Raw genomic sequence first — 55055 nt, forward strand, 5'->3', positions numbered from 1 at the left:
ACCGCGGCCAACTCCCCACCCATCACACCCGGTCAACGGCACACCCGATCAAACGGACACGCCACCGGCGAGTGAACCTGACCAAGCCCTACTAGCCGCTCGGCCCCAGATCGTGGCGTTGTCGTCATCCAGTGCTCGCGTCATACGAAAACCGTAGAGGCGATCACTGACAATTGGCCTGACCTGCGAAGAGGGTCGCATGACAGAGGAGTTGACCGTGCCGCGCCCCGTGGGATGACGCCGGCGCGCGGCACGGATGAAGGGTACGGGACCGGCGGGCCCGCCTGCGCCTACTGGCCGACCAGGCCCGGCTGGAGCGTCTGGGTGAACAGCACGGTGCCGTCGTATTCGCGCAGCCGTACCGTCAGTTCGCCGCTGTCGCCGTCGATGTCCACCTCGCCGAAGAACTGGTAGCCCTGAGCCGGCGACACGTTGGAGGCGGTGGGCGCCTTGACGAACACCCGGTCCGGGCCGAACGTGCCGTCCAGCGCGTTGGCCGGGAACGCACCGGCGTTGAGCGGGCCGGAGACGAACTCCCAGAACGGCTCGAAGTCCTTGAACGCGGCCCGCGAGGGGTCGTAGTGCTGGGCGGAGGTGTGGTGCACGTCGGCCGTCAGCCACACCGTGCCGGTGATCCGCCGGTGCTTGATGAACCGAAGCAGCTCGGCGATCTGCAGTTCACGGCCGAGCGGAGCGCCCGGGTCGCCCTGCGCGACGGCCTCGAAGTTCGGCTTGCCCTCGACCGGGTCGGGCACGACAAGGCCGAGCGGCATGTCGTTGGCGATCACCTTCCACACCGCGCGGGACTTCGTCAGCTCCCGCTTCAGCCACTCCAACTGCTCCCGGCCGAGGATGCCCACCGGGTCCGTGGTCTGGTTGTCGGGGGAGTTCGCGTTGCGGTAGGTGCGCATGTCGAGCACGAACACGTCGAGCAGCGGGCCGTGGTGGACGACCCGGTAGATCCGGCCGTCGGGGCGCTCGCTGATGGTCGAGATCGGGAAGTACTCGGAGAACGCCTGCCGGGAGCGCAGCGCCAGGTCGTCGAGCCTGGTGCCGGCCGGGTAGGGGGTGCCGGCGCCGATGACCTCGCCCGGGTACCAGTTGTTGCGGACCTCGTGGTCGTCCCACTGGATGATGTTGGGCACCTGGGCATTGAACCGGCGCAGTGCCGAGTCCAGCAGGTTGTAGCGGAAGTTGCCCCGGTAGTCGGCCAGGGTGGTCGCGACGTGCGACTTCTCCTCGGTCGTGACGTTCCGGTAGACGCTGCCGTCGGGCAGGGTCGCGGTCGCCGCGATCGGGCCGTCGGCGTAGATGTTGTCGCCGCTGCACAGGAAGAAGTCGGGGTCGACCTTCGCCATCGCGTCGAAGATGCGGTAGCCGCCGATGGACTCGTTGATGCCCCAGCCCTGTCCGGCCAGGTCGCCGGACCAGACGAACCGCACGCCCTGGCGGCGGCGGGCGGGCGCGGTACGGAAGGTGCCGGTGACCGGCTCGCTCGTGCGGCGCGGGTCGTCCGGGTCGGCGAGCAGCACGCGGTAGTGGATCTGCTCGCCCGAGGGCAGGCCGTGCAGCCGGGTGGTGCCGGTGAAGTCCGTGCCGGAGCCCAGCAGCGGACCCTGCAATCTGTGCGGGTTGCGGAACGACTCGGTGGCCGAGGTCTCCACGATCATCCGGGCCGGCCGGTCCGAACGCACCCACACCAGGCCGGAGTCGGTGGTCACATCGCCCGCCTGCACACCCCAGCTCGCCTGGGGGCGCCCTGAGCGGGCGAACGCCGGGGCCGCGCCGAGGCCGACGGGCAGGGTGAGGGCCGCCGACGCGGCCAGGGAGCCGCGCAGAACACTGCGGCGGCCGGGGAACGGACGGTCTGACATGGCTGCGCCTCCAGGCAAGGGATCCGGCCAGTGTGCAGAGCCACACCTACTGGCACGCTGCGGCGCGTGCGGAAACCCGGAGTGAACAACGAGACCTGGTCGCTCCGTACGACCGCACCCACGCGCACGTGAGTGTGCCCGGAACCGGAACCGGAGCCGGAGCCGACGGTCGCCGGGCCCGGCAGGCGAGGGCACGTTGCGGTCGGCATGGCGCCCGTACTGCACACGGCTCGCCTGCGCAGGCTGGCCCGGCCCATGCGGAACGGTTCGATGCCGGCGGCCACTGTCGGTCCCACAGTGCGGCTGCCCCACCGGCGCCCGGAACCGGCCCCCTTCGGCGAGCCCGGTCCCGCCCGCCGCCGGGGGATCGCCGCCGGCCGCCCGTTCAGCGGCTGCCGTCCAGAATCACCCGGGCGACCAGCGCCGGGTCGTCGTTCATCGGGCAGTGGCCGCAGCCGGGCAGCCGTATCAGCCGGGCGTGCGGGATCAGCTGCTTGGCGCGCACGCCCTGGCGGCGGACGAGGAGCCGGTCCCGGGTGCCCCAGGCCACCGTGACCGGCAGACCGGGCAGGGCGTCGGTGAACCGGACGGTGGTGCCCGCCCGCAGCGTCGCGTCGAACCCGGTGGCCCCCACCAGTGCGAGCGTCTCGGCGACCACGGCCTCGGGGGCGCGGCGCGCGGGCCGCGCGTAGATGGTGCTCGTCAGCGCGGTACGGCCGGCCGCCGTGCGCGACAGCCGCTCCACCAGCGGCAGCGGGAGCCGCTGGGCTATGCCCCGCATGGCGAGCAGCACCGAGAAGGCGTACCGGCGCTCGGCCTCCGTCCAGAACCCTGCCGGTGAGAGGGCGGTGACGGACCGTACGAGCTTGTCCCGGCCGAGTTCCAGGGCGAGCAGGCCGCCCAGCGAGTTGCCGGCGATGTGCGGCCGGTCCAGCTCCAGCGCCTCGAACAGGGCGCCGAGCACCGAGTTGGTGGTGGGCAGGTCGTAGGCGAGGCCGTCCGGCAGGCCCGGGGACGCGCCGAAACCCGGCAGATCGACGGCGATCACGTCGCGCTCGGTGGCGAGGATGTCCACGACCGGGTCCCAGGCCTGCCGGTGATGCCCGATGCCGTGCAGCAGGACCAGCGGTTCGCCGCGTCCCACGCGCGCGTAGGACACGGTCACGTCCTTCGGGCCGTGCTCGGTGGGGACCTGGAAGGAGGCGGTGGCGGACATGGGGGTGCTCCTCGTCTGGGTGCTGCGGACGCCGTAGACAGCTTGTCAGCAATTGCTACCGGCCGGTAGCCCCCGGTGGGCGTACGTCCGCGCTCGGTGGAGGTCAACCCGCCCGGCGCACCTCGATGTTGAAGTCGGCGGTCCCCAACTGCCGCATCATGGTGAGCCACAGCGGCAGATACATCTCCGTCGCCCTCGCCGCCTGGATCCCGCCCAGGTCCAGCACCCGCTCGGCCGGCCAGCCGAACTCTCCGAGCAGCGCCTTCACTTGCTCCTTGGCCCCGGCGTCCTCACCGCACACGAACAGGTGGTGCGCGCCCGGCACGCGGCCCGGATCCACCATCACCTGACAGTTCACCGTGTTCAGCGTCTTCACCACGCGCGCGTGCGGAAAGGCCCGCTGGATCTGTTCGCCCACGCTGTCCGACTCCACCGGGTCCAGCCGCGGCTGGCCGTCCTCGAAGGCCAGCGGATTGGAGACGTCCACCACCACCTTGCCGTCGAGGTGCTCCGCGCCAGCCGCACGCAGGGCGTCGAGCGCCACCCGGCCGCCCACCGCGTTGATGACCATCTCGGCCGAGCCGGCCGCCTCCGCGAATGTGCCGGCGCGAGCCCGCTCGGCGCAGGCCGTGGCCCACTCCAGCGCCACCGGGTTGTCCTTCACGCGCGATCCCAGGGTCACCTCGTGCCCCAGCTCCAGCAGCCTGCCGCCCAGTGTGCGGCCCACCTCGCCCGTGCCCAGCACCGCGTACCGCATCGGCCACCTCCCGTTGTCGGCCGCCGACTTCCGGCGGCTCATGGTCATTGTGATCCCGCACCGGCGCCGGACGGTTCGATTCCGGGTGGACAGCCCCGGCGCGTGTCGGATGGGATGGAGCGGTGACCACACAGACCGCGACCGATGTCTTCGAAGAGCACCGCCCGTTGCTCGTGGGCGTCGCCTATCGCATGCTCGGCCGTGTGGCCGACGCCGAGGACGTGGTCCAGGACGCCTGGCTGCGCTGGTCCCGCGCCGAGCGCGCGGAGGTCCGCGAACCGCGCGCCTACCTGGTGCGCATCACCACCCGACTGGCCATCGACCGGCTGCGCCAGGTGCAGACGCGCGGCGAGGCGTACGTCGGGCCGTGGCTGCCGGAGCCGTATCTCACCGAGTTCGGCGACGCGGCCCCGGACGCGGCGGAGCACGCCGTGCTCGCCGACAGCGTCTCCCTCGCCCTGCTGGTCGTCCTGGAGTCGCTGTCGCCCCTGGAGCGGGCCGTCTTCGTGCTCAGGGAGGCGTTCGGCTACCCGTACGCCGAGATCGCCGCCCTGCTCGACCGCGGCGAGCCGGCGGTACGGCAACTGGCCGCGCGGGCGCGCCGGCACGTCGACGAACGGCGGCCACGCTACGACGTCGACCCCGCCCAGCGACGCGAGCTGACCGAACGTTTCCTCGCCGCCGCGGCCGACGGCGACCTCGACGGGCTCATGTCCCTGCTCGCCCCGGACGTCCGCCTGGTCGGCGACAGCGGCGGCAAGGCCAAGGCGCCCCTGCGAATCCTGCACACCGCCGACAAGGTCGGCCGGTTCCTCGTCGCCGTCGCGCAGCAGTCCGCGGCGGCCCTGTCCTACCGCTTCCTGGAGGCCAACGGCGGCCCGGCGCTGCTGGTCGTGTCGGCCGGAGAGCCCGAGAGCCTGGTCCAGGTGGACGTCGTCGACGGCCGCGTCACGACCGTGTACATCGTCCGCAACCCGGACAAGCTACGGCACCTCGCCGACGGCTGAGCCGTACTCCGCCGCACCACACGCGCCACGCCGGCCCCCGTCCTGTGGCGGGGGCTTTGCCGCGATGTCACACGGACCGCGGCTCACGAACGCCTCATGAACACGTTGCGGCAGGCCGGGCGTGTGTCGCGCAGGGGATCGAGGATTGGTCTTGACCAAGGGTGCAGGCCGCCCTATGGTCGCAGAGAAGTGCAACAACCTTTAATAAACAAGGGCGCTAAAAACCGCCGGACCACGGCTCTTGCGGAGGACAGGGTGGGGACCACGCAGCTGGAATCGGTGCCGGAACCGAAGTACTGGCACCTCAAGACCGTGCTCAGCGAGGCATTGGACTCCGAGTTCTCGGTCGGGGAGATCCTGCCCAACGAGCGTGACCTCGCCGCCCGCTTCGGCGTGGCCCGCGCCACGCTCCGCCAGGCCCTCGAACAGCTCGAGCTGGAGGGCCGGCTGCAGCGCCGCCGCGGCGTCGGTACGACCGTCGCGCCCCCGCGGGTCGGCGTCGCCGTGGGCACCGAGCAGCACGTCTGGCCGGGCGCCGCCTCGGACGCCTGGCAGCCCGTCGACTCCGAGCAGGCGCTGCCGCCGGCCGCCGTCGCCACGGCCCTGGAGACCGGCGCGGACGAGCCCGTGCACATCGTGCGCCGCTCCCGGATGTCCCACGCTCAGCGGGTCGCCACCGAGCTCCTCTACATCCCGGTGACCTCCGTCCCCGACCTCACCGCGATCGACGCCCCGTCCGGCCCGGCACGCGCGCGTGCGGTGCTCCGCGAGCTCCAGCACCTCACGCTCGAGGGCCAGGACCGCGCCGTCGAGCTGGGCTCCGCCCGCGCCGACGACGCCAAGGACCTCGACCGGCTGCCCGGCTCCCCGGTCCTCGTCGTCACCACCCGCTTCTTCGCCGGGGGCCGCACCGCCGCCCTGTCCGTCGCCACCTACCGTGCCGACACCTGCCGGCTGACCTTCGGCGACTCCCCGGACATCGAGATACACCACGACCCGGAACGCCAGGCTTCCTGAGTACCGGACACCTCTTGACCGCCGGGCGGGGCAGCCGACCTCAGGGGCGCGGGGAACTGCGCGACCGGCCACGAGGGCGCCGCAGCGGCGCGACGACCGCGCCCGGCATGGCGAACGCCCAGGGTCGCGTCACCGCACGGCGAACGCCCGGGGTCGCGTCACCGCACGGCGAAGGCTCAGCGCCGAGTCGCTGAGCCGTCCACCGCGAACAACTGCTCCTCGACGTGGTCCAAGGCCAAGCGCAGCGCCCCCGTGGCCACGGCCGCCTCGCCCAGCAGGGACAGCGCCACCTGGGGCGGACGCAGGCAGTAGCGGGCCAGTTCGCGGCGCAGCGGTTCCAGGACACCGTCCAGGCCCGCCGCCCACCCGCCGATCACCACCAGCTCGGGATCCAACGCCAGCACCAGCGCGGCCACATCGTGCACCAGCCGCTGGATGAACCGCTCGACCGCCGCCCGCGCGCGCTGGTCACCTTCCCGGGCCAGCGCGAACACCTCGGCGACCGCCTGCTCGTCCAGCGGGTGCAGCGGCTCGTCGGTGGTGGACAGCAGCGTCTCCGGAGTCGCCTCCCGGCCCAGCAGATGCAGCGCACCGATCTCCCCGGCCGCCCCGCCGTAGCCGCGGTGCAGCCGCCCGCCGATCAGCGAGCCCGCGCCCGGACTCAGCCCGGCCAGCACGAACACCACGTCGTCCGACTCGGTCGCCGCGCCCTTCCAGTGCTCGGCGACGGCCGCCGCGTTGGCGTCGTTCTCCACCAGCACCGGGCACTTGAAGGAGCGGCTGAGCCGCTCACCCAGGTTCAGGCCCGTCCACTGCGGCAGCGCCGTGCTCAGCCGTACCGTGCCGTCGGCCTCCACGATCCCCGGCGTGCCCACGCCCACGGCCCGCAGCGAGCTGCGGGCGACCCCGGCACGGCGCAGCAGTTCGGCGACCGCGCCGCGCAGCCTCTCCAGCCGCTCGTCCGCCGGCGCGGTCTCGTCGACCTCCTTGGCCTGGGCCCCCAGCACCCGCCCGTCCAGGTCGGCCAGCAGCGCGGCGACCCGGTGCGGCCCGATCTCCAGGCCCAGCAGATGCCCCGCCTCGGCCCGGAACCGGAACCGGCGCGCGGGCCGCCCCTGGCGGCGCGCCGTGCCCTCGTCGGCCGCGGTCTCCACGACGAGCCCGCCCTCGATGAGCCCTTCGACGACACCCTCGACGGTCGGCCGGGACAGTCCGGTGACCCGGGTGATCTCGGTGAGCGTCGCGCAGTCCGTGGTACGCAGGGCGTGCAGCACCACCGCGGAATTGATCCTCCGCAGCAGTGAGGGATCGCCGCCGGTCAGCTGCGCCACCGTCCGTCCTTCCAGCTCGCGGGCGTGTTGGGCGGATCGTACTCGGCCCGGCGCACCCCCGGCGAGTGCCGGGTTCCGCTTGGCCGGCCCGGCTCACCCCGCCTCGACGAACCCCGACTCGTACCCCGCGATCACCGCCTGGGTGCGGTCGCGCGCGCCGAGCTTGGCCGGTACGGCGCTCACATGCGACTTGACCGTCTCCGTGCCCACGAGCAGCCGGGCGGCGATCTCGGCGTTCGGCGGCCCAACCACCGTTCGCAGCACCACGCGCGCTCTGGACCGCCCGGGCGTCTGACAGCCCGCCAATTGTCAGTGGTGCCCGCTTTACTGGATCACATGGACATCGCGATTCACCTCGCTGTGATCGACCGGTTGTGCGGCCGGGAGTTCCCGGCGGAGCAGGGCCGGTCCGAGTCGGGCACGGCAGGACCCGGTTACGCCACCGTGGTGTTAGCGACGAGCCACGGGGTGCGAGTGGGCCATGCCTCGGTGCGGGAGCGGACCGCCGCCGAATTCCAGGCGTACCGGGAGGCCGTAGCGGAGCGGCTGCACGACCGCTGGGGCCGTCAGCCGCCGTGGGGCCAGCTCACGGTGCGCCTGCGCCTGAGCCGGGGCGAGGAGATACCGGAACCTTGGGCCACCCTCAGCCTGCTCACCGACGAGCTGGACGTGTGGCAGTTGGCGGAGGCCGGCCGCTGGGTCGCCGTCGGCGTCGCCGACCGGGACCGTGCGGACGAGATACGGCTCCTGGCCGCCGTCACGGAGATACCTCCGCCGTGACCACCGGCCTTGACGTACTCCTCGGCGGTCAGCTCGTCGGACCGTTCCGAGGTGGACGGCTGCCCTGCTCTGCCCTCCCGGGAAGAGGGCAGTCGCATCCCCTGGTGCCTCAGCTGCCGGCAACCTCGGAACATCCGGTCCGGAGTGCTACTTCGGGGTGTTCTTGTCCGTGGCAGGCAGCTTGACCGTCTCTGTGGAGTCGGTCCAGTTGTACAACCACTCCTTGCGAACCTGCACGCTGCTCGCCCAGGGGAACAGGCTCTCGGACAAGCCGATGATGCGGTCCGCCATGGTGTCCAGGGCCTTCTGCACATCGGTGCCCCGGATGTTGACCCCCTTCAGAGCGCGCGGCACCTCGAACTCGAAGCTCAGGCGCAGGGTGCGCGGCGTTCCTTCGTGCTCTGACGTATTCCCTCCCTCGTGGCAACTGCCATCTCCCGGGAGGGTACGGGAATCTGACGAGACTTCATCGGGCCTACGAGAGAAGGGTACTTTGATGAAAGGTGGACTCCGTGAACAGCGCCAGATCCGCGCGTGCGATCAGCCGGTGCAGCCGGGGACGGACCCGGGTCACGGTGGAGTGGTCCAGCGTCAGCGCGGTGCCGGAGTCCATGAAAACGCCGCCCCCATTGTTGGCGCCAGTGCCGTTGGTGATGGTCAAGCGGGTCAGTTGTACCTGGGCCGTTCCGAAGATCGTCACGACGCTGCCGGTGTGGTTGCCGTCGAGTGTCGCACCGCGGCCCGTGAGAGTCAGGCTTTTGGTGATGACGAAGTTGCCGGTGCAGGTGCCGCTCACCTGCAGCATTGATCCGGCACTGGCGTTGTTGATCGCGGCCTGGAGATCCTGGGCCGGGCACCGCACCCGGATCACCGGCGCCGCCTGGGCCGGGACCACGCCGACCAGGCCGGCCGCTGCCGTCATTGCCGCGACGGTGGCTGCGGTCAGCACCCGTCGGCTCCGCGCCACTCGGGCTGTACGCAGAGACATCGTGATCCTTGTGCGCTCATCGGGCCCTTTTGGACCCGCCTACCGCGCAACGTAAATGGGTGAAGATCAGCCCGGTCGGCCGCCACATCGCCCCGGCCCCCGGGACGGCCTGAGCCAACGACCGGGATGGTCCAGCCGGCCGCTGCCCCGGGCCAGTCCCGCTGGTGTGTCGATTCTCCGGGCGGGTGGTCACTCGGCGGGGATGTGGCCCCCGGGTAGTTGGTGGTGCTGCTCCTTGCCGGGGCCCTGAGTGGCGGTGACGTGGTCAGCCGGGGTCGCCGTCTCCTCCGCCAGGCGGGCGGCGTCCACGGGAAGATCAGCCAGCCACGGGACGGCCCGAGCCAGCGAGGGGAATGGCCCAGAAGGCCCTCCACGGCCCGCTGTCCGACTCGCGCGATGTGGTGCCCGGTGGTCACGCCCCGTCGATGTGGGGCCGGACCTGCACCGTGAAGGCGGCGTCTTCGGGGCCGGCGCCTTCCTGGCCCTCCCAGACGGTCACGCGCACGTGCTGCTGGCCGGTGCCGCTCACGGTCCACTCGGTCACCAGGTCGGTGACGACGAGGGCGGCGACGTACTCGGCGTTCTCGGCCGGGTCGTCGGTGGTGATGGTCCCCCGCCACCGGTCGGGGTGGTCACCGTAGGGCCGCCAGCCGGCGGAGCCGTGCGGCTCGTCCACCCGGTACACCCAGTCCGTCTCGGTGCTCATGTCACCGATCCTGCCACTACTCCCAGGACTGGATCCCCTGCCACGGGCACGGGGATATCCCTGCCATGGCCACCTAGGTCTGGGCAGCGACCCGGAGCCGCGCGAACTCCTCCGCCATCGTCGCCGCCGTCCAGTGTGCGTTCAGCCCGCTGGGATTGGGCAGCACCCACACACGCGTCTCCCCGATGACCCGCTCCTGCGGTCCCACCTGGGCCTTGCGGTCGCCGAACGCGGCCCGGTACGCGGTCACCCCGACCACGGCGAGCCACCGCGGCCGCAGCCGCGTCACCTTCTCGGTCAGCAGCCGCCCGCCCTCGACGTACTCCTCGGCGGTCAGCTCGTCGGCCCGCGCGGTCGCCCGCGCCACGACGTTCGTGATGCCCAGTCCGAACGACAGCAGCTCCTGCTGCTCGGCAGGCTTCAGCAGCCTCGGGGTGAAACCCGACAGGTGCAGCACCGGCCAGAAGCGGTTGCCGGGGCGGGCGAAGTGGTGGCCTGTGGCCGCCGTCATCAGACCGGGGTTGATTCCGCAGAACAGTACCTGCAGACCGCCCACGACCACGTCCGGTACGAGACGGTCGCGGGCGGCCTCCAGTTGGGCTGGGGTGAAGCGGGTCAGAGGATCGCTCCGGGGGTGTAGCCGGCGGCCTCCGGGTGCTGCTTGACGAGCTCCTCGATCCGGCCGACGACGACCCCGACCTGGTCGGCGGCGGCGCCGGTGAAGGACAGCTTGTCGGCCATCAGGGCAGCCAGCTGATCGCGGTCGAGGGGCAGCCGTTCGTCGGTGGCGAGCTTGTCGAGCAGGTCGTTGCGCTCGGCGCCCTGCTCGCGCATCGCCAGCGCGGTGGCGACGGCGTTCTCCTTGATCGCCTCGTGCGCGACCTCGCGGCCCACACCGGCCCGCACCGCGCCCATGAGCACCTTGGTGGTGGCCAGGAACGGCAGGTAGCGGTCCAGCTCGCGGGCGATGACCGCCGGGAAGGCGCCGAACTCGTCCAGGACCGTCAGGAAAGTCTCCAGCAGACCGTCCAGTGCGAAGAACGCGTCCGGCAGCGCGACCCGGCGCACCACCGAGCAGGACACGTCGCCCTCGTTCCACTGGTCGCCCGCCAGCTCGCCGGTCATGGAGGCGTAGCCGCGCAGGATGACCATGAGGCCGTTGACGCGCTCGCAGGAGCGGGTGTTCATTTTGTGCGGCATGGCGGAGGAGCCGACCTGGCCCGGCTTGAAGCCCTCGGTGACCAGCTCGTGCCCGGCCATCAGCCGGATCGTCTTGGCCAGGGAGGACGGGGCTGCGGCCAGCTGGACGAGTGCGGTGACGACCTCGTAGTCCAGCGAGCGCGGGTAGACCTGGCCGACCGAGGTGAAGGCCTGGGAGAAGCCGAGGTGCCCGGCGATCCGGTTCTCCAGGTCCGCCAGCTTCGCAGCGTCCCCGCCCAGCAGGTCCAGCATGTCCTGCGCCGTGCCGACCGGGCCCTTGATGCCGCGCAGCGGGTAGCGGGCGAGGAGCTCCTCGACCCTGCCGTACGCCACGAGCAGCTCGTCGGCGGCCGTCGCGAAACGCTTGCCCAGCGTCGTGGCCTGCGCGGCCACGTTGTGCGAGCGGCCGGCCATGACCAGCTCGGCGTACTCGCCGGCCAGCTTGCCCAGACGCGCCAGCACGGCCACCGTACGGTCGCGCATCAGCTCCAGCGAGAGCCGGATCTGCAGCTGCTCGACGTTCTCGGTGAGGTCGCGGGAGGTCATGCCCTTGTGCACGTGCTCGTGCCCGGCGAGGTCGTTGAACTCCTCGATCCGCGCCTTCACATCGTGCCGGGTGACCTTCTCGCGCTCGGCGATCGAGGCCAGGTCGACTGTGTCGAGGACACGCTCGTAGTCGGCGATCGCCTCGTCCGGCACCTCGATGCCGAGGTCCTTCTGGGCCCGCAGCACGGCGAGCCAGAGCTGCCGCTCCAGCTTCACCTTCTGCTCGGGGGACCAGAGCGTGGCGAGCTCGGCGGAGGCGTAGCGTCCGGCGAGGACGTTCGGGATGCGGGGCTTGGCGGGCGCGGCGGAAGTCACGTGTCCAGATTCTACTGGTGGTTTGTGCAGGCCAACGCCATGGCCCTGTTCGGCGGAAGCTACGAGAGGCCCGTCACGTGGTCATGACCGCGACGCTACGCCTGAGCCTCGTACGGCAGCAGTTCCGGGCGCTTCGGCGGGCGGCCGTCCCCGGAGGAGCGGCCGGTCAGACGCCGGCCTATCCACGGCAGCAGATGCTCCCGGGCGAACTGCACGTCCGCGATCCGGCGTGTCACCCAGTCCGGCGGCGCCGTGGCCGGCATCGGCACATGCCACTCGGTGTCCTCCGGCTCGTGTCCGAGCGTCTGCCAGACGGCCTCGGCGACCCGGCGATGCCCCTCCGCCGTCAGATGGAGCCGGTCCACGTCCCACAGCCGGGGGTCGCCCAGCGCGGGCGCCCCGTACAGGTCGACGACGACCGCGCCGTGCCTGTCGGCCAGCTCCTCCACGCAGGCGAACAGCTCCTCCATGCGTGGCCGGAACCGCTCCAGCACCGGGCCCTGGCGGCCGGGGCTGCGCATCAGCACGAGTTGCTTGCAGGACGGTGCGAGGCGTTCCACGGCCTCGGTCAGCAGGCCCTTGATCCGGCCCATGTCGCACTTGGGTCGCAGGGTGTCGTTGAGCCCGCCGACCAGTGTGATCACGTCGGCGTTCATGGCCGCCGCCACGTCCACCTGCTCGTCGACGATCTGTCCGATGAGCTTCCCGCGCACGGCCAGGTTGGCGTACCGGAAGCCCTGCGTGCGCTCGGCCATCCGCGCGGCGAGCAGGTCGGCCCAGCCCCGGTAGGAGCCGTCGGGCAGCAGGTCCGACATGCCCTCGGTGAAGGAGTCACCGACCGCGACCAGGCTGCTGTAAGGGGGAGGTGTGGGATTCGTCTGCATGGCGTGAGCGATGGTATCCCGGCTCCATACCCGCCGGTCGGTCACCCCGGGAACACCCGGGACCGGCCCTCGGGTTCGGCCGGTCGCCCGGGATTCCCGGATCATCACGGCGGCCGAGGTCGGCACGTGGGGCGAGGAGGACGTGCTGACGGCCCGGGCGGCCGACGTCACGGACGCGGAGGCGGTCCCGCGGCCGGACACGGCCCCCGCCGGATCCGCCGAATCCGCCGGAGGCTCACGCAGGCTGTCCGAACAGCTCTCGCAGCACGTCCTCCATGGTCACCAGGCCGGCCAGCCGGCCGTCGTCGCCGAGGACCGCCGCGAGATGGGTGCGGCTGCCGCGCATCGCGGTGAGCACGTCGTCCAGCGGGGTCCGCTCCCGTACGCGCGCGATGGGCCGCATGTCCCGCAGCCGGAACGGCACGTCCCGCGGCGAGGCGTCCAGCGCGTCCTTGACGTGCAGATACCCCACGATCCGGCGGCCCACGTCGACCACCGGGAACCGCGAGAAGCCCGAGTCGGCCGACAGCCGCTCCAGCTGCTCCGGGGTGACGCCCATGTGCGCGTACACCACCCGTTTCAGCGGTACCACGACATCCCGCACCGGCCGGCTGCCCAGCTCCAGGGCATCGTGCAGCCGCTCCTGCGCCCGGTCGTCGATCAGTCCCGCCTGGCTGGCGTCCTTGACGATCTCGGCGAGTTCGGCGTCCGTGAAGGTGGCCGCGACCTCGTCCTTCGCCTCGACCCTGAGCAGCTTCAGCAGGCCGTTCGCGAAGGCGTTGACCGTGAAGATCACCGGGCGCAGTGCCCGGGACAGCGTGACCAGCGGCGGGCCGAGCAGCAGCGCGCTGCGCACCGGTTCGGCGAGCGCGATGTTCTTCGGGACCATTTCGCCCATCAGCATGTGCAGATACGTCGCCAGGGTCAGCGCGATCACGAAGGACACCGCGTGACCCGCGCTGACGGGCACGCCGAGGGCGTGGAACACCGGCTCCAGCAGATGCGCGATCGCCGGCTCGGCGACCACACCCAGGACCAGCGTGCACAGCGTGATGCCGAGCTGGGCGGCGGCAAGGAGCGCGGAGACGTGTTCCAGGCCCCACAGCACGCTCCTCGCGCGCCGGTCGCCCTCCTGGGCGAGCGGCTCGACCTGCGAGCGGCGCACGGAGATCAGCGCGAACTCGGCGCCGACGAAGAAGGCGTTGACGACGAGGGTCGCCAGACCGATCAGCAGCTGTACGGCGGTCATCGCGCCCCCTCCGCGGTCTCGTGGGCCTGCTCGTCGTCCAGCGGCGCGTGCAGCAGCACCCGCGCCGCCCGGCGGCCCGTGGCGTCCACCACGTCCAGCCGCCAGCCCGCGACCTGGACCGTGTCCCCGGTCACCGGTATCCGGCCCAGCAGGGTCGCGACCAGGCCCGCCAGGGTCTCGTACGGCCCCTCGGGCATCCGCAGCCCCACGCGTGCGAGCTGGTCGGTGCGGGCATAGCCGTCGGCCGAGTACAGGGCGCGGCCCTGCTCGTCCGCGCCGGCGGGGGCGAGGTCGGGCGTCTCGTGCGGGTCGTGCTCGTCCCGCACCTCGCCGACGACCTCCTCGACGATGTCCTCCAGGGTCGCCACGCCGGCCGTACCGCCGTACTCGTCGATGACGACGGCCATGGTGCGTTTGCCGCCGAGCCGGTCCAGCAGCCGGTCGACGGTCAGGGACTCGGGGACCATCAGTGGTTCGCGCATCACCTGGGAGACGCGGCGGTGGCGGCGCTGCTCGGCCGGCACGGCCAGGACGTCCTTGATGTGGGCGACGCCGACGACCGAGTCCAGGCTGCCCCGGTACACCGGGAACCGGGACAGTCCGGTGGCCCGGGTCGCGTTCGCCACGTCCGCGCAGGTCGCCTGGGCTTCGAGGGCGATGACCTGGACGCGCGGGGTCATCACGTTCTCCGCCGTCAGGTCGGCCAGGTTCAGCGTCCGCACGAACAGTTCGGCGGTGTCCGGCTCCAGTGCGCCCTGCTTGGCGGAGTGCCGGGCGAGTGCCGCCAGCTCCTGCGGGCCGCGCGCCGAGGCCAGTTCCTCGGCGGGCTCGATGCCGAACCGGCGCACCACACGGTTGGCCGTGTTGTTCAGGTGCGTGATGAAGGGCCGGAAGACCGCACTGAACCAGCGCTGCGGGTTGCCGACCCGCTTGGCCATGGTCAGCGGGGCTGAGATCGCCCAGTTCTTCGGCACCAGCTCGCCGACGACCATCAGGAACACCGTCGACAGGGCCGTACCGAGCACCAGCGCCGCCGAACTCGCCGTACCGGCGGAGAGGCCCATCGCCCGGAACGGGCCGGCCAGCAGTTTGGCGATCGACGGCTCGGCGAGCATACCGACGACCAGGTTGGTGACGGTGATGCCGAGCTGGGCGCCGGACAGCTGGAAGGTCAGGTTCCGTGCGGCCTTCAGGGCACCCGAGGCGCCGCGCTCGCCGCGCGCGGCGGCCCGCTCCAGCTCGCCGCGCTCCACCGTGGTCAGCGAGAACTCCGCCGCCACGAAGGCGCCGCAGGCCAGCGAGAGCAGGATGGCCACAAGAAGGAGCAGCACTTCGGTCATCGGGTCACCCCCGTCCCAGGATCGGACAGGGCGCGACGGGATGCGCGGTGGCGCGGACCGGGAGGCTCGCCCATGGGCGGACGCTCACTACCTTTCATAGAGGCCGAGTGCTCCCTCCATGGTAAAGGATGGGCAAAGAGAGCTCGGTGTCTCAGTCGGTGAGCGGCTTCACCCAGCGCCGCCAGTGCTCCTGCGGGCCGTAACCGGCGGCGCCCCAGGCGTGGTGCGCGGTCTCGTTGCGGACCAGCACCATCGCGTCCGCGCGCCGCCCGCCGAGCCGGACGAACCGCTCCTCGGCGGCGCCCAGCAGCGCCGAGGCGATGCCCTGCCGGCGCCGCTCCGGATGCACCGCGAGCCGGTACAGATGGCAGCGCCAGCCGTCGAAGCCGGCGATCACCGTGCCCACCAGCTCGCCGCCCAGCTCGGCGAGGATCAGCGCCTCGGGGTCACGGGCCATCAGCCGCTCCACCCCGTCCCGGTCGTCGCTGATGCTGGTGCCCTCGGCGGCCGTCTTCCAGAAGGCGAGCACGGCGTCGAGATCGTCATGAAGAGCAGGACGTATCCGCAGGTCGGTCATGTGCTGATCGCATCACCGGAGATGGGTCCGGCGCGGGGATTTCCATCATGCGGACTCCTCGCGCAGCCGTGCCATCACCGGCGCGAAGGCCTCCATGTACGGCTCCAGCACGGTCAGATAGGAGAAGCCGAACCGCTCGCGCTGCGCCCGCACCCGCGCCACGAGTTCCTCCAGCGAGCCGGCCAGCACGATGGGCAGGGCCAGCGCGGCGTCCAGGGTCAGCTGCGGCTGCCGTTCCAGCAGCGGCTTCAGCACGGGCTCCGGATCGTCGGTGACCGCCACGAGCTGGATGAGCAGATTCAGTTCCGCCGGTTCCGCCCGGCCCGCCGCAAGCCCCTGGTAGCGCGCCACCCGCTCGTCCAGCTCTTCGGCGGTGAGCGGTTCCAGCGATCCCGGGGCGGAGCCCGGCCGGGCTCCGGTGAAGGCCGCGATGTCCGCGTGCTCGGCGGTCAGCCGCAGCATCCGGTCGCCGTTGGCACCGATCAGCAGCGGCACCCGGGACCGGGGGAGTTCGCCGGACGCCGGCAGCCGGCCGAGTTCCGCCACCGTGTGCCGGAGATGGTCGACCCGCTCGCCCGGTGAGCCGTACGGCAGCCCCGCCGTCTCGTGCTCGGCCGGCACATACCCGGTGCCCAGTCCGAGTTCGAGGCGCCCGCCGGTGAGCGCGTCCGTGGTCGCCACCTCGCGGGCCAGCAGGGCCGGGTTGTAGAACCCCGCGTTGAGCACGAACGTGCCGAGCCGGGGCCTGCGCGTCGCCTCGGCCGCCGCGACCAGTGCCGGGAACGGAGCGGGCATCCCGAGGTGATCGGGGACGAGGATCACGTCGTAGCCCAGCTCCTCGGCGCGCCGGCACTTCGCGCGCCACTCGGCGGCGGGCGCGGGCGTGAGCAGATTGACCCCGAAGCGGAACGGATGTGACATCAACTCTCCCCGTTGGCAGGCGCTTTGGGCTACGCCCGCGATTCCATCACTCGTGGGCGATCGCCGCCAGCACGTTCAATCGCGACGCGCGCAGCGCAGGCAGCAGGGCCGCCACCACGCCCACCACCGCCGAGCCGATCACGACGGCGACGATCGTGCTCCAGGGGAACGCCAGCGCCGTCAGCCCGCGCAGGGCCAGCACCTGCTGCATGCACACGCCCCACACGAGCCCCAGCGCCAGCCCGAGGACCGCGCCGAACACCGCGATCACCACCGACTCCAGCCGGATCATCCGGCGCAACTGCCGCCGCCCCAGCCCGATCGCCCGCAACAGCCCGATCTCCCGGGTACGCTCCACCACCGACAGGGCGAGGGTGTTGACCACACCGAGCACGGCGATGACGATCGCCAGCCCGAGCAGCGCGTACACCAGATAGAGCAGGACGGCGATCTGATCGTGGACGAGCTGCTTGTAGTCGGTCTGGTTGCGCACCTGGACCTGCGGGAACGGCCTCAGCGCCCGTTCCAGCCGGGGGCGCAGGTCCTGGGGTTCGGTGCCCTTGGCCGCGTTGACGTAGAGCGCGGAGTCCTGCGCGTCCGGCGCGTACCTCTCCAGGGTGGCGAGGCCGAAGTAGAGGCCGCCCTGGGCGCCGAAACCCTCGGCCGTCTCCTGTTTGGTGAGTGCGGAGACGGTCAGCCCGGTGTGCCGCCCGCCAGGGAAGTCGACCGGGAGGACGCTGCCGACGCGCACCCCGTGGTCCCGGGCGAAGGCGGCGTCCATGGCGAGGTGCCCGTCCGCCAGGGCGGCCCGTGAACCGCCCTGTGCGTAGGTGATGTGCACGACGTCGTCGAGCCGGGAGTCGTACGCGGCGGCGGCCGTCGTGACCCGGTCGCCGTTCGGCAGCCGTACGGCGACCTGGGTGAGCCGCTGCTGCACGACGAGCCCGACGCCGCGGGTGTGGGCCACGGTGTCCCGCACCTGCTTGGTGAACGGGGTGAAGTTGGAGTTCTGGACGATGAAGTCGGCGCCGAGCGTCTTGTCGATCTGCCGGTCGAAGGAAGCGGACATCGAGGCGCTCGCCACCGACATCCCGCCGACCAGGGCCAGGCCCACCATGAGCGCCGCGGCGGTGGCGCCCGTACGACGCGGGTTGCGCAGGGCGTTGCGCTGGCTCATCAGGCCGACCGGGCCGAACAGCGCGGGGAAGGCCGCGCCCAGCACCCGGATCACCGGCCGCACCAGCAGCGGACCGGCGACCACGGTCGCGATCAGGGTCAGGGCCACGCCGAGACCGAGCAGCGAGGCCGCCTGCGCGGTCTTCGTGGCCACCGCGCACCCGGCCAGCGCCGCCGCGCCGACCGCCCCGATCACCGCACCGACGACCGCCCGGGTCCGCAACGGCTTGCCGACACCGGCGACTTCGGCGTCCACAAGGGCCGCCATCGGTGAGACGGCCGCCGCACGCCGCGCGGGCAGATAGGCGGCCACGAACGTGACGCCGAGACCGACGACGTACGCCGCGACGGGCGTGCCCCAGCCGATGACCATCTCCGTGGCCTTCAGGTTCATCCCGAACGCGCTCATCAGCCGGATCAGCGCCAGCGCCAGTCCGATCCCGGCCGCGAGGCCGAGCGTGGAACCGACCAGCCCGAGCAGCAGCGCCTCCGTGAGCACCGAGCGCCGCACCTGGCGCCGGTCCGCGCCGAGGGCCCGCAGCAGGCCCAGTTCGCGGGTGCGCTGGGCGATCAGCATGGAGAAGGTGTTGACGATGAGGAACACGCCGACGAGCAGGGCGACACCGGCGAAGCCCAGCATCACGTACTTGATCACGTCCAGGAACGTGCCGAGGCTGGCCGCCGCCGACTTGGCCTGCTCGTTCGCGGTCTTGAGGTCGTACGTGCCGGTGCCGATCGCCCGCCCGACCCGCTGCTTGAGCTCCGGGTCGGACACCCCCTTGGCCGCGTCCACCGCGATGCTGGTCGCCCGGGCGGGGGAACCGAGCAGTTCGCGGCCCGCCACCGCCGGATCCAGGAAGACCAGGGCCGCGCCGGGGTTGGTGGTGGTGAACGTGGCGATGCCGACGACCCGCACCCGGAACATGCCCGGCTGTGCCTGCACGGTCAGCGTGTCGTCGATGCCCACGTGCTTCTTGCGCGCCGTGTCGGCGTCCAGCAGCGCCTCACCCGCCCCGTGCGGGGCATGGCCGGAGGTGAGCTTCACGGGACTGCGTTGGGTGACGTACCAGGCCATCGCGATGGTCGGGGCGCCGGTGGTCGGGCCGACGGACTTGTTGTGGCTGTCGACCACGACGGCGTTCTGCACCGACACCTCGGCGCGTGCCGCCGCGACCCCGTCGACCCGCGCCACGCGGTCCCGCAGCGCCGCAGGCAGCGTCTGCACCGAACCGCTCACCCGGGCCGACCTGAGGTCCAGCTGTTTCGGCTGGACCGTCACATCGGCGGCGGTGGAGGCGAACAGCCGGTCGAACGTACGCGTGACGGTGTCGGAGAAGATCAGACTGCCCGCGACGAACGCCACGGACAGGATCACGGCCAGCGCGGACAGCGCGAGCCGTCCCTTGTGCGCGAGGAAACTCCTCAGGGTCGCCTTGAGCACCCGGTCAGTCCTCTCCGACGGTGCCGGCGCCGCCGTCGCCGAGCCGCTCCCGGACCACGTCGAAACGCTTCATGCGTTCCAGTACGGCGTCCGCCGTCGGCCGTTCCATGTCGTCCACAATGCGCCCGTCGGCCAGGAACAGCACCAGGTCGGAGTGGGCGGCGGCGCCGGGGTCGTGGGTGACCATGACGACCGTCTGCCCGAGATCGTCCACGGCGCCGCGCAGAAAGCCCAGCACCTCGAGGCCGGCCCGCGAGTCGAGGTTGCCGGTCGGCTCGTCGGCGAAGATCAGCTCCGGCCGGGAGGCCAGCGCCCGCGCACACGCGACCCGCTGCTGCTGACCGCCGGAGAGCTGGGCGGGCCGGTGCGTGAGGCGGTCGCGCAGACCGAGTGTGTCGATGACCTGGTCCAGCCACCGCGGATCGGGCCTGCGGCCCGCGATGTCCATGGGCAGGGTGATGTTCTCGGCGGCGGTCAGCGTCGGAATGAGGTTGAACGACTGGAACATGAACCCGATCCGGTCCCGCCTGAGCTGGGTCAGCTCCCGGTCCCGCAGCCCGGTGATCTCGGTGCCGCCCAGCCACACCTGACCCGCCGACACCGTGTCGAGCCCCGCCAGACAGTGCATCAGCGTGGACTTCCCGGACCCCGATGGCCCCATCACGGCGGTGAAACGGCCGCGCGCGATGTCCACGTCCACCGAGTCCAGGGCGATGACGGCCGTCTCGCCGGAGCCGTACGCCTTGGTCAGCCCGCGGGCGCGGGCCGCGACGGCGCCGTCCGGCGCGTGCTGCGCAGCAGCTGTGGGTGTGGACAAGACCGCCTCCCGGTCGCCTGAACCGCCCGTCCCGGGCGAGCGTAGGCGACAAGCCGACCCGGCGCACCGGTTCCGCACGCCCTTGCTTTGCTAGCACCTCGGCGCTAGCGTCGAAGCATGGCGAAGACCCAGCTGAACGTGCGCGTGGACGAGGGCACCGCCCGCGCGGCCCGCGAACGCGCCCTGGCCCGCGGTATCAGCGTCAACCGCTACATCGAAGAGCTGGTCAGACAGGACACCGGGGAGGCCGGCCGTACGTTCGTCGAGGCCGCCGCCGACTTCATGAAGCAGTACGAGTCCGTGTTCGCCGAGGAGTTCACCGAGACCCGCGGCACCGGTGTCGGGGACGGCCGCTGATCCCTTGAACGAGCTCAGCATCGACCTCGCCTGGCTGCTCATGCTCGCCGAACAGCGCACCCCCGGGGACCCGCAGGTCACCGACTGGGGCGCGCTCATCGCCGCCGTCGCGCGGCACCGCGCCGACATATTCGGCGTGCCCGTCTACGACGACCCGCACGCCCGTGCCGCCTCCCTGCTCCAGCTGCTGATCCATGTGCCGGCGCTGGAGCGCTCCAACGCGCTGTTCGCCTCGGCGGTCGCCTATGCGTACCTGGTCGCCAGCGGGGTGAAGGTGGTCACCACGGCCGAGCAGGTGCGGGACCTCGCCCGGCTGGTGAAGGAGGGCGCGGCCGGCGTCGACGACATCGCGCGCGAGCTGCGCGGCTGGAGCCTGTGATGCCGGTCAGCGCATATCGGGCTCGTCCGGCCGCCAGGCGACGCCGAGCGCGCAGTACGAGGACGGCAGTGCCGGACCCTTCTCCGGCATCATCACCCGACGCTGCGGGCCGAGCGTGAACCCGGCCTCGCGCAGCGCGGCCACCGGCCGCCGGGACAGATGGCAGCCGCCGGTCAGCGCCGGCCACAGCGTCCGGTCCAGCGTGCGCTGGCTCAGTCGCATCACCCGGCCGCCGCCCTGGCCGTGCTCGAAGAACCGGACCTGGCCGCCCGGTTTGAGCACGCGCCGTACCTCGCTCAGCGCCCGTGGCACGTCCCGCACGCTGCACAGGACCAGCGACAGCACGGCCGCGTCGAAGGCTTCGCTCTTGACCGGCAGCGCCTCCGCCGCGCCCGGCACCACGTCGACCGGAATCTCGGCACGCAGGGCCGATTCCAGTGCCAACTGCCTGAGAAGCGGCTCCGGTTCGATCGCGACGACCTCGGCGACGGTACCGGGGTAGTGCGCGAAGTTCAGTCCATTGCCCGCGCCGATCTCGATCACCCGCCCGGACAGCCCGGCGAGCAGCCGCTCCCGTATCCCGGCCATGCCCAGCCGGGTCTCGGCGCTCACGCTGAAGCGGGCGTAGTAACGGGCGAACAGGGGATGGTGGACGGGACTCCGCGTCAGGGTGTCGGAGCCGGAGGACAGCAGCCGCATGGCGACCTCCCGGAACTGGACGACCTAGGAGGAGCTTCCCCCGTACGACGCCTGTCGCACCCTCGGCGACAGCCCCCACACCCACGAGGCTCCGCCCCGAACCCCACCAGGGGCTCCACCCCTGGACCCCACCTCGCCCACCCAGACTGCGGCGCTTCCCGGACCCGGGCCCACCCCTGAACGTCAGTCCGGCTGCGGCGCTTTCCAGACCTGGGCCCACCTCTGAACGTCAGCCCGGCCGCGGCGCTTTCCAGACCCGGGCACCCCTGAGCGTCAGTCCGGCTGCGGTGTCTCCCGGACCTTGGCCCTCCCCTGGACATCAGCCAGCCGCCGCGGTGCCACCCGGGCCCCGCCCCTGTAGATGAGCCCGGCTGCGGCGTTTCCCGGACCTGGGCGCACCCCTGAGCGTCAGTCCGGCTGCGGTGTCTCCCGGACCTTGGCCCTCCCCTGGACATCAGCCAGCCGCCGCGGTGCCACCCAGGCCCCGCCCCTGTAGATGAGCCCGGCTGCGGCGTTTCCCGGACCTGGGCCCACCCCTGAGCGTCAGTCCGGCTGCGGCGCTTTCCAGACCTGGGCCCACCCCCGTGGATCAGCCCGGCTGCGGCGCTTGACGGACGCGGGCGCACCCCTGAATGTCACCCCGGCTGCGGTGCCTCCCAGCCCCGGGTCGACCGCCGAACATCACCCCGGCTGCGGTGCCTCCCGGACCCGGAACGCCTCCGTGTCCCAGGTCCCGTCCAGGCGGGGTGCCAGCCAGGTCGGTGCCGTCGTGCGGAAGTCGGCCGGTGGCAGGGCGCCCGCCCCGGAGGGGATTGCGCCGAGGAGGGGGGCTTTCGCGACCTCCGGGAGGTCGGCCACGTTGCAGCGGGACGCGAGGTCGGGGGAGTCGGGCCAGCTGCCGATCACCACGCCGGCCAACTCCAGGTCTCGGCGCCGTAGTTCGAGCGCCGTCAGCTCGGTGGTGTTGAGGGTGCCCAGACCCGCGTGGGCGACCACCAGCACCGGTGCGCCGAGCAACCCGGCCGCGTCGGCCAGGGTGCCGCCGGCCGCGTCGAAGCGGACGAGCAGTCCGCCCGCCCCCTCGAGCAGCACCAGATCGTGCTCGGCGGCCAGCTTGGCCGCCCGGTCGGCCACCTCGTGCGGGTGGACGGGGGCCATGCCCGCCCGTCGGGCCGCCGTGCCCGGCGCCAACGGCTCGGGGTAGCGGGCCAGTTCGGCGGTCGTGACCGGGCCCGCCAGCCGCGCGACCTCGTCGGCGTCCCCGCGCTCGTCCGGCCGTACACCCGTCTGCGCGGCCTTCAGCACGGCCACCGAGCGCCCGGCCGCGAGCGCCGTGGCGGCGACGGCGGCGGTGGTGACGGTCTTGCCGACCTCCGTGCCCGTGCCCGTGATCACCAGTACCGGCATGTCATCCCTCCCGCGCCGCGGCGCACACCGCGCGCGCGATCCTCGCCACGTCCTCGTTCGAGGTGATGTACGGCGGCATCGTGTAGATCAGGTCGCGGAAGGGGCGCAGCCAGACCCCCTCCCGGACGGCGGCCGCGGTCGCCGCGGCCATGTCCACCTCGTGGTCGAGCTGGACGACGCCGATCGCCCCGAGGACCCGGACATCGTGGACGCCCGGCAGCTCACGAGCGGGCGTGAGGCCTTCCCACAGGCCCGCCTCGATCCGTTTGACCTCCGCCCGCCAGTCCTGTGCCAGGAGCAGTTCGATGGAGGCGCAGGCCACGGCCGCGGCCAGCGGGTTGCCCATGAACGTCGGGCCGTGCGCCAGCACGGGCACCTCGCCCCGCGAGATGCCGTCGGCGATCCGCGCGGTGCACAGCGTGGCCGCCAGCGTCAGATAGCCGCCGGTCAGCGCCTTGCCCACGCACATGACATCCGGGGTGACGCCCGCGTGCTCCGCCGCGAACAGCGCGCCGGTACGGCCGAAGCCGGTGGCGATCTCGTCGAACACCAGCAGGACGTCGTGTGCGTCGCACGCCTCGCGCAGCACCCGCAGATAGGCAGGGGAGTGGAAGCGCATGCCGCCCGCGCCCTGCACGACCGGCTCCACGATCACCGCGGCCAGCTCGTCCGCGTGTCGGGCGATCAGTTCGCGCAGATGGACGGCGTACGACTCCTCGTACTCCGTCGGCGGTGCGTCCGCGAAGATCTGGCGCGGCAGCACACCCGACCAGAGCGCGTGCATCCCGCCCTCCGGGTCGCACACCGACATCGGGTTCCAGGTGTCGCCGTGGTAGCCGCCCCGCCAGGTCAGCAGCCGCTGCTTGCCGGGCCGGCCGAGCGAGCGCCAGTACTGCAGGCACATCTTCACCGCGACCTCGACCGACACCGAGCCGGAGTCGGCGAGGAAGACGTGTTCCAGGCCATTGGGTGACATGTCGACAAGGTGCTTCGCCAGCCGTACCGCCGGCTCGTGCGTCAGCCCGCCGAACATCACATGGCTCATCCGGCCGAGCTGGTCGTGCGCCGCCTCGTTGAGGACCGGGTGGTTGTAGCCGTGGATCGCCGACCACCACGACGACATGCCGTCCACCAACTCGCCCGAGCCGTCGGCCAGCCGCAGCCGGACCCCGCTCGCCGACTCCACGACGAGCGGTTCGACACGGCCGGGCATCGGACCGTACGGATGCCACACATGCCGTCGGTCCAGCTCCAGCAGCTCGGGCACGGTCAGGTCGGGCAGGTCGGGCAGATCAGGCATTGGGCGCGAGGTCCGTTCCGGCGCCCCGGCGGCGGACGGCGACGAGGTCGGTGCGCGCCTCCTGTGCGGTCGGCGCGGCCGCCGTACCGCAGGCCTCGCCGCTCTCGTGCGAGCCGCAGCCCTCGTGCGAGCCGCACACCGAGCCGCAGCCGGACCCGGCCTCGACCCGGTGTTCCGGCAGTGTCACCTCGCCGGCGCCCTCCACCTCGAAACCGGCGTCCGCGATCATCTCCAGGTCGGCCTTGCCGGCCTGGCCCTCGCTGGTCAGGTAGTCGCCGAGGAAGATGGAGTTGGCCAGGTGCAGCGCGAGCGGCTGCATCGAGCGCAGATGGACCTCGCGGCCGCCCGCGATCCGGACCTCCACGTCCGGGCAGACGAACCGGACCATCGCGAGGATCCGCAGACAGCGCTGCGGGGTGAGGTTCCACTCCTTGGCCAGCGGGGTGCCCTCGAACGGGATGAGGAAGTTCACCGGCACCGAGTCCGGATCCAGTTCGCGCAGCGAGAAGACCACGTCGACCAGGTCGTCGTCGCTCTCGCCCATGCCCGCGATCAGACCGGAGCAGGCGGACAGACCGGCCGCGTGCGCCTTCTGCACCGTGTCCACCCGGTCGGCGTACGTGTGCGTGGTCGTGATGTCCGCGTACGTCCCCTCGGACGTGTTGAGGTTGTGGTTGTAGGCGTCCGCGCCCGCCTCGCGCAGCCGCTCGGCCTGGCCGTCGGAGAGCAGACCGAGGCAGGCGCACACCTCGACGTGCTCGTTCTGCTCCTTGATGGTCCGGATGGTCTCCGAGACCCGGTCCACGTCACGGTCCGTCGGGCCGCGCCCGCTGGCCACCAGACAGACCCGCTTGGCGCCTCCCGCGAGGCCCGCGGCGGCCGCCTGGGAGGCCTCGTCGGGCTTGAGCCAGGTGTACTTCAGGATGTCGGCCTTGGAGCCGAGCCGCTGGGAGCAGTAGGAGCAGTCCTCCGGACACAGGCCCGACTTGAGGTTCACCAGATAGTTCAGTTTCACCCGTCGCCCGAACCAGTGGCGGCGCACCTTTCCGGCCGCGGCCACCACATCGAGTACGTCGTCGTCGGAGGTGGCCAGAACGGCGAGCGCTTCCTCGCGGGTCGGCAGCTCGCGCCGAAGCCCCTTGTCCACCAGCGTGTTCAGCAGGTCCATGAGGCCTGATCCTGTCCTACGGGACCGCCTGGGGCCAAGGAGAGTTTGCACAACGGAGACGGTTCACCGTGTGGGTATTGCCACACCCTGGGCGGCTGCTCGTGCCGCTAGGGTCTGTCCGCTACCTACAAAAGCCCCGGAGGACCCATGGCGTTCGGCTGGATCGACGAGCAGGCCGAGGCGCGCCGCCGCGCCGGACTCGTCCGCACCCTGCGTCCGCGCCCCGCCGACTCGCCCCTGCTGGACCTGGCGAGCAACGACTACCTCGGCCTCGCCCATCACCCCGAGGTCACCGAAGGGGCCGCCCGGGCGGCCCGGACCTGGGGCGGCGGGTCCACCGGCTCCCGGCTCGTCACCGGCACCACCGAGCTGCACACCGAGCTGGAGCGCGAGCTGGCCGAATTCTGCGGTTTCGAGGCGGCGCTGGTCTTCTCCTCCGGGTACGCCGCCAACCTGGCCGCGGTCACCGCGCTCGGGCCGCACGGCTCGCTGATCGTCTCCGACGCCGGCAACCACGCCTCCCTCATCGACGGCTGCCGGCTCGCCCGGGGCGAGCGGCAGGTCGTCGGACACGCCGACCCCGAGGCGGTGCGCAAGGCGCTGGCCACTCATCAGGGGCCGGCGATCGTCGTGTCCGACACCGTGTTCTCGGTGGACGGCGACCGGGCGCCGCTGGCCGAGCTGGCGGAGGCGTGCCGGGAGCACGGCGCGGGACTGGTCGTGGACGACGCGCACGGGCTCGGGGTGCTGGGCAACGGCGGCCGGGGCGCGCCGTACGCGGCCGGTCTCGCGGGCGCCGCGGACGTGGTGGTCACGGCCACCCTGTCCAAGTCGCTGGGCAGCCAGGGCGGAGTGGTGCTCGGCCCGGATCGGGTGATCGACCATCTGGTCAACGCCGCCCGGACCTTCATCTTCGACACGGGCCTTGCCCCGGCGGCGGCCGGCGCGGCGCTCGCCGCACTGCGGCTGCTCGTCCGCGAACCGGAGCGTGCGGCGCGCGCCCGTGCGGTGGCCGCGGAACTACACGCACGGCTGACCGCCGCGGGTCTGGAAGCGGTGCGTCCGGACGCCGCGGTGGTCTCCGTGCGGGCTCCGTCCCCGGAGCAGGCGGTGCGCTGGGCGGCCGACTGCCGTACCGCGGGGCTGGCCGTGGGCTGCTTCCGTCCTCCTTCCGTGCCCGACGGCATCTCGCGGCTGCGGCTGACCGCACGCGCGGACCTGTCCGGGGCCGAGATCGAACGCGCTGTACGGGTGATCGGCGAAACGCGACCATGAGTCGGCGTGACACGGCCGTGCTTCGCGCGAGTCGTCCTCGCGGGGGGCGTCTACGGATCGGGTTCGTCTACGGGTCGGGTTCGTCTACGGGTCGGGTTCGTCTTCGGGTCAGAGGGCGGTGAGGAAGCCGGCCCAGCTCTCGGCGAAGAAGAGCAGCGCGGGTCCGGCCGGGTCCTTGGAGTCGCGCACGGCGAGCAGTCCGGCCCCGGGGCCGGAGCGCGGCCGGGCCGTCTCCACGCAGTTGTTGGCTCCCGTGCTGTAGCTGCTGCGCAGCCAGCGCACGTCGTGCAGGTCGGTACTGGCAGGGACGTTCCGAGGCATGGCTGACATGGTGCCTCCTTACGCGCCGTCACCTATCCCGGCGATGTAATCCAACGTGTCCTCAGGTGAAAGGGCGTGCATCCGAAGGGTGTCGAAGGCCTCCGCATAGGCCATGAGGTCTTCTTTCCGCTCCAGGTAGAGGCTACTCGTCAACTGGTCGAGAACAACCACGTCCAGATCAGAAGTGCTCGGAAATGAGAAAATAACGAAAGCTCCGTTGACGCCGACATGCGCTCCGGCGCCGAACGGCAGTACCTGGAGCCGGACTTGAGGCAACCGGGCCGCCTGCATCAGCCGCCGAAGCTGCCGGGCCATCACCTCGGGGCCGCCGACCTCGCGCCGCAGCACCGATTCGTCCAGCACCGCGCTCAGCTCCAGCGGCGGGTCGGCGCGGAGCACGTCCTGCCTGGCCAGCCGCACCTCCACCAGCGCGTCCAGGCCTTCCTCGTCCAGGTCCGTGACGGCCGCCCGGGTCACCGCGCGGGCGTACTCGGGCGTCTGCAGCAGGCCGGGTACGACCGTGGTCTCCAGGGTGCGCATCGTGCTCGCCTGCGACTCCAGGCTGATGAAGTCCCGGTACGCGGGCGGCAGCACCCCGCGGTAGGCGTGCCACCAGCGGTGCCGGTCGCCCGTGTCCTCGGAGCCCGCCAGCATCAGCAGCAGCTCGCGCAGTTGCCCGTCCCGCACCTCGTAGGCGTCGAGCAGTAGCCGCACATCGGCTGGTTTCACACCGCTGGCACCGGTCTCGATACGGCTGACCTTCGACTGGTGCCAGCCGACCAGCCGGGCCGCCTCACCGCTCGTGAGCCCAGCACCGGCGCGCAGCGTGCGCAGTTCGGCGCCCAGTTTGCGGCGGCGCACTGCCGGCCCGTTCTGCATGGGCTCCTCCTTACTCCTTCCGGGCCGCCCAAATACGGTTTCGCGTCGTAGAGTTCACCGCTTCGAGCGACAGATATATGCACATCTTGGTGGATGGCTCCCCGTGACCGGCCCCGTGATGGCAGGCTGACGAGCAAGCACCAGTCCGGGACCGTACTCGAACCATCCGGCTCCGTGTCGGACTGCGGTCCCGTGGGAAAGGGACGACGTCGCCATGGCAGACCATCTGGAAGCATCCGTCACTCTGCCGAGCGATCCCGCTTCGGTCTCCGCCGCCCGCACGTATGTCGTGGGCACGCTCGCGGAGTGGGGCCTGCCGTCGGACACCGACGTAGCTGACACCGTGCGGCTCATCGTCTCCGAACTCGCCACAAATGCCGTACAGCACACCTTCGGTCAATCACCCACCTTCACGGTTGACATCGCCCTGGACCGCGACGAACACCTTCGCATCGGTGTCACCGACAGTCATCCGCGCTTTCCGAAGAGGCTGCCCGCCGCCGTCCAGCAGGACAACGGCCGCGGCATGGTCATCATCCGCTGGCTCACCGCGGAGTGCGGCGGCAAACTCCGCGTCCGCCCCACCCGAGAGGGCGGCAAGACGGTCTCCATCGAACTCCCCTGGATCGTCCCGGCCGAGCCGGTCCCGGCGGCCCCACAGGAGCCGTAGCCCCCCGGGCGGGGGTGCTGTGCGGGGGGAACATGGGTGACGAGGGGTGCGGGGCGATGAGAGTTTGGGAACGTTCTCAGGACGCGGAGGGCGTCCGCGGCCGGTGTGGATGCCGTGCGGGCCACCATCTCGGGGACGACGGCCACGCCATGCCCGGCGCCGACGAGGAGGCAGACCACGGCGTATCCGGGTGTCGAGACCGGCACGGCTGGTGTGGCGCAGGGCCCCGAGGCGGACCGCCGTGGCACATCACTGCGCCGGCCCCGGGCCGCCCGTGGGCTCCAGGCGAGCACCGGGATGGCGCTGACGGGGCTGGGAGCGGCCCTGCTGCTGGAGCCGCTCCAGCCCTGACGGCGGGTCAGCTGACCCGGCCGTACCAGACGCTCTTGGTCCAGAGCTTCTGGAGCCGTACCACGTCCCCCGTCCTCGGCGCGTGCCAGATCTTGCCGTGCCCGGCGTAGATGCCGACGTGGTAGACGTAGGAACCATAGTGGAAGAACACCAGGTCACCGGCCTGGCGGCGGCCGGCGGAGATGTGGTGCGTCTTGTTGTACTGCTGGGCGGCGGTACGCGGCAGGGTCTTGCCCGCCTTCTTGAACGCATAGAGCGTCAGCCCCGAGCAGTCGAACCTGCGCGGTCCGGTGGCCCCGTACTGGTATGGGGCCCCCTGCTTGGAGGCCGCGACCTGCAGTGCTTTTGCCGCGAGAGTCGCGGCCGAGGCATCGGGGGCGAGGCCGGGGACCGCGATCGAGCCGCCGACGGCGGCGAGGGTGAGGGCCGAGGCCGTACCGGCCCGGGCCATGAGCGACGGGACACGATTGAGCGCAGTCATGCGCAACCCTTCGTCAGCCGCCTGTGAAGGATGACCTGTCGGATTCGGGCTGGCGAAGTTGCCCGGCCGCGTTGCCGCGGCTTCACCCCAAGGGCTGCTCGGAACCTCAGACCGTCTGCGACGAGCAGACGAACATCCGTACCGGCGACCCGTCTTGCTTGGGTCCTCCACTCCTGCCGATCCACTCCTGTCGACCGGTCGTCCGGGCGGCGGCAGGACTCGGCGTCCGCCCGGACCGCCCCGCCGCGGTGGCGGGGGCTTGTCGTCGGACGGGATCTTCGCTCACACCGGTCCGAAAATCCCAATGCATCCGTGGATTTGTGGCGTTACTCACCACTCACCCGTTCGGGTGTCGCGTGGGATGTTCGAGACATCGTCAGATCCCGTGCGTAGCGCCCGACCTGGGGCTATGCGCTTTTCCGCGAACGACGAACCGGCGTGGAACGCAAGTCGGGAGGCCCGGAGAACGATTCGGATATACACCGGTCGGCGGTACGCCGTTCGGCCCGTTTCAAGTCCCGTACGGACGGCGCCGGTCGACGACCGCATCCCGTCCGGCTGGTCCGGCGTCCGGATCAGCCGACGCCGTCGGGCGGGAGCGCGACGCGCGCGGTACGGCGTTCACCGTCCAGCACCCGCAAAGCCCGTGCCAGCGTGTCCCCGTGCAGCTCCGCCTCGCCCCGCCGGTGCATCAACGCGAGGGCGTCGCGCAGCTCTGCGGCCTTGCGCACCAGGGCCTGAGCGGCGCGCAGCCCGCGATAGGTGTCCCCGCCGTGCGCCGGGTTGACGCGGCCCAGCAGGTCGGCGGCTTCCAGGTAACGGTCGATCAGCTCTCCCTCGGCCCGCGTCAGTCCGGGCAGCGGCGGCAGGTCCGGCAGCATCGGCGGCTCACCTCGCGTCCGGTGCGCCGGGGGTGCTCCGCCGACTGGGCACGACGGCGTCCACCAGCCCGTAGGTCACCGCCGCGGGGGCGTCCAGGACCAGGTCCCGCTCCAGGTCGCGGTGCACCTCTTCGGCCGTGCGCCCGGTGTGCCGTACCAGGATCTCCTCCGTCAGCGCGCGGACCCGGGTCAACTCCTCGGCCTGGATGAGCAGGTCGCTGGGCCGGCCCTGCACCGGTTCGGCGAGCTGGGGCTGGGAGAGGACCATGCGGGCGCCGGGCAGGGTGAACCGCTTGCCCGGCGTGCCGGCTGCGAGCAGCAGCGCGGCGTGGGAGGCGGCCTGGCCCAGGCAGTACGTGGCCACGTCACAGCTGACGTAGCGCATCGTGTCGTAGACCGCCGTCAGCGCACTGAACGAACCGCCGGGCGAGTTGACGTACAGCGTGATGTCGCGGTCCGGGGCCGCGTGTTCGAGGTGCATGAACTGCGCCATCACGTCATTCGCGGCCGCGTCGTCCAGCGCGGTCCCGAGGAAGACGATCCGGTCCTCGAACAGCTTGCCGTAGGGATCGAGCGTGCGGGCGCCGTTGCTGGTGCGCTCGGTGAACTCGGGCAGGACATGACGGGCGAACGCTCGGGACATGGGACACCCCTTCTCGTCGCACGGGCCTCCGACGGCCTCGGCTTCTGTAAAAAATGTACAGGACGTACGTGACGTAAGGTTGGGGTATGGCGTACGAGATTCCGGTGACGCAAGCCAGGGCTGAGCTCGCCGACCTGATCAACCGCGTGGTGTACGGCGGTGAGCGCGTCGTCGTGACGCGGCACGGCAAGCCGCTGGTCGCGCTGGTGTCGGCCGCCGATCTGGAACGGCTGGACGCCCTGGAGGAGCCGGCCGAGGAGCAGATCGTCCGCTCGGTCTCGGGTGTCCGCGAGGCCGGTTCCGCCGCGCGCGAACAGCAGCGGTTCGGGATCGCCGCCGAACATCGTGGCCCCGGCATGGCCGCCGAGCATCGCGGCCCGGGCGGGTCCTGACCCGGGCGGGTATCGGGGGTCCCATCGGGCGGTCAGCTGTGGATCAAAGTCTGGTTAACGTCGCTGAAACTCCGGCGTTCTAGCCTGCCGATCCACGCCATCAGGGGTTTTTCTGCCTGGATTGAGGACGATCCGGGGATTTGTCTGCGTGTTACATCTATCCCCGTCGCGATGGCTGCGGAAACCGGACCCCGCACGGTCCGGAGCAAGGACTGTGAGGTGGGACGTGCAACTGACCCCGCACGAGCAAGAGAGGCTGCTGATCCATGTGGCAGCCGATGTGGCCGAGAAGCGCAGGGCCCGCGGGCTCAAGCTCAACCACCCGGAAGCGGTCGCCCTCATCACGTCGCACATCCTCGAAGGCGCGCGTGACGGCCGTACGGTCGCCGAACTCATGTCCTCCGGTCGCAAGCTCCTCACCAGGGACGACGTCATGGTGGGGGTCCCCGAGATGATCCACGACGTCCAGGTCGAGGCCACCTTCCCGGACGGCACCAAGCTCGTCACCGTCCACGACCCGATCATCTGAAGGGGCCCGCGATGATTCCCGGAGAGATCCTGTTCGCGGACGACCCGGTCGTCTTCAACGAGGGCCGTGAGGTCACCCGGCTCACCGTCCTCAACGCCGCCGACCGGCCGGTCCAGGTCGGCTCCCACTACCACTTCGCCGAGGCCAACCCCGGCCTGGAGTTCGACCGAGCCGCCGCCCGCGGCAAACGCCTGAACGTCGCCGCCGGCACCGCCGTGCGCTTCGAGCCCGGCATCCCCGTCGACGTCGAGCTCGTCGCCCTCGCCGGCGCCCGGATCGTGCCGGGGCTGCGCGGGGAGACCGGAGGTCCCCTCGATGCCTGAGATCTCGCGCGGCGCCTACGCCGACCTGTTCGGCCCCACCGCCGGTGACCGCATCCGGCTCGCCGACACCGATCTGCTGATCGAGATCGAGGAGGACCGCTCCGGCGGACCCGGCGGCTCCGGCGACGAGGCGGTGTTCGGCGGCGGCAAGGTCATCCGCGAGTCCATGGGCCAGTCCCGTGCCACCCGCGCCGACGGCACCCCCGACACCGTGATCACCGGTGCCGTCATCGTCGACCACTGGGGCATCGTCAAGGCCGACGTCGGCATCCGCGACGGCCGCATCACTGCGATCGGCAAGGCCGGCAACCCGGACACCATGGACGGCGTCCACCCCGACCTGGTCGTCGGTCCCGAGACCGAGATCATCGCGGGCAACGGGCGGATCCTCACCGCCGGTGCCATCGACGCGCACGTCCACTTCATCTGCCCCCAGATCGCCGACGAGGCGCTGGCCTCCGGCATCACCACCCTGGTCGGCGGAGGCACCGGACCCGCCGAGGGCTCCAAGGCCACCACCGTCACGCCCGGACCCTGGCACCTCGCCCGGATGTTCGAGGCGATGGAGGCCTACCCGGTCAACATCGGCTTCCTCGGCAAGGGCAACACCGTCTCGCACGAGGCGATGCTCTCCCAGATCCGGGGCGGCGCGGCCGGCCTGAAGCTGCACGAGGACTGGGGCTCGACCCCGGCCGTCATCGACGCCGCGCTGACCGTGGCGGACCGGACCGGCATCCAGGTCGCCATCCACACGGACACTCTGAACGAGGCCGGTTTCGTGGGCGACACCCTCGCCGCGATCGGGGGCCGGGGCATCCACTCGTACCACACCGAGGGCGCCGGCGGCGGGCACGCGCCCGACATCATGACCGTGGTCTCACAGCCCAACGTGCTGCCCAGCTCCACCAACCCGACCCGGCCGTACACCGTCAACACCGCCGAGGAACACCTCGACATGCTGATGGTGTGCCACCACCTCAACCCCGCCGTCCCCGAGGACCTGGCGTTCGCCGAGTCCCGCATCCGGCCGTCCACCATCGGCGCGGAGGACGTCCTGCACGACCTCGGCGCGATCTCGATCATCTCCTCCGACTCCCAGGCCATGGGGCGGGTCGGCGAGGTCGTTCTGCGGACCTGGCAGACCGCCCATGTGATGAAGCGCAGGCGCGGGGCACTGCCCGGTGACGGCCGCGCGGACAACCACCGCGTACGTCGATATGTCGCCAAGTACACGATCAACCCCGCGCTCGCCCAGGGCCTCGCCACCGAGATCGGCTCCGTCGAGTCCGGCAAGCTCGCCGACCTCGTGCTGTGGGAGCCGGCGTTCTTCGGGGTCAAGCCGCAGCTCGTGCTCAAGGGCGGGCAGATCGCCTACGCGCAGATGGGTGACGCCAACGCGTCCATCCCCACCCCACAGCCGATCCTGCCCCGCCCGATGTACGGCGCGATCGGCCGGGCTCCGGCCGCCAACTCGGTCAACTTCGTGGCCCCGTTGGCGATCGAGGACGGGCTGCCGGAGCGGCTCGGGCTCGGCAAGCGGTTCGTGGCGATCGCGTCCACGCGTGCGGTGACCAAGGCCGACATGCGCGAGAACGACGCCCGGCCCGATGTCCGGATCGACCCCGACAGCTTCGCCGTGCACATCGACGGCGAACTGGTGGAGGCCACCCCGGCGGCCGAACTGCCCATGGCCCAGCGCTACTTCCTCTTCTGATGGTGTCGTGATGTCACGGGCAGCACTTCTCGTCCTGGCCGACGGCCGCTTCCCCGCCGGAGGGCACGCGCACTCCGGCGGGGCGGAGGCCGCCGTCAAGGCGGGCCGGATCACCTCCGCCGCGGGCCTGGAGGACTTCTGCCGGGGCCGGCTGCACACCGCCGGGCTGGTCGCCGGTGCGCTTGCGGCCGCCGCCGTGCTCGGCGTGGATCCCGGGGAGCTGGACGCGGCGGCGGACGCCCGGACACCGTCGCCCGCCCTGCGGACCGCCGCGCGAAGGCTCGGGCGGCAGCTGATGCGGGCGGCACGGGCCAGCTGGCCGTCGGCCGAACTCGACGCGCTGGCCGGGCGGTTCCCGAAGGGCGCGCACCAGCCGGTGGTCCTCGGCGTTGCCGCGCGGTCGGCCGGGCTGGGGCCTGACGACGCGGCGTACTGCGCGGCGTACGAGAGCGTGAGCGGGCCGGCGACGGCCACGGTACGGCTCTTGAGTCTCGACCCGTTCGATGCGACCGGTGTGCTGGCCCGGCTCGCGCCGGAACTGGACCGCGTCGCGGATGCGGCGGTGGAGGCGGCGCGGAAGGTGCTCGACGAGGGCGCCGACGCGTTGCCGGCCGCGTCGGGGCCCTTGCTGGAGGTCGGTGCGGAGTGGCATGCGGCCTGGCCGGTTCGGCTGTTCGCCTCCTGAGCCAGGCGCCGGACCCCACACAACGTGTCAGACATTGGAGCCGTACATGCACCTCGACCACACCCACTCCGGCGGCGCCGCCCTCAGCGCGGACGCGCGCCGTCCCGACGGTTCGCGCCGTGCCCTGCGCATCGGCCTCGGCGGGCCCGTCGGGTCCGGGAAGACCGCGACCGTCGCCGCGCTCTGCCGGGCCCTGCGCGACGAGCTGTCGCTGGCCGTCGTCACCAACGACATCTACACCCGTGAGGACGCCGAGTTCCTGCTCCGGGAGGCCGTGCTGCCGCCCGAGCGGATCACGGCCGTGGAGACCGGCGCCTGCCCGCACACCGCGATCCGCGACGACATCTCCGCCAACCTCGAAGCGGTGGAGGACCTGGAGGACGCGGTCGGCCCGCTGGACCTGATCCTCGTCGAGTCCGGCGGCGACAACCTCACCGCGACCTTCTCCAAGGGACTCGTGGACGCGCAGATCTTCGTGATCGACGTGGCCGGCGGCGACGACATCCCGCGCAAGGGCGGCCCCGGTGTCACCACCGCGGACCTGCTCGTCGTCAACAAGACCGACCTCGCCCCGCATGTCGGCTCCGACCTCGCCCGGATGGCCGCCGACGCCAAGACCCAGCGGGGCGAACTCCCCGTGGTCTTCCAGTCGTTGCGCGCCGATCGAGGCGTCGCGGAGGTGGCCGCCTGGGTGCGCGAGCGGCTCGCCGCGTGGACGGCATGACGGCCACCGGGGTCCGGGCGGACGCGCGGATCGTGGCCCGCGCCGACGGCCGCGGCGGCACGGCGCTGCCCGTACTGGACAGCGACGGCCCGCTGGCCCTGCGCCGCACCCGGTCCAGCGGCCGCGAGGCGAGGGTCATGGTCGTCGGCGCGATGAGCGGCCCGCTCGGCGGCGACCGCTTCTCGCTCACGGCGAGCGTGGCGGAGGGCGCCCGGCTGCACGTCGGCTCGGCCGCCGCCACCCTCGCCCTCCCCGGCCAGGCCAAGGGCGAGGCCCGCTACGACGTACGGCTCGACGTGGCCGACGACGCCGAACTGCACTGGCTCCCCGAGCAGTTGATCTCGGCCCGCGGCAGCGACCTGCACATCACCACCCGCGCCGAACTCGCCGCCGGCGCCCGGCTCGTGCTGCGCGAGGAGCAGGTGCTCGGGCGGACGGGAGAGGAACCCGGGCGGCTCACCAGCAGGCTCACCGTGCGGATCGCGGGCCGTGTGGTGCTGGACCAGGAGCTGTCCTGCGGACCCGGCGCGCCCGGCGGCTGGGACGGACCGGCGGTACTGGCGGGGCATCGCGTCGTGGGTCAACTTGTCGTCGTACGGCCGGAGTTCAACCGGCAGCCAGCCGAGCCGCGGATGCTGGACGAGTGTGCGGCCCTGATACCCCTGGCCGGTCCGGCAGCACTGGTCAGTGCCCTGGCACCGGACGCACTGCGGCTGCGGCGGGTCCTGGACGAGGCGCTGACCTACCTCGGCTGAAGTACGCGCCCCCCAACCGAACATGACCATCCGTTTATCGGATTGGTAAAGATGGCAGGCGCCCCCTGTTCTCAGACGGCTCACAGCCGAGAGGATCCCCCGAACTGACCACTCGCAGCGATCCTGATGTAGGGGGAGGGGCCCACTTGAGGGACAACAGACCGAAGAGCCGCCTGCTGGCACTCGGTTCGGCGGGAGCGCTCGTCACCGCCACCCTGATCGCCGGTGCCGTCTCGGCGCCCGCGGCCAGCGCCGCCGGTCGGCCCGGCCCGGACCGGGAGGCCAAGGGCGCCGAGATTGCCGCCGCCCGCGCCGCCAAGGCCGGCATCGACTGGCAGGACTGCCCGGCGGACTGGGGGCTGGAGAAGCCCATCCAGTGCGGCTGGGTGAGCGTGCCGCTCGACTACGCGCACCCGTACGGCAAGCAGATCAAGCTCGCCGTCGACCACATCGGCAACACGGGGACCAAAGAGGAGCGCCAGGGCGCCCTCGTCTACAACCCGGGCGGTCCCGGTGGCTCCGGCCTGCGCTTCCCGCGCCGGGTCACCACCAAGAACCCCGTCTGGGCGAACGTCGCCAAGGCCTACGACTTCGTCGGCTTCGACCCGCGCGGCGTCGGCCACTCCGCGCCCATCTCCTGCGAGGACCCGCAGGAGTTCGTGAAGGCGCCGAAGATGGACCCGGTGCCGGACACCGAGGCGGACGAGACCGCGCAGCGCAAACTGGCCCATGAGTACGCGGACGGCTGCCTGGAGCGCACCGGCCGGGCGATGCTCCAGCAGATGACCACGCCGAACACCGCCCGCGACCTGGACGTGATCCGCGCCGCCCTGGGCGAGAAGAAGCTCAACTACCTCGGCGTCTCCTACGGCACCTACCTCGGCGCCGTCTACGGCACCCTCTTCCCGGGCCACCTGCGCCGCATGATCGTCGACAGTGTGGTCAACCCAGCCCGCGAGAACATCTGGTACCAGGCCAACCTGAACCAGGACATCGCCTTCGAGGGCCGCTGGCGGGACTGGGAGGACTGGGTCGCCGCGAACGACGCCGCCTTCCACCTCGGCACCACCCGCGACGCCGTCCAGGCCAAGTGGCTCCAACTGCGCGCCACCGCCAAGAAGAACCCCATCGGCGGGGTCGTCGGCCCGGCCGAGCTGATCTCCTTCTTCCAGAGCGCGCCGTACTACGACTCCTCGTGGGTGCCGGTCGCCACGGTGTTCAGCAAGTACGTCGCCGGCGACACCCAGGCACTGGTCGCCGCCGCCGCCCCCGACATGTCGAACACGGCCGGCAACATCTCCGCCGAGAACGGCAACGCCGTCTACACGGCCGTCGAGTGCACCGACGCCAAGTGGCCCACCAGCTGGCAGAAGTGGGACCGGGACAACACCGAGCTCAACAAGAGCTACCCGTTCATGACCTGGGCCAACGCCTGGATGAACCTGCCCTGCGCCACCTGGCCGGTCAAGCAGCAGACCCCGGTCGACGTGCGGACCCACAAGGATCTGCCACAGGTGCTGATCGTGCAGTCCACGCGGGACGCGGCCACCCCTTACGAGGGTGCCGTCGAACTGCACAAGCGGTTCCAGGGCTCGCGGCTGATCACCGAGAAGGACGCGGGCTCCCACGGTGTGACCGGCCTGGTCAACCCCTGCATCAACCAGCGCGTCGACGCCTACCTGGTCGACGGCAAGCTGGACGGCGCGGACGTGACCTGCAACCCGCACGCCACGCCCAAGCCGTGATCCGGATCGCACGGTGACGAGGGGCGGCCGGGCTCTCCGGCCGCCCCCTGTCAGCTGAGCGGCGCCCGCGGGAACCTGCGCTCCCTGGCGCCCTGCTCCGCGGCCGACCGTTCCTTGACGACGGCCGCGTACTCGTCGACGTACTCCTGCTCGGACAGCGCCAGGATGGCGTACATGATCTCGTCGGTGACGGCCCGCAGGATCGCCTTCTGCTGCTCCATGCCGGCATAGCGGGAGAAGTCGAGCGGCCTGCCGAAGCGGATGGTGACCGGGTGGACGTTCGGGATGACCTTCCCGGGCGGCTGGGCCTCGAACGTGCCGATCATCGCGCACGGTACGACCGGCACGCCGGCCTTCAGCGCCATCACGGCGACGCCGACCTTGCCCTTGTAGAGCCTGCCGTCGTGCGAACGGGTGCCCTCCGGATAGATCCCCAGCAGCTCGCCTCGGCGCAGCACCTTCAGGCCCTCGCGGATCGCCGCCTGCCCCGCCTCCTTGCCCGAGCGGTCCACCGGGATCTGCCCGGCGCTGCGGAAGAAGAACGCGGTCAGCCGGCCCTTGAGCCCCGGGCCGGTGAAGTACTCCGCCTTGGCGAGGAAGGTGATCCGGCGCCGCAGCATCGCCGGCATCAGGAAGTGGTCGGAGAAGGACAGATGGTTCCCGGCGACGATCGCGGGACCGGAGTCCGGCACGTTCTCCAGGCCCTCGATCCGGGGCCGGAAGACCAGTCTCAGCAGGGGGCCCAGCAGCACGTACTTGAGCAGGTAGTAGAACAACGGCTCGCCCCTTACCTCGTCCAGCCCACGCCGCGTGCGCCTGTCGTCATCTGTAACCGCAACCGGCCATGCCCATGCCGTTCGTCGAGCCCCTCGGCGGTGACGCGGGCCCCGACAGCCTGACGGTAGTGCGGACAGGCGGTGATGTCCTCGTGGGCGCAGCCGAGCGCGCACTCGATCAGGTCCAGCGAGGCCTGCGCCGCCGCGATCCGCCGGCGCAGCGCCTCGGCCTCGCCCTCCAGCAGGTTCCGCCTGGCCGCAGGATCCGCCGTCGCGGTGAGCGAGCGGATGGCGTCCAGGGACAGGCCGGCCTCCTTCGCCCGCAGGATCAGGGCGACGCGCGTGACATCGGCGGTGCCGTACCGCCGCCGTCCCGCCGGGTCGCGCGCGGGCGCGAGGAGGCCCATCGCCTCCCAGTGCCGCGGCACATGCGGGGCCAGTGCGAAACGCTCCGCCAGCGCGCCGATGCTCAGGGGCGGTGAGCCGCCGGTTGACCTCATGCCGACATTAAGTCGCACTCTGGCCGGCATGACCAGGCCGACAGAGCAACAGCCGCGCTCCGGCGCGGAACTCGCCGCCGTACTCGACTCCTTGGAACGGCGCCCCGCCGCCGAGCAACTCCGCCGGCACTCCTACGACCTGCTGCGCCTGCGCCCCGGCGCGCCGGTCGTGGACGTCGGCTGCGGCACCGGCCGGGCCGTGGCGGAACTGGCCGCGCGCGGTGCGCGGGCCGTCGGGATCGACCCCGCCGAGCCCATGCTCGCGATCGCCCGCCGACGGTGGCCCGACGCGGATCTGCGGAAGGCGGACGCCTATGCGCTGCCGCTGGCCGACGGCTCGATGTGCGGATACCGCGCGGACAAGGTGTTCCATGAACTGGCCGAGCCCGAGCGGGCGTTGGGGGAGGCGCGCCGGGTGCTCTGCCCGGGCGGCCGGATCGTGCTCCTCGGCCAGGACTGGGACACGGTCGTCATCGACTCCGACGACCCCGCGCTGACCCGCACCCTCGTCCAGGCCCGCGCCGAGCGGGTCACCGCGCCCCGGTCCGCGCGCCGCTACCGCTCGCTCCTGCTGGACGCCGGGTTCACCGACGTGGCGGTCGAGGTCCGCACCGCCGTCTTCACCGATGAGCTCGGCCTCACTGTGCCGGCCGGGCTGGTGGCGGGCGCCGGGGCGCCGGGGGAGAGCCCGGTGACCCCGGACCGGGCGGAGGCGTGGTTCGCCGAACAACGGACCCGCGCCGTCCGCGACCGCCTCTTCGTGGCCCTGCCGGTGTTCGTGGCCTCGGCCTCGGCGCCGGACCGTCCATGACGCCCCTGTCCGGCCATGGGTCACAGCCGCACGATGACCAGCGCCGTGTCGTCGGTGGCGCCGCCGGGAGGCAGCAGTTCCAGCAGGACGGCGTCCGCGAGGCTCTCGGGGTCCTCATCGCGATGGCGTGCGAGGGAGTCGGCGAGGCGGGCCAGACCGGTGTCGATGTCCTCCCGGCGGCGCTCCACCAGGCCGTCGGTGTAGAGGACGAGGGTGGCGCCCGCGTCGTAGGCCGTGCTCGCCTCGGGCCTCGGGATCGGGGTGGGGCGGGCGTCGAGCGGCGGGTCGGTGGCCTGGTCGAGGAACTCCGTACGGCCGTCGGGGTGGACGAGGACCGGCGGCGGGTGCCCGGCGCTGCTGTAGGTGATCGTGTGGTGGTCGCAGTCGATGAACGTCGTGACGGCGGTGGCCGATTCGGCGCCGTCGACGACGTTGGCGTACCGGCCCAGGATGTTCAGGGCTTCCGCCGGACCCGCGGCGACCCGGGAGGCGGCGCTCAGCGCGCTGCGCAGCTGGCCCATCACCCCGGCCGCCTCCAGGCCGTGCCCGACCACGTCACCCACGGCCACGCCGAAGCGGTTGCCGTCCACCAGGTCGACGAGGTCGTACCAGTCCCCGCACACGTTCAGCGCGCCGACCGCGGGCCGGTAGCGCACCGCGGCGTGATGGTGGCCGACCTGCCAACGGGCCGGCAGCATCGCCCTCTGCAGGGCGAGGGCCACCTCGCGTTCGCGGGCGTGGGCCTGGCGCAACCGTTCGTTCAGCTCCTGCAGTTCGCGGGCGCGCGTGTACAGCTCCGCCTCGAGAACGCGGGCCCGGCCGCCGCTGGGGCCGCCGCGGGCCCGGATCAGCTCGGTCACCTCCTCGACCCGGTGCACCAGCAGCACCACCTTGCCGTCCCTACCGAACACCGGCGCGTTGACCGGGCTCCAGTAGCGCTCCTCCCACTCCCCGGGCCGGTCGGGGTTCTCGACGTCGTACCGCTGCAGGGCCATGGTGTCGCGCTCGCCGGTGGCCACGACCCGCGTCAGGGAGGCGGCCAGGTTGCGCATGCCCGAGGCGCCGGGGTCGTTGGGGTTCTCCGGGAAGACGTCGAAGAGGTAGCGCCCCACCACCTGCTCGCGGGTGCGCCCGGACTGCCGCAGAAACGCCTCGTTGGCGTCCGCGAAGAGCAGGTCGGGCGTCAGCAGCGCCACCATGCCCGGCAGCGCCTGGAACACCCCCGCGTAGTCGATGGCCCCATCGTTCATGGCTACCGCCCATCCGCCGAAGTGACGCCATTTCCCCACGTCACGCGATGTGTGCGTGGTCCGTGTAGGTCAGTCCGGCAGGCCCGTCGTGGACTGCTCGGCCCAGATGATCTTCCCGCCGGGGACGAAGCGGGTTCCCCACCGCTCGGCGAACTGGGAGACCAGCAGCAGTCCGCGGCCGCCCTCGTCCGTGGTGCGCGGATGGCGCAGATGGGGCGCGGTGGCACTGCCGTCGGAGACCTCGCAGATCAGGGCGGACCGGTCTCTGATCAGCCGGAGCCGAACGGGGCCCTCCGCGTGCCGGATGGCGTTGGTGACCAGCTCGCTCACGACCAGTTCGGCGGTGAACGCCAGCTCATCCAGCCCCCACTCGCCCAGCTGCCGGGTGGTCTCCTTGCGGGCCTCGGCGACCACGGCCGGGTCGGCGGGCAGATCCCAGTCGGCGACCTGGTCGGCGCCGAGCAGCCTGGTGCGGGCCATCAGCAGGGCCACGTCGTCGTACGGCCGGGCGGGCACCAGCGCGTCGACCACGGACCGGCAGCTCATGTCGAGCGTGGGTGCGCACTGTTCCAGCGCGCGGCGCAGCCGGTCGCGGTCCGCGGCGACGATCCCGCCGTCGTCCCGGTCGCCCCCGTCGCCGTCACCGTGGACCAGCAGGCCGTCGGTGTGCAGGGCCAGCGTGCTGCCCTCGGCCAGGGTCAGCTCCACCGCCTCGAAGGGCGGACCGCCCGCCCCGAGCGGCGGCCCCTGCGGCAGGTCGACGAAGCTGACGGCGCCGTCGGGCAGGACCACGGCGGGCGCGGGATGGCCCGCGGCGGCCATCGTGCACTGCCCCTTGACCGGGTCGTAGACGACGTACACGCACCCCGACCCCACCGCCTGGATACCGGTGGCCTCCGGGTCCTCGGGCCGGACGCCCTCCTCCCGGGCCATCCGCGCCACCAGGTCGTCGAGGTGCGCGAGGACCTCCTCGGGCGGCAGATCGAGCGCCGCCAGGGTGTGTACGGCGGTGCGCAGCCGTCCCATGGCCGCCGCGGCGTCGATCCCGTGTCCCGGCACCTCGCCCACGACCAGGGCCACGCGTGCGGCGGACAGTGGGATGATGTCGTACCAGTCGCCGCCCAGGCCGGTCAGCTCGTCGGCCGGCCGGTAGCAGGCGGCCACCTCCACCGCGTCCTGCTCGGGCAGCCGGCGCGGCAGCAGACTGCGCTGCAGGACCAGGGCCGCTTCCCGCTCGCGGGTGTAGCGGCGGGCGTTGTCCACGCAGACCGCCGCCCGGGACACCAGGTCCTCGGCGAGACTCAGGTCGTCCTCGTCGAACGGCTCCTGACGGCGGCGCCGGAAGAAGGTGGTGACGCCCATCGTGACGCCCCGCGCACGGATGGGCACGATCATCACGCTGTGCACACCGAGCTCCAGGAAGGTCGCCATCCGGCCGCCCGGGATGTCCGTCGCCCATTCCTTGGCCAGCGGGTCCAGCCGTGCCGCATGCCAGGACCGACCCGTGGTCAGACTGCGGATCGGGGGCGATCCGGCGAGATAGGTGGCCACCGCGCCGATCTCGACGACGGCCTCCGGGACCCCGGGGTTCACCGACTGGTGCCCGGCCCGCCGCAGCGGCACCTGGTCCATCTCGCTCGGCGGCTCGGGCTCCGCACCCCGCAGCACGGAATCCAGTAGGTCCACGCTGACGAAGTCGGCGAAGTCCTGCACGGCCACGTCGGCCAGTTCCTGTGCCGTCCGCACGATGTCCAGAGTGCGGCCGATCTGTTCGCCGCCCCGGTCGAGCAGGGCCAGTCGCTGCCGGGCACGGTGCCGGTCGGTGATGTCGACGACCGTGTAGTACACGCCCATCGGGTGACCCCGGTCGTCGTCGAGACGGGTGAACGACATCATGTGCGCCGTCTCCCGGTGCGGCGCGGACCGCACATGGCCGACATGCTCGTACCCGACCACCGGCAGGCCGGTCTCCAGCACACGCCGCATCTGCGTCTCGATGTCGGCGGTGTCGATGCCCGGCTGGATCTCCGCCAGCCGCCGGCCCAGCCGCTCGCCCGGGGAGCCGCCGCCGAACCGCTCCAGGGCCTCGTTCGACCACACGCACCGCAGATCGGTGTCCACGATCGCCATCCCGACGGCGGAGTCGGTCACCATCTGCTCCAGCACCCCACGGCTCATGTCCCAGCCGCGTTCCCCCGCCACGTCGGAGACCAGAACCAGCCAGTGCGGTGCTCCGCCGGGTTCCATCGCCGGGGTGATCCGCACCATCACCCGTATCGGCTGCCCGTCCTTGCGCCGTGCGGTCAGCAGTCCCGCCCAGCCGCCGTCCCTGCGGCACCGCTCGGCCAGTTCGGGCACCCGCGCGGCGTCCTCGGCGGACAGCAGGCCGGTCACCCTGGTGCCCACCACCTCGGCGGCCGTGTACTCCAGCAGGCTCTGGGCGCCCTGCGTCCAGCTCGTCACCACGCCCCGCGCGTCGAGCAGCAGGGGCGCGGCGTCGGCCACGTCGAACCGCCGCCCGGCGACGTCCTGCTCCTCGTGAGTGCTCACGGCCGACCTCTCTGTAGCTGAGAGTGGTCTACCCCCTCCTGGCTCAATCTTCACCCTTCAGGCAGACGAGCGAAGGATGTGGGACGGCCTCGGCCGCCCCACACCGACGTCACGAACCCAGCACCTTCTCCAGTGCCGCCAGCGCGGACCGCAGCTCCTCCGCCGTGATGGTCAGCGGCGGTGCCAGCCGGATCGTGGAACCGTGGGTGTCCTTCACCAGGATCCCCTCCCGCATCAGCCGCTCGCTGACCTCGCGGCCGGTGCCGATCGCCGGGTCGATGTCGACGCCCGCCCACAGGCCACGCGAGCGGAAGCCGACCACACCCCGGCCGACCAGCTCGGTCAGCCCGTCCCGCAGGAGCACGCCCAGCTCGGTGGCCCGGCGCTGGAACTCGCCCGTGCGAAGCAGCTCGACCACGGCCGAGCCGACCGCCGCCGCGAGCGGGTTGCCGCCGAACGTGGAGCCGTGCTCGCCCGGGTGCAGCACACCCAGCACCTCGCGCCGGGCCACCACCGCCGACACCGGCACGATCCCGCCGCCCAGCGCCTTGCCGAGCAGCAGCATGTCCGGCACGACGTCCTCGTGCTCGACGGCGAAGGTGCGGCCGGTGCGGCCGAGGCCCGACTGGATCTCGTCCGCGATGAACAGGCAGCCCTTGCGGCGGGTCAGCTCCCGCACCCCGGCGAGATAGCCCTCGCTCGGGATGACCACGCCCGCCTCGCCCTGGATGGGCTCGATCAGCACGGCCGCCGTGGTCTCGTCGACGGCCTCCTCCAGCGCGGCCAGGTCGTCGAACGGCACGATCCTGAAACCGGGCGTGAAGGGGCCGAAGCCGGCCCGGGCCGTCTCGTCGGTGGAGAAGCTGACGATGGTTGTCGTACGGCCGTGGAAGTTCTCCGCCGCGACCACGATCGTCGCCCGGTCGGCGGGGACGCCCTTCACGTCGTACGCCCACTTGCGGGCCACCTTGATGCCGCTCTCCACCGCCTCGGCGCCGGTGTTCATCGGCAGCACCATGTCGAGGCCGGTCAGCTCCGCGAGCTGCTCCGCGAAGTGGGCGAGCCGGTCGTTGTGGAAGGCGCGGGAGGTCAGCGTCAGCTGGTCGAGCTGGCGGTGCGCGGCCTCGATCAGCGCCGGGTGCCGATGGCCGAAGTTCAGCGCCGAGTACCCGGCGAGCATGTCCAGGTAGCGGTTGCCCTCGACGTCCTCCACCCATGTGCCCTCGGCGCGGGCGACCACCACCGGGAGCGGGTGGTAGTTGTGCGCGAGGACCGGCTCCTCCGCTCGGATCAGGTCGTCGGACGTACGCGTGCGCGCGGGTGCGGTCATCAGCGGATCTCCTGGGTGCAGCACTTGATGCCGCCGCCGGCCTTGTGGAACTCGGACAGGTCGACGGGGACGGGGGCGAAACCGTGGTCGGCCAGGCGCTCGGCGAGCGCCTCGGCCTGGGGGGCGATGAAGACGTTCCGGCCGTCGGAGACGGAGTTCAGGCCGAACGCCATCGCGTCCTCGCGGGTGGCGAGCACCGCGTCCGGGTACAGCCGGCGGAGCACCTCGCGGCTGCCCGCAGAGAACGCCTCGGGGTAGTAGCAGATGTTGTCGTCGTCGAGGACGAACAACGCCGTGTCCAGGTGGTAGAAGTACGGGTCCACCAGGGTCAGGCCGATCACTGGGTGGCCGAGGAACTCCTGCGCCTCCCGGTGCGCCTCACGGGTGGTGCGGAACCCGGTGCCGGCGAGCACGTACCGGCCCGTCCACACCAGGTCGCCCTCGCCCTCGGTCACCGACTCCGGGCGGTACACGTCGTAGCCCGCGGCCTTGAACCAGGTGTCGTAGTGCAGCGACTCCGGGCGCCGTTCCGGCGCGTGGAACAGGGAGCCGAAGACCCGGCCGCCGACCACGAACGCCGCGTTGGCGGCGAAGACCATGTCGGGCAGGCCGGGGACGGGCTCGACCGACTCGACGGTGTGACCGTGGGCGCGGTAGGCGCGGATGAGCGTCTGCCACTGCTCCCGGGCGAGGTCCACGTCGACCGGCTTGTCGGGGTGCATCCAGGGATTGATCGCGTACTGCACGGCGAAGTGTCTGGGTTCGCAGACGAGGAAGCGCCGAGGACGCTGTACACGGCTTTCGGACACAGAGGGTTTCCTCCGCTTTGCTGTGTGTCACTTGGGGGTGCACACCACGGTAGAAAGGGAGGCAGACGGCCGACAAGAATGGAAAGCTGCTTAGATGCGCAGCATCGCTGCGTTGTTCAAGGTCGATGCGCATGATTGCTGCGCATGTTCCGCCTCATTCCGGTGCGGCGTGGGTCGCGCCCGCTTCCGGGCTTTCCGGGAGCAGGTGGGACAGCACCATCACACTGATCGTCTTCCGGATGAACGGCTCGACCCGGATCCGCTCCAGCACCTCCTCGAAGTGCTCCACGTCCCGGGCCCGCACGTGCAGCAGCGCGTCGGCGCCGCCGGTGACCGTCATGGCCGCGGTGATCTCGGGGTGGTTGCGCACGACCTCGGCCAGCCGCCGGGGCGGGGCCGCGCCCTCGCAGTACACCTCGACGTACGCCTCGGTGCGCCAGCCGAGCGCCGAGGGCTTGACCGTCGCCGTGAACCCGGTGATCACCCCGGTCTCCCGGAGCCGGTCCACGCGCCGTTTGACCGCGGTCGCGGACAGCCCGATGCCCGCGCCGATCTCGGCGAAGCTGGTCCGGGCGTTCGCCATCAGCGCGGTGATGATCTTGCGGTCGAGGTCGTCGAACGAGAGCGTCCTGCTGTTCATGCGGGCACTGTAAGTCAGCCCCGCCGGACAGCTCGCCTCACGACTGGGTGACGATCATGGCGAGCGTCAGCAGCCCCAGCACCACCCATCCGAACCACAGCCAGCCGTTGCTGCCGAGCGCGACCGTGTAGGCGGTCACCGCGACGAGCCCGCCGACCGTGAGAGCCCCCATCGCCTTGGTGGAACCGTTCGTGGAACCGGGCATCGCGACACCCTCCTCTTGGTCCGTCCATGACCATGGTGCCCCGGTTCCCGCCCGGACGGGACGGCTCCGACCCGGCTCTCGCGTGCGGCTCAGCTCTCGCGCGCGTTCAGCGAGGCCAGATAGGCGTTGTACGCCTCCAACTCCTTGTCGCCGTCCCGGTCCGCGGCCCGGTCCTTGCGCCTGGCCTGCCGCTGCTCGGAGCCGTACCACTGGAACAGCAGCGCGATCAGCACCAGCACGGACGGGATCTCGCTGAACGCCCAGGCGATGCCGCCGGCCGCGTTCTGGTCGGACAGCGCGTCGATGCCGAGCGAGGCCGACGGGTGCTTGAAGGTGTCCACCATCGGCGCCGTGGCCATCATCAGCGCGATGCCGAAGAACGCGTGGAACGGCATGCCCGCGAACAGCTCCAGCATCCGCATCACGTATCCGGGTCGGTACGGACCCGGGTCGACGCCCATGATCGGCCAGAAGAACACCATGCCGACGGCGAAGAAGTGCACCATCATCGCGATGTGCCCGGCCTTCGACCCCATCAGGAAGTCGAATAGCGGGGTGAAGTACAGGACGTACAGGCTCGCGATGAACATCGGGATCGTGAACGCCGGGTGCGTGACGATCCGCGTGTAGCGGCTGTGCAACAGCGCCAGCAGCAGCTCGCGCGGGCCCTTGCGGCCCCGGCCGGCGGTCGGCAGCGCGCGCAGCGCCAGCGTGACCGGGGCGCCGAGCAGGATCAGGATCGGCGACAGCATGCTGATCACCATGTGCTGCACCATGTGCACGCTGAACATCACCATGCCGTAGTCGTTCAGCTTGGTGCACATCACCAGGGCGACGGTCAGCACACCCACGACGTACGCCACGGTACGGCCGGCCGGCCAGGCGTCCCCGCGCCGCCGCAGCCGTACGACACCCCAGCCGTACAGGGCGAGCCCGAGCAGGCAGGCGACGAGGAAGAACGGGTCAGTGGACCACTCCAGCCCCCGCCCCAGCGTGAACGGCGGCAGATCCATCATCATGCCGTGCCCGCTGTGATCCATCCGGCGGCTCCTGATTCGTGGGGGTTGTGCGAGTTGTCCGCCCCAAGAGTAGAACCGCCCCCGGTCATGGTCGTGACCGGGGGCGGTTTGTTCGCCGCCGAACTACAGCACGCACTCCGCCTCGTCGTACCGCTCCACCGGAACGGTCTTCAGGGTCTCGACGGCCTCCGCGAGGGAGACCATCACGATGTCGGTCCCGCGCAGAGCCGTCATCCGCCCGAACTCACCGCGGTGCACGGCCTCCACCGCGTGCCAGCCGAAACGGGTCGCCAGCACCCGGTCGTACGCCGTCGGCGTGCCACCCCGCTGCACATGGCCCAGGATCACCGGCCGCGCCTCCTTGCCGAGCCGCTGCTCCAGCTCGACCGACAGCTGCCGGGCGATCCCGGCGAAGCGCTCGTGGCCGTAGATGTCCTTGCCGCCCTCGTCGAAGTCCATGGTGCCGGCCTTCGGCTTGGCGCCCTCGGCCGCGACGACGATGGCGAACCGCTTGCCCGCCTCGAACCGCTCGCCGACCTGCCTGGTCAACTCCTCGATGTCGAAGGGCCGTTCCGGGACGACAATGGCGTGGGCGCCGGCCGCCATGCCGGAGTGCAGGGCGATCCAGCCGGTGTGCCGGCCCATGACCTCCACGATCAGCACGCGCTGGTGGGACTCGGCGGTGGTCTTCAGCCGGTCCAGGGCCTCCGTCGCCACGGTGACGGCCGTGTCGAAGCCGAAGGTGACGTCCGTGACAGCGATGTCGTTGTCGATGGTCTTGGGCACGCCCACGATCGGCAGCCCGTTGTCCGACAGCAGCCGGGCCGCCTTCAGGGTGCCCTCACCGCCGATCGGGATGATCGCGTCGAGGCCGAGCTCCGCGACATGCCCCCTGGCCCGCTCGACACCGTCCCGCAGATGCTCCGGGCGGACCCGGGAGGAGCCGAGGATGGTGCCGCCGCGTGCCAGGATGCCGCCCACGGCATCGAGGTCGAGCTTGAGGTAGTCGCACTCCAGGAGGCCCTTCCAGCCGTCCCGGAAACCGATGACCTCGTCGCCGTGGTCGGCGACGGCACGGTGCACGACGGACCGGATGACGGCGTTCAGGCCGGGGCAGTCGCCGCCGGACGTGAGGACACCAATGCGCATAGCCCGAAATACCTTCTCAACGTGGGCCGGGTAACCGGACCACGTTGTCCGGCGGATTCCCGGCCACCCTACCGGCGTGAGGGGGTGGCTCCGTAGCGGGCGTCCGCCTGCTGGACGCGCCCGCACATGTGAGCGGACGGGCCGTCAGGCGGGCCCGCTACGAGGCTGCCGGACCGCGCTGAGATGTTGCTGAAGTCTTGCTGTCGCGCCGCTTACGCGCGCTGCTGAGCAGCGGTGTTCACGCGGGCTGCGGTGCAGCTGTGGTCACGCGGACTGCTGCGCGGCTGTGTTCACGCAGGCTGCTGCGCAGCCGCGATGCGCTCGTTGCGGAGCGCCTCGTACCAGCGGTCGTCGGTCGGCGGCAGTGCGTTGACGTCGAGTGCCAGCTTCAGCAGCAGGTCGGCGATCAGCGGGTTGCGGGCGAGGACCGGGCCGTGCATGTACGTGCCGAAGACGGTCCCGTTGTACGCGCCCTCCGTGCCGTCCCCGGTGCCGTTGCCGTTGCCGATCTTCACCCGCGCGAAGGGGCGGGCGGTGGGGCCGAGGTGAGTGACGCCCTGGTGGTTCTCGAAGCCGGTCAGCTGCGGCAGGCCCAGTTGCGGGTCGATGTCGCCGAGCACGTCACCGACGCACCGCTCGCCCTCGCCGCGCACGGACACCACGTCGAGCAGGCCGAGACCCGGCTCGCGCTGGCCGAGGTCGTTGATGAACTCGTGGCCGAGGATCTGGTAGCCGGCGCAGACGGAGAAGACGATCGCGCCGTTCTCCACCGCCCGGTGCAGATGCCCGTCCCGGCGCAGCCGCTCGGCCGCGAGCCGCTGCGGACGGTCCTCGCCGCCGCCGATCAGGTAGATGTCGCCGGAGGTCGGGATCGGCTGGTCGCTGCGCACGTCGAGCCGGGCCACGTCCAGGCCGCGCTGCCGGGCCCGGCGCTCCACGACGAGGGCGTTGCCCTGGTCGCCGTAGGTGCTCAGCAGATCCGGGTAGATCCACACCAGCCGCAGTTGGTTGTCGCTCATGAGGTGATCGCCCTTCGAAGATCAGTTGCCGACGCGGCGGCGCAGGTCCTGGAACGCGGTGTAGTTCGCGATGACCTCGATCCGGCCCGGCGGGCACATCTGCACGGCCTGGTCGAGGTTCTCGCAGACCTGGAAGTGCTGGTTCGCGACCTCCAGGCGGACGGCGAGGTCCAGCTTCCGGTCGCCGATGACAAAGATCGGGTGGCCGGTCAGCCGGGTGTAGTCGACGTCCCACAGCCAGGAGGTGTCGGTGCCGTCGGCGCCGCGTGCGTTCACGGACAGGATCACCGGGGTGGGCGGCGGGTCGATCAGGGAGAACGTCTCCAGCCAGCCGGCGGGGTTCTTGGCCAGCAGCAGCCGCAGATCGCGGTTCTGGAACTGCACGACGTCATAGCGGCCCGCGACGGCCTGCACCTGGTACATCCGCTCCAGGGCAACCTGCGGCGGCACACCGAAGACGGCGGCGACGGCCGCGGAGGAGGCGGCGTTCGCCTTGTTGGCACGGCCCGGCAGCTGCAGATGGATGGGCCAGGCGGACCCGTGCGGATCCAGTACGTGGTCCCCGGACAGCGCCCAGGTCGGCGTCGGCCGCCGGAACCCGCACTCGCCGCAGAACCAGTCGTCGCCGGGGCGCTGCATCACGCCACCGCAGGACGGGCAGGACCAGGCGTCGTCCTTCCACATCTGCCCGGCCGCGACCCAGATCACATTCGGGGACGAGGAGGCGGCCCACACCACCAGCGGGTCGTCGCAGTTGGCGACGACCACGGCCTTGGACCCGGCCAGGCCCTCGCGCCAGTTCTCGGCGAGCATCCGGGTCTCGGCGGCACGGTCGAGCTGGTCGCGGGAGAGGTTGAGCAGGGCGATGCACTTCGGGTCGGTGTCCCGGGCCACCCCGGCCAGGTACTTCTCGTCGACCTCTATGACACCGAACTTCGCGTCCGAGCCGCCCGCGAGCGCGGAGGTGATACCGGCCGGCATGTTGGCGCCCAGCGCGTTCGACACGACCGGGCCCGCGGCGCGCAGCGCCTCGGCGATCAGCCGGGTGGTGGTCGTCTTGCCGTTGGTGGCGGAGACCAGGACGACGTCCAGGTTCTGCGCGAGCCGTGCGAGCAGGTCGGGGTCGAGTTTCAGCGCGACCCGGCCACCGATCACCGATCCGCTGCCGCGCCCCGCGGCGCGCGATGCCGCAGCGACCGCCTTGCCCGCGGTCACGGCCAGCTTGGCCCGCGGCGTGAGCGGGTCCGAGTTGCCTGCCATCAGTTCTCGATCCTCCTTGCGTACGCGCCGCGCCTGGGGCCATCCGGCAGCGTGGTGTGACCTCAGCCTATCGAGATCCGTATCCACACCCGAATCCCGGCCCACGCCTTGAGCGGCGGGCATGGGCGATACGAACCGTACCCTTGCCGCCATGCGACACGGTTCCATTCCGGGCGCCCACGGGCGCGTCCGGCCTCTCACCCTGCTCGGCGACGCCGCTTTGCGCGAACAATGCCGGGAAGTCACCGAATTCGGCCCCGAACTGGCGGCCCTCGTGGAGGACCTGTTCGCCACGATGTACGCGGCGCAGGGGGTCGGTCTGGCGGCGAATCAGGTGGGGGTGCCGCTGCGGGTGTTCGTGTACGACTGCCCGGACGACGACGATGTCCGGCATCTGGGACATGTGGTGAACCCGCGTCTGGTGGAGACCGACGGGGTGGTGATCCGGGGACCCGAGGGGTGCCTGTCCCTGCCGGGTCTGGAGGCGGGGACGGAGCGGTACGACCATGCGGTGGTCGAGGGTTTCACGGTGACGGGGGAGCCGGTGACCGTGCATGGCACGGGGTTCTTCGCGCGGTGTCTGCAGCACGAGTGCGACCATCTGCAGGGCCGGGTGTACGCGGATCACCTCACGGGTTGGCGCAAGCGCAGATGGGCGAGGCAGATCAGGCGAGCGTCATGGCACCGGTGAGGGTATCTGCCTGACGGGGCGCGGGGAACTGCGCGCTCAGCCCCCGCGCAGCCGCACACGGGGCACGACCGTCAGAACCCCGGACCTCCTATTCTGTCTCCCGCCGCCGCAAGGCGACCCCACAGCAGATCGGCCAGAGACCGCACCAACTCGGTCCGGGAACAGGGGCGTTCACCCAGCCACCAGTCCCCGGCCGCATGCATCATCCCGACGATCCCATGCCCCCACACCCGGGCGAGCTGCTGACTCTCCGGCCCGAGATCCACCCGCTCCTCGATGACCTGTGCGAGCTCCTCGCCCATCCTGCGGAGCAACGGCGCCGAATGCTTACCGACGTCGAAGCCCTGCTCGGCACCCGCGCTCCCCTCCGCCGGATGCATCAGAAACCGGTACACCTGAGGCCGTGCCTCAATGGCGGCGAGATACGTGTCCAGTGTCGACTCCACCCGCTCCCGCCGCTCGGCCGGAGCGTCCAGCGCCGCCCGGAGCGAATCGAGCAGGGCATCCGTGTGCCGCTTGGCCAAGGCGGCGTAAAGGCCCCCCTTGTCGCCGAAGTGGCGGTAAAGGATCGGCTTCGTGATGCCGGCTTCCGCGGCGATCGCGTTCATCGACGCCTGTGGGCCGTCGCGCAGCACCACCCGGTCGGCGGCCTCCAGCAGCTCGCGCCGTCGGCGGTCGGCGGACCGCTGCTGATCGGTCCGCTGTGTGGTGTCCATGAGCTCTCCCCACCCGTGCTGATTCGGTGACGCCTGCGCAAACTAACACTGACTGTGCCCCTGACATCGAACGGGATGCCGAGACGTCATCACTGGTTGACTTTTCCTACCCGTCGGTAACAGACTCGGGTTACCGCTAGTAACATCGCACCGCCGCCGCTGGAGGGGACATGGCCGAGTTCACCATGGAGCTCAACGACGAACAGAAGGAAGTCCGGGACTGGCTCCATGGCTTCGCCGCCGACGTGATCCGCCCCGCGGCCGCCGAGTGGGACGAGCGCGAGGAGACTCCCTGGCCGGTCATCCAGGAGGCGGCGAAGGTCGGCATCTACTCCCTCGACTTCTACGCGCAGCAGTACTTCGACCCCACCGGCCTCGGCATCCCGATGGCCATGGAGGAGCTGTTCTGGGGCGACGCGGGCATCGCCCTGTCCATTGTGGGCACCGGCCTGGCCGCCGTGGGCGTTCTCGCCAACGGAACCGAGGAACAGATCGGCACCTGGATCCCGCAGATGTACGGCGACGTCCACGACGTCAAGGTGGCCGCGTTCTGCTCCTCGGAGCCCGACGCCGGCTCCGACGTCGCCTCCATGCGCACGCGCGCCGTGTACGACGAGGCCAAGGACGAGTGGGTGATCAACGGCACGAAGACCTGGGCGACCAACGGCGGCATCGCCAACGTCCACGTCGTCGTCGCCAGCGTCGACCCGGAACTGGGTTCCAAGGGCCACGCCTCCTTCATCGTCCCGCCGGGCACGCCGGGCCTGGCCCAGGGCCAGAAGTTCAAGAAGCACGGCATCCGCGCCTCGCACACCGCCGAGGTCGTCCTCGACAACGTCCGCGTCCCCGGCTCCTGCCTGCTCGGCGGCAAGGAGAAGCTGGACGAGCGGCTCGCCCGGGCGCGGGAGAAGGCCGCGAAGGGCGGGGAGCGCGTCAAGAACGCGGCGATGGCCACGTTCGAGGCGTCCCGCCCGGCGGTCGGCGCCATGGCGGTCGGCACCGCCCGGGCCGCGTACGAGGTCGCCCTCGACTACGCCACGACCCGGGAGCAGTTCGGCCGGCCGATCATCGACAACCAGGGCGTGGCTTTCCAGCTGGCGGACATGCGCACGCAGATCGACGCGGCGCGGTTGCTGGTCTGGCGTGCGTCCTGGATGGCGGTCAACGGCAAACCGTTCACCGCGGCCGAGGGCTCCATGTCCAAGCTGTTCGCCAGCGAGACGGCGAAGAAGGTCACCGCCCAGGCGATCCAGATCCTCGGCGGCAACGGCTACACCAGGGAGTACCCCGTGGAGCGCATGCACCGGGACAGCGCCATCTACACGATCTTCGAGGGCACGAGCGAGATCCAGCGGCTGGTGATCGCCCGCACCCTCTCCGGCATGCCCATCCGCTAGCGATGCCTGAGCGGCGTCAGCTGCTCGATGTCGTACTTGGCCCGCAGGGCCTCGATCGCCTCCTGGTCCGGCGGCCCCCCGTTCCCCAGGATCTCCAGCAGCTCCTCGAAGTAGCGCTCGTGATCCGGTGGGGGAGCGGCCTGGAAGAACATCTTCGCCGGGGTGTCCGTCGGATTGGCGAACGCGTGCGGGCACCCCGGCGGTACGACGATGACCGTGCCCGGAGTCGCCCGCACCACGCGGCTGCCCGAACTCGACTCCCACCTCTGCCAGTTGTCGGCGGTGCGGATGCGCGGCTCGAAGGCGAGGACGTCCAGTTCGCCCTCCAGGACGTAGAACAGCTCCTCGCTGCGCGTGTGCACATGCGCGCCCACGTCGAAGCCCGGCGGGACCTCCACCTCGAAGGTGGAGGCCATCCGCGAGTGCATGCCGGTGACCTTGAACGTCACCCGCTGGGCCGGTGTCTCGACGACACGGCCGTGGCCCGGCGGTACGTACAGTCCCTCGGTCTCCGTCATCGCCCACTCACCAGGTCACCGGAAGGGCCTCGGGGCCCCGGATCAGCGCGCCCTTCTTGAAGGGCACCTTCTCCGGCGCCACGGCCAGCCGCAGGCCCGGGATCCGGTCAAGCAGGGCGTCCACCATGAGTTCCTCCTCCAGCCGGGCCAGCATGTTGCCGGGGCAGAAATGCGGGCCGAAGCCGAACGAGACGTGCGGGTTCGGGCTGCGGGAGAAGTCGATGGTGTCCGGGTCGGGGAACACCTCCGGGTCGCGGTTGGCGGCCAGGTAGGAGTTGTACACCGCGTCGCCCGCGCGGATCCGCACACCCCGGATCTCCACGTCCTCCAGGGCGATCCGGGACAGGCCGACCGCGTTGCGGTGCGGAATCCAGCGCAGGAGCTCGTCGATCGCCCTGGGGCGGATCTCCGGCTGCGCGCGCAGCCGTTCCACCAGGTCGGGGCGGGTCAGCAGCAGATAGAACATCTGCCCGCTGTTGTTGGTGACCGCCTCGCCGCCGATCTGGAGGAGACCGGCCAGTCCGACGGCCTCCTCCAGGGTGACCTCGCCCCGGCCCACCGCCGCGCCGAGCAGTGAGGCGACGTCCTCGGCCGT

59 protein-coding genes and 1 pseudogene (1 of these 60 running past the window's edge) are annotated in these 55055 nt (G+C 71.5%); 19 read left to right on the forward strand and 41 right to left on the reverse strand.

The features are described 5' to 3' along the window. Positions 1–290: 290 nt before the first annotated feature. The 3 genes from ACWCQS_RS23185 to ACWCQS_RS23195 form a co-directional block, all read right to left on the reverse strand. Entirely contained in the window at positions 291–1874 is a 1584-nt protein-coding gene (locus tag ACWCQS_RS23185; protein WP_451006203.1) for an alkaline phosphatase D family protein, read from the reverse strand. A 385-nt stretch (positions 1875–2259) separates the two neighbouring features. Then, the gene (locus tag ACWCQS_RS23190; protein WP_450987443.1) at positions 2260–3090 is read right to left on the reverse strand and encodes an alpha/beta fold hydrolase; all 831 of its coding nucleotides are present in this window, start codon (positions 3088–3090) and stop codon (positions 2260–2262) included. A 103-nt stretch (positions 3091–3193) separates the two neighbouring features. After that, positions 3194–3847 (reverse strand): NADPH-dependent F420 reductase, encoded by a 654-nt coding sequence (locus ACWCQS_RS23195; RefSeq protein ID WP_451006451.1) that lies wholly within the window; start codon positions 3845–3847, stop codon positions 3194–3196. Between the two features lie 122 nt (positions 3848–3969). Here ACWCQS_RS23195 and ACWCQS_RS23200 point away from each other — a divergent pair, with 122 nt between their 5' ends. Beyond that, positions 3970–4854: an RNA polymerase sigma-70 factor gene (locus ACWCQS_RS23200; RefSeq protein WP_451006204.1), complete on the forward strand. Its 885-nt coding sequence runs from the start codon at positions 3970–3972 to the stop codon at positions 4852–4854. Positions 4855–5109: 255 nt separating this feature from the next. Further along, the gene (locus ACWCQS_RS23205) at positions 5110–5871 is read left to right on the forward strand and encodes a GntR family transcriptional regulator (protein WP_451006205.1); all 762 of its coding nucleotides are present in this window, start codon (positions 5110–5112) and stop codon (positions 5869–5871) included. A 176-nt stretch (positions 5872–6047) separates the two neighbouring features. Here ACWCQS_RS23205 and ACWCQS_RS23210 read toward each other — a convergent pair whose 3' ends face one another. Together ACWCQS_RS23210 and ACWCQS_RS23215 are read right to left on the reverse strand one after the other, a co-directional pair. Next, complete coding sequence (locus ACWCQS_RS23210; protein ID WP_451006206.1) at positions 6048–7202, reverse strand: ROK family transcriptional regulator; 1155 nt, start codon at positions 7200–7202, stop codon at positions 6048–6050. 93 nt (positions 7203–7295) lie between these two features. Beyond that, a pseudogene (locus ACWCQS_RS23215) lies at positions 7296–7478 on the reverse strand (LuxR C-terminal-related transcriptional regulator); the annotation flags it as partial. 60 nt (positions 7479–7538) lie between these two features. On the opposite strand from ACWCQS_RS23215, the gene ACWCQS_RS23220 reads away from it, so the two are divergent. Further along, complete coding sequence (locus ACWCQS_RS23220; RefSeq protein ID WP_451006207.1) at positions 7539–7982, forward strand: hypothetical protein; 444 nt, start codon at positions 7539–7541, stop codon at positions 7980–7982. Positions 7983–8129: 147 nt separating this feature from the next. On the opposite strand, the gene ACWCQS_RS23225 is transcribed toward ACWCQS_RS23220, so the two are convergent. From ACWCQS_RS23225 to ACWCQS_RS23280, 12 genes are all read right to left on the reverse strand, one after another. Next, the gene (locus tag ACWCQS_RS23225; protein ID WP_451006208.1) at positions 8130–8336 is read right to left on the reverse strand and encodes a hypothetical protein; all 207 of its coding nucleotides are present in this window, start codon (positions 8334–8336) and stop codon (positions 8130–8132) included. A 121-nt stretch (positions 8337–8457) separates the two neighbouring features. After that, positions 8458–8931, reverse strand: coding sequence for a hypothetical protein (locus tag ACWCQS_RS23230; RefSeq protein ID WP_451006209.1), 474 nt, complete (start codon positions 8929–8931; stop codon positions 8458–8460). Between the two features lie 451 nt (positions 8932–9382). Then, the gene (locus ACWCQS_RS23235) at positions 9383–9676 is read right to left on the reverse strand and encodes a hypothetical protein (protein ID WP_451006210.1); all 294 of its coding nucleotides are present in this window, start codon (positions 9674–9676) and stop codon (positions 9383–9385) included. A gap of 73 nt (positions 9677–9749) precedes the next feature. Continuing rightward, a complete protein-coding gene (gene mug, locus ACWCQS_RS23240) occupies positions 9750–10295 on the reverse strand; it encodes a G/U mismatch-specific DNA glycosylase (RefSeq protein ID WP_451006452.1) in 546 nt (181 codons plus the stop codon). Next, positions 10292–11737 carry an adenylosuccinate lyase gene (gene purB, locus ACWCQS_RS23245; RefSeq protein WP_451006211.1) on the reverse strand — a complete coding sequence of 482 codons (1446 nt, stop codon included), beginning with the start codon at positions 11735–11737 and terminating at the stop codon, positions 10292–10294. The genes mug and purB overlap by 4 nt, the downstream gene beginning before the upstream one ends. Before the next feature lie 95 nt (positions 11738–11832). Further along, positions 11833–12621: an SGNH/GDSL hydrolase family protein gene (locus tag ACWCQS_RS23250; protein WP_451006212.1), complete on the reverse strand. Its 789-nt coding sequence runs from the start codon at positions 12619–12621 to the stop codon at positions 11833–11835. Between the two features lie 235 nt (positions 12622–12856). Continuing rightward, complete coding sequence (locus tag ACWCQS_RS23255) at positions 12857–13870, reverse strand: hemolysin family protein (RefSeq protein WP_451006213.1); 1014 nt, start codon at positions 13868–13870, stop codon at positions 12857–12859. Continuing rightward, on the reverse strand, positions 13867–15210 hold the full coding sequence (locus ACWCQS_RS23260; RefSeq protein ID WP_451006214.1) for a hemolysin family protein: 1344 nt from the start codon (positions 15208–15210) through the stop codon (positions 13867–13869). The genes ACWCQS_RS23255 and ACWCQS_RS23260 overlap by 4 nt, the downstream gene beginning before the upstream one ends. Before the next feature lie 151 nt (positions 15211–15361). After that, complete coding sequence (locus ACWCQS_RS23265; protein ID WP_451006215.1) at positions 15362–15787, reverse strand: GNAT family N-acetyltransferase; 426 nt, start codon at positions 15785–15787, stop codon at positions 15362–15364. A 45-nt stretch (positions 15788–15832) separates the two neighbouring features. Further along, positions 15833–16708, reverse strand: a complete 876-nt coding sequence (locus ACWCQS_RS23270) for an LLM class F420-dependent oxidoreductase (protein WP_451006216.1) — start codon at positions 16706–16708, stop codon at positions 15833–15835. 46 nt (positions 16709–16754) lie between these two features. Beyond that, on the reverse strand, positions 16755–19325 hold the full coding sequence (locus tag ACWCQS_RS23275; protein WP_451006217.1) for an ABC transporter permease: 2571 nt from the start codon (positions 19323–19325) through the stop codon (positions 16755–16757). A gap of 4 nt (positions 19326–19329) precedes the next feature. Next, on the reverse strand, positions 19330–20142 hold the full coding sequence (locus ACWCQS_RS23280) for an ABC transporter ATP-binding protein (RefSeq protein WP_451006218.1): 813 nt from the start codon (positions 20140–20142) through the stop codon (positions 19330–19332). Positions 20143–20259: 117 nt separating this feature from the next. On the opposite strand from ACWCQS_RS23280, the gene ACWCQS_RS23285 reads away from it, so the two are divergent. Both ACWCQS_RS23285 and ACWCQS_RS23290 read left to right on the forward strand, forming a co-directional pair. After that, on the forward strand, positions 20260–20499 hold the full coding sequence (locus ACWCQS_RS23285; protein ID WP_388632714.1) for a toxin-antitoxin system HicB family antitoxin: 240 nt from the start codon (positions 20260–20262) through the stop codon (positions 20497–20499). Positions 20500–20503: 4 nt separating this feature from the next. Next, positions 20504–20878 carry a fic family toxin-antitoxin system, toxin component gene (locus ACWCQS_RS23290; RefSeq protein ID WP_450986277.1) on the forward strand — a complete coding sequence of 125 codons (375 nt, stop codon included), beginning with the start codon at positions 20504–20506 and terminating at the stop codon, positions 20876–20878. 6 nt (positions 20879–20884) lie between these two features. Here the strand turns inward: ACWCQS_RS23290 and ACWCQS_RS23295 are convergent, their stop codons facing one another. The 4 genes from ACWCQS_RS23295 to bioB all read right to left on the reverse strand — a co-directional run bounded on the left by ACWCQS_RS23295 (position 20885) and on the right by bioB (position 25452). Further along, positions 20885–21577, reverse strand: a complete 693-nt coding sequence (locus ACWCQS_RS23295) for a class I SAM-dependent methyltransferase (RefSeq protein ID WP_451006219.1) — start codon at positions 21575–21577, stop codon at positions 20885–20887. 681 nt (positions 21578–22258) lie between these two features. Beyond that, positions 22259–22984, reverse strand: a complete 726-nt coding sequence (gene bioD / locus ACWCQS_RS23300) for a dethiobiotin synthase (protein ID WP_451006220.1) — start codon at positions 22982–22984, stop codon at positions 22259–22261. A 1-nt stretch (position 22985) separates the two neighbouring features. Then, a complete protein-coding gene (locus ACWCQS_RS23305; RefSeq protein ID WP_451006221.1) occupies positions 22986–24284 on the reverse strand; it encodes an adenosylmethionine--8-amino-7-oxononanoate transaminase in 1299 nt (432 codons plus the stop codon). Then, positions 24277–25452 carry a biotin synthase BioB gene (bioB, locus tag ACWCQS_RS23310; RefSeq protein ID WP_451006222.1) on the reverse strand — a complete coding sequence of 392 codons (1176 nt, stop codon included), beginning with the start codon at positions 25450–25452 and terminating at the stop codon, positions 24277–24279. The genes ACWCQS_RS23305 and bioB overlap by 8 nt, the downstream gene beginning before the upstream one ends. 147 nt (positions 25453–25599) lie before the next feature. On the opposite strand from bioB, the gene ACWCQS_RS23315 reads away from it, so the two are divergent. Further along, positions 25600–26727 (forward strand): 8-amino-7-oxononanoate synthase, encoded by a 1128-nt coding sequence (locus tag ACWCQS_RS23315; RefSeq protein ID WP_451006223.1) that lies wholly within the window; start codon positions 25600–25602, stop codon positions 26725–26727. Between the two features lie 108 nt (positions 26728–26835). Here ACWCQS_RS23315 and ACWCQS_RS23320 read toward each other — a convergent pair whose 3' ends face one another. Together ACWCQS_RS23320 and ACWCQS_RS23325 are read right to left on the reverse strand one after the other, a co-directional pair. Next, positions 26836–27057 carry a DUF397 domain-containing protein gene (locus ACWCQS_RS23320; RefSeq protein WP_451006224.1) on the reverse strand — a complete coding sequence of 74 codons (222 nt, stop codon included), beginning with the start codon at positions 27055–27057 and terminating at the stop codon, positions 26836–26838. Positions 27058–27066: 9 nt separating this feature from the next. Next, positions 27067–27927: a helix-turn-helix domain-containing protein gene (locus ACWCQS_RS23325; protein WP_451006225.1), complete on the reverse strand. Its 861-nt coding sequence runs from the start codon at positions 27925–27927 to the stop codon at positions 27067–27069. 214 nt (positions 27928–28141) lie between these two features. Here ACWCQS_RS23325 and ACWCQS_RS23330 point away from each other — a divergent pair, with 214 nt between their 5' ends. Then, on the forward strand, positions 28142–28597 hold the full coding sequence (locus ACWCQS_RS23330) for an ATP-binding protein (RefSeq protein WP_451006226.1): 456 nt from the start codon (positions 28142–28144) through the stop codon (positions 28595–28597). Between the two features lie 114 nt (positions 28598–28711). Then, positions 28712–28948, forward strand: coding sequence for a hypothetical protein (locus ACWCQS_RS23335; RefSeq protein ID WP_451006227.1), 237 nt, complete (start codon positions 28712–28714; stop codon positions 28946–28948). Between the two features lie 7 nt (positions 28949–28955). Here ACWCQS_RS23335 and ACWCQS_RS23340 read toward each other — a convergent pair whose 3' ends face one another. The 3 genes from ACWCQS_RS23340 to ACWCQS_RS23350 form a co-directional block, all read right to left on the reverse strand. Beyond that, complete coding sequence (locus ACWCQS_RS23340; RefSeq protein ID WP_451006228.1) at positions 28956–29429, reverse strand: C40 family peptidase; 474 nt, start codon at positions 29427–29429, stop codon at positions 28956–28958. A 575-nt stretch (positions 29430–30004) separates the two neighbouring features. Next, positions 30005–30310, reverse strand: a complete 306-nt coding sequence (locus tag ACWCQS_RS23345) for a hypothetical protein (RefSeq protein WP_451006229.1) — start codon at positions 30308–30310, stop codon at positions 30005–30007. 7 nt (positions 30311–30317) lie between these two features. Next, positions 30318–30953, reverse strand: a complete 636-nt coding sequence (locus tag ACWCQS_RS23350; protein WP_451006230.1) for an ATP-dependent Clp protease proteolytic subunit — start codon at positions 30951–30953, stop codon at positions 30318–30320. A gap of 86 nt (positions 30954–31039) precedes the next feature. On the opposite strand from ACWCQS_RS23350, the gene ACWCQS_RS23355 reads away from it, so the two are divergent. The 8 genes from ACWCQS_RS23355 to ACWCQS_RS23390 all read left to right on the forward strand — a co-directional run bounded on the left by ACWCQS_RS23355 (position 31040) and on the right by ACWCQS_RS23390 (position 37820). After that, entirely contained in the window at positions 31040–31345 is a 306-nt protein-coding gene (locus tag ACWCQS_RS23355; RefSeq protein ID WP_451006231.1) for a type II toxin-antitoxin system Phd/YefM family antitoxin, read from the forward strand. Positions 31346–31571: 226 nt separating this feature from the next. Next, positions 31572–31874 (forward strand): urease subunit gamma, encoded by a 303-nt coding sequence (locus ACWCQS_RS23360; protein WP_451006232.1) that lies wholly within the window; start codon positions 31572–31574, stop codon positions 31872–31874. Positions 31875–31885: 11 nt separating this feature from the next. Beyond that, positions 31886–32197, forward strand: a complete 312-nt coding sequence (locus ACWCQS_RS23365) for an urease subunit beta (protein ID WP_451006233.1) — start codon at positions 31886–31888, stop codon at positions 32195–32197. After that, positions 32190–33911 carry an urease subunit alpha gene (locus ACWCQS_RS23370; protein WP_451006234.1) on the forward strand — a complete coding sequence of 574 codons (1722 nt, stop codon included), beginning with the start codon at positions 32190–32192 and terminating at the stop codon, positions 33909–33911. The genes ACWCQS_RS23365 and ACWCQS_RS23370 overlap by 8 nt, the downstream gene beginning before the upstream one ends. Before the next feature lie 10 nt (positions 33912–33921). Then, complete coding sequence (locus ACWCQS_RS23375; protein WP_451006235.1) at positions 33922–34596, forward strand: urease accessory protein UreF; 675 nt, start codon at positions 33922–33924, stop codon at positions 34594–34596. 46 nt (positions 34597–34642) lie between these two features. After that, a complete protein-coding gene (gene ureG, locus ACWCQS_RS23380; RefSeq protein WP_451006236.1) occupies positions 34643–35320 on the forward strand; it encodes an urease accessory protein UreG in 678 nt (225 codons plus the stop codon). Further along, complete coding sequence (locus tag ACWCQS_RS23385) at positions 35317–36075, forward strand: urease accessory protein UreD (protein WP_451006237.1); 759 nt, start codon at positions 35317–35319, stop codon at positions 36073–36075. The genes ureG and ACWCQS_RS23385 overlap by 4 nt, the downstream gene beginning before the upstream one ends. A gap of 146 nt (positions 36076–36221) precedes the next feature. After that, a complete protein-coding gene (locus ACWCQS_RS23390; protein WP_451006238.1) occupies positions 36222–37820 on the forward strand; it encodes an alpha/beta hydrolase in 1599 nt (532 codons plus the stop codon). Between the two features lie 50 nt (positions 37821–37870). On the opposite strand, the gene ACWCQS_RS23395 is transcribed toward ACWCQS_RS23390, so the two are convergent. Then, the gene (locus ACWCQS_RS23395) at positions 37871–38596 is read right to left on the reverse strand and encodes a lysophospholipid acyltransferase family protein (protein WP_450986257.1); all 726 of its coding nucleotides are present in this window, start codon (positions 38594–38596) and stop codon (positions 37871–37873) included. Between the two features lie 11 nt (positions 38597–38607). Beyond that, positions 38608–39096 carry a MerR family transcriptional regulator gene (locus ACWCQS_RS23400; protein WP_451006239.1) on the reverse strand — a complete coding sequence of 163 codons (489 nt, stop codon included), beginning with the start codon at positions 39094–39096 and terminating at the stop codon, positions 38608–38610. Between the two features lie 28 nt (positions 39097–39124). On the opposite strand from ACWCQS_RS23400, the gene ACWCQS_RS23405 reads away from it, so the two are divergent. Then, positions 39125–39907, forward strand: a complete 783-nt coding sequence (locus ACWCQS_RS23405) for a methyltransferase domain-containing protein (protein ID WP_451006240.1) — start codon at positions 39125–39127, stop codon at positions 39905–39907. A gap of 20 nt (positions 39908–39927) precedes the next feature. Here ACWCQS_RS23405 and ACWCQS_RS23410 read toward each other — a convergent pair whose 3' ends face one another. From ACWCQS_RS23410 to ACWCQS_RS23455, 10 genes are all read right to left on the reverse strand, one after another. Beyond that, positions 39928–41157, reverse strand: a complete 1230-nt coding sequence (locus ACWCQS_RS23410) for a PP2C family protein-serine/threonine phosphatase (RefSeq protein ID WP_451006241.1) — start codon at positions 41155–41157, stop codon at positions 39928–39930. Positions 41158–41226: 69 nt separating this feature from the next. Beyond that, a complete protein-coding gene (locus tag ACWCQS_RS23415) occupies positions 41227–43707 on the reverse strand; it encodes a SpoIIE family protein phosphatase (protein ID WP_451006242.1) in 2481 nt (826 codons plus the stop codon). A gap of 109 nt (positions 43708–43816) precedes the next feature. Continuing rightward, positions 43817–45037, reverse strand: a complete 1221-nt coding sequence (gene rocD, locus ACWCQS_RS23420) for an ornithine--oxo-acid transaminase (RefSeq protein ID WP_451006243.1) — start codon at positions 45035–45037, stop codon at positions 43817–43819. Next, the gene (gene ddaH / locus ACWCQS_RS23425; protein ID WP_451006244.1) at positions 45037–45846 is read right to left on the reverse strand and encodes a dimethylargininase; all 810 of its coding nucleotides are present in this window, start codon (positions 45844–45846) and stop codon (positions 45037–45039) included. Before ddaH ends, rocD begins: the two co-directional genes overlap by 1 nt. Positions 45847–46000: 154 nt before the next feature. Further along, positions 46001–46486 (reverse strand): Lrp/AsnC family transcriptional regulator, encoded by a 486-nt coding sequence (locus ACWCQS_RS23430; protein WP_451006245.1) that lies wholly within the window; start codon positions 46484–46486, stop codon positions 46001–46003. 37 nt (positions 46487–46523) lie between these two features. Next, positions 46524–46691, reverse strand: coding sequence for a hypothetical protein (locus ACWCQS_RS23435; RefSeq protein ID WP_451006246.1), 168 nt, complete (start codon positions 46689–46691; stop codon positions 46524–46526). Between the two features lie 89 nt (positions 46692–46780). Continuing rightward, a complete protein-coding gene (locus ACWCQS_RS23440) occupies positions 46781–47731 on the reverse strand; it encodes a cytochrome c oxidase assembly protein (RefSeq protein ID WP_451006247.1) in 951 nt (316 codons plus the stop codon). 102 nt (positions 47732–47833) lie between these two features. After that, the gene (locus ACWCQS_RS23445) at positions 47834–48859 is read right to left on the reverse strand and encodes a 6-phosphofructokinase (protein ID WP_451006248.1); all 1026 of its coding nucleotides are present in this window, start codon (positions 48857–48859) and stop codon (positions 47834–47836) included. A gap of 290 nt (positions 48860–49149) precedes the next feature. Further along, complete coding sequence (locus ACWCQS_RS23450; protein WP_451006249.1) at positions 49150–49878, reverse strand: type 1 glutamine amidotransferase; 729 nt, start codon at positions 49876–49878, stop codon at positions 49150–49152. A 21-nt stretch (positions 49879–49899) separates the two neighbouring features. Then, a complete protein-coding gene (locus ACWCQS_RS23455) occupies positions 49900–51138 on the reverse strand; it encodes a MurT ligase domain-containing protein (RefSeq protein WP_451006250.1) in 1239 nt (412 codons plus the stop codon). Positions 51139–51289: 151 nt separating this feature from the next. On the opposite strand from ACWCQS_RS23455, the gene def reads away from it, so the two are divergent. Continuing rightward, complete coding sequence (def, locus tag ACWCQS_RS23460; protein ID WP_451006251.1) at positions 51290–51829, forward strand: peptide deformylase; 540 nt, start codon at positions 51290–51292, stop codon at positions 51827–51829. Positions 51830–51900: 71 nt separating this feature from the next. On the opposite strand, the gene ACWCQS_RS23465 is transcribed toward def, so the two are convergent. Further along, on the reverse strand, positions 51901–52545 hold the full coding sequence (locus ACWCQS_RS23465) for a TetR family transcriptional regulator (RefSeq protein WP_450986246.1): 645 nt from the start codon (positions 52543–52545) through the stop codon (positions 51901–51903). 170 nt (positions 52546–52715) lie between these two features. Here ACWCQS_RS23465 and ACWCQS_RS23470 point away from each other — a divergent pair, with 170 nt between their 5' ends. After that, positions 52716–53942 carry an acyl-CoA dehydrogenase family protein gene (locus tag ACWCQS_RS23470; RefSeq protein WP_388632806.1) on the forward strand — a complete coding sequence of 409 codons (1227 nt, stop codon included), beginning with the start codon at positions 52716–52718 and terminating at the stop codon, positions 53940–53942. Here the strand turns inward: ACWCQS_RS23470 and ACWCQS_RS23475 are convergent. Next, a complete protein-coding gene (locus ACWCQS_RS23475; protein WP_451006252.1) occupies positions 53939–54460 on the reverse strand; it encodes a cupin domain-containing protein in 522 nt (173 codons plus the stop codon). The genes ACWCQS_RS23470 and ACWCQS_RS23475 overlap by 4 nt on opposite strands. Positions 54461–54467: 7 nt before the next feature. After that, positions 54468–55055, reverse strand: the 3' portion of a protein-coding gene (locus ACWCQS_RS23480; protein WP_451006253.1) for a cytochrome P450. The gene runs 627 nt beyond the window's last position; only the last 588 of its 1215 coding nucleotides appear in the window; its start codon lies off the right edge, out of view — the gene reads right to left on this strand; its stop codon occupies positions 54468–54470.

The sequence above is a fragment of the Streptomyces sp. NPDC002076 genome (assembly GCF_053593835.1).

Excerpts from the sequence above, each read along its gene's own strand:
- ACWCQS_RS23295 (WP_451006219.1), bottom strand. The coding sequence starts at position 21,577 with ATGCGGCTGCTGTCCTCCGGCTCCGACACCCTGACGCGGAGTCCCGTC.
- ACWCQS_RS23220 (WP_451006207.1), top strand. The coding sequence starts at position 7,539 with ATGGACATCGCGATTCACCTCGCTGTGATCGACCGGTTGTGCGGCCGG.
- ACWCQS_RS23265 (WP_451006215.1), bottom strand. The coding sequence starts at position 15,787 with ATGACCGACCTGCGGATACGTCCTGCTCTTCATGACGATCTCGACGCC.
- ACWCQS_RS23325 (WP_451006225.1), bottom strand. The coding sequence starts at position 27,927 with ATGCAGAACGGGCCGGCAGTGCGCCGCCGCAAACTGGGCGCCGAACTG.
- ACWCQS_RS23340 (WP_451006228.1), bottom strand. The coding sequence starts at position 29,429 with ATGACTGCGCTCAATCGTGTCCCGTCGCTCATGGCCCGGGCCGGTACG.
- ACWCQS_RS23190 (WP_450987443.1), bottom strand. The coding sequence starts at position 3,090 with ATGTCCGCCACCGCCTCCTTCCAGGTCCCCACCGAGCACGGCCCGAAG.
- ACWCQS_RS23285 (WP_388632714.1), top strand. The coding sequence starts at position 20,260 with ATGGCGAAGACCCAGCTGAACGTGCGCGTGGACGAGGGCACCGCCCGC.
- ACWCQS_RS23400 (WP_451006239.1), bottom strand. The coding sequence starts at position 39,096 with ATGAGGTCAACCGGCGGCTCACCGCCCCTGAGCATCGGCGCGCTGGCG.
- ureG (WP_451006236.1), top strand. The coding sequence starts at position 34,643 with ATGCACCTCGACCACACCCACTCCGGCGGCGCCGCCCTCAGCGCGGAC.
- ACWCQS_RS23405 (WP_451006240.1), top strand. The coding sequence starts at position 39,125 with ATGACCAGGCCGACAGAGCAACAGCCGCGCTCCGGCGCGGAACTCGCC.
- ACWCQS_RS23250 (WP_451006212.1), bottom strand. The coding sequence starts at position 12,621 with ATGCAGACGAATCCCACACCTCCCCCTTACAGCAGCCTGGTCGCGGTC.
- rocD (WP_451006243.1), bottom strand. The coding sequence starts at position 45,037 with ATGACCGCACCCGCGCGCACGCGTACGTCCGACGACCTGATCCGAGCG.
- ACWCQS_RS23445 (WP_451006248.1), bottom strand. The coding sequence starts at position 48,859 with ATGCGCATTGGTGTCCTCACGTCCGGCGGCGACTGCCCCGGCCTGAAC.
- ACWCQS_RS23370 (WP_451006234.1), top strand. The coding sequence starts at position 32,190 with ATGCCTGAGATCTCGCGCGGCGCCTACGCCGACCTGTTCGGCCCCACC.
- ACWCQS_RS23385 (WP_451006237.1), top strand. The coding sequence starts at position 35,317 with ATGACGGCCACCGGGGTCCGGGCGGACGCGCGGATCGTGGCCCGCGCC.
- ACWCQS_RS23430 (WP_451006245.1), bottom strand. The coding sequence starts at position 46,486 with ATGAACAGCAGGACGCTCTCGTTCGACGACCTCGACCGCAAGATCATC.
- ACWCQS_RS23185 (WP_451006203.1), bottom strand. The coding sequence starts at position 1,874 with ATGTCAGACCGTCCGTTCCCCGGCCGCCGCAGTGTTCTGCGCGGCTCC.
- ACWCQS_RS23195 (WP_451006451.1), bottom strand. The coding sequence starts at position 3,847 with ATGCGGTACGCGGTGCTGGGCACGGGCGAGGTGGGCCGCACACTGGGC.
- bioD (WP_451006220.1), bottom strand. The coding sequence starts at position 22,984 with ATGCCGGTACTGGTGATCACGGGCACGGGCACGGAGGTCGGCAAGACC.
- ACWCQS_RS23235 (WP_451006210.1), bottom strand. The coding sequence starts at position 9,676 with ATGAGCACCGAGACGGACTGGGTGTACCGGGTGGACGAGCCGCACGGC.
- ACWCQS_RS23355 (WP_451006231.1), top strand. The coding sequence starts at position 31,040 with ATGGCGTACGAGATTCCGGTGACGCAAGCCAGGGCTGAGCTCGCCGAC.
- ACWCQS_RS23260 (WP_451006214.1), bottom strand. The coding sequence starts at position 15,210 with ATGACCGAAGTGCTGCTCCTTCTTGTGGCCATCCTGCTCTCGCTGGCC.
- ACWCQS_RS23435 (WP_451006246.1), bottom strand. The coding sequence starts at position 46,691 with ATGCCCGGTTCCACGAACGGTTCCACCAAGGCGATGGGGGCTCTCACG.
- ACWCQS_RS23320 (WP_451006224.1), bottom strand. The coding sequence starts at position 27,057 with ATGTCAGCCATGCCTCGGAACGTCCCTGCCAGTACCGACCTGCACGAC.
- ACWCQS_RS23270 (WP_451006216.1), bottom strand. The coding sequence starts at position 16,708 with ATGTCACATCCGTTCCGCTTCGGGGTCAATCTGCTCACGCCCGCGCCC.
- ACWCQS_RS23450 (WP_451006249.1), bottom strand. The coding sequence starts at position 49,878 with ATGAGCGACAACCAACTGCGGCTGGTGTGGATCTACCCGGATCTGCTG.
- def (WP_451006251.1), top strand. The coding sequence starts at position 51,290 with ATGCGACACGGTTCCATTCCGGGCGCCCACGGGCGCGTCCGGCCTCTC.
- ACWCQS_RS23365 (WP_451006233.1), top strand. The coding sequence starts at position 31,886 with ATGATTCCCGGAGAGATCCTGTTCGCGGACGACCCGGTCGTCTTCAAC.
- ACWCQS_RS23345 (WP_451006229.1), bottom strand. The coding sequence starts at position 30,310 with ATGCTGCCGGACCTGCCGCCGCTGCCCGGACTGACGCGGGCCGAGGGA.
- ACWCQS_RS23410 (WP_451006241.1), bottom strand. The coding sequence starts at position 41,157 with ATGAACGATGGGGCCATCGACTACGCGGGGGTGTTCCAGGCGCTGCCG.
- ACWCQS_RS23440 (WP_451006247.1), bottom strand. The coding sequence starts at position 47,731 with ATGGATCACAGCGGGCACGGCATGATGATGGATCTGCCGCCGTTCACG.
- bioB (WP_451006222.1), bottom strand. The coding sequence starts at position 25,452 with ATGGACCTGCTGAACACGCTGGTGGACAAGGGGCTTCGGCGCGAGCTG.
- ACWCQS_RS23475 (WP_451006252.1), bottom strand. The coding sequence starts at position 54,460 with ATGACGGAGACCGAGGGACTGTACGTACCGCCGGGCCACGGCCGTGTC.
- ACWCQS_RS23465 (WP_450986246.1), bottom strand. The coding sequence starts at position 52,545 with ATGGACACCACACAGCGGACCGATCAGCAGCGGTCCGCCGACCGCCGA.
- ACWCQS_RS23315 (WP_451006223.1), top strand. The coding sequence starts at position 25,600 with ATGGCGTTCGGCTGGATCGACGAGCAGGCCGAGGCGCGCCGCCGCGCC.
- ACWCQS_RS23350 (WP_451006230.1), bottom strand. The coding sequence starts at position 30,953 with ATGTCCCGAGCGTTCGCCCGTCATGTCCTGCCCGAGTTCACCGAGCGC.
- ACWCQS_RS23330 (WP_451006226.1), top strand. The coding sequence starts at position 28,142 with ATGGCAGACCATCTGGAAGCATCCGTCACTCTGCCGAGCGATCCCGCT.
- ACWCQS_RS23470 (WP_388632806.1), top strand. The coding sequence starts at position 52,716 with ATGGCCGAGTTCACCATGGAGCTCAACGACGAACAGAAGGAAGTCCGG.
- ACWCQS_RS23375 (WP_451006235.1), top strand. The coding sequence starts at position 33,922 with ATGTCACGGGCAGCACTTCTCGTCCTGGCCGACGGCCGCTTCCCCGCC.
- ACWCQS_RS23455 (WP_451006250.1), bottom strand. The coding sequence starts at position 51,138 with ATGGCAGGCAACTCGGACCCGCTCACGCCGCGGGCCAAGCTGGCCGTG.
- ACWCQS_RS23305 (WP_451006221.1), bottom strand. The coding sequence starts at position 24,284 with ATGCCTGATCTGCCCGACCTGCCCGACCTGACCGTGCCCGAGCTGCTG.
- ACWCQS_RS23255 (WP_451006213.1), bottom strand. The coding sequence starts at position 13,870 with ATGACCGCCGTACAGCTGCTGATCGGTCTGGCGACCCTCGTCGTCAAC.